58 protein-coding genes and 2 pseudogenes (1 of these 60 only partly in view) are annotated in these 55,734 nt (G+C 71.9%); 31 read left to right on the top strand and 29 right to left on the bottom strand.

All coding sequences use genetic code 11. The features are described 5' to 3' along the window. Together AB0P06_RS11475 and AB0P06_RS11470 are read right to left on the bottom strand one after the other, a co-directional pair. A protein-coding gene (locus tag AB0P06_RS11475; protein WP_363606897.1) for an ADP-ribosylglycohydrolase family protein crosses the window boundary here: on the bottom strand, nt 1-751 show its 5' portion. The gene continues 365 nt to the left of window position 1, outside the view; only the first 751 of its 1,116 coding nucleotides appear in the window; it begins with the start codon at nt 749-751; the stop codon falls past the left edge of the window. A 149-nt stretch (nt 752-900) separates the two neighbouring features. Further along, nucleotides 901-3,474: a bifunctional FO biosynthesis protein CofGH gene (locus AB0P06_RS11470; protein ID WP_363606896.1), complete on the bottom strand. Its 2,574-nt coding sequence runs from the start codon at nt 3,472-3,474 to the stop codon at nt 901-903. A gap of 181 nt (nt 3,475-3,655) precedes the next feature. Between AB0P06_RS11470 and AB0P06_RS11465 the strand changes: the two genes are divergently transcribed. The 3 genes from AB0P06_RS11465 (at nt 3,656) to AB0P06_RS11455 (ending at nt 6,934) form a co-directional block, all read left to right on the top strand. Then, the gene (locus AB0P06_RS11465; RefSeq protein WP_363606895.1) at nt 3,656-4,945 is read left to right on the top strand and encodes a DUF2092 domain-containing protein; all 1,290 of its coding nucleotides are present in this window, start codon (nt 3,656-3,658) and stop codon (nt 4,943-4,945) included. 77 nt (nt 4,946-5,022) lie between these two features. Then, entirely contained in the window at nt 5,023-6,012 is a 990-nt protein-coding gene (locus AB0P06_RS11460; RefSeq protein ID WP_363606894.1) for an ABC transporter ATP-binding protein, read from the top strand. Beyond that, the gene (locus tag AB0P06_RS11455; protein WP_363606893.1) at nt 5,999-6,934 is read left to right on the top strand and encodes an ABC transporter permease; all 936 of its coding nucleotides are present in this window, start codon (nt 5,999-6,001) and stop codon (nt 6,932-6,934) included. Before AB0P06_RS11460 ends, AB0P06_RS11455 begins: the two co-directional genes overlap by 14 nt. A 44-nt stretch (nt 6,935-6,978) precedes the next feature. On the opposite strand, the gene rarD is transcribed toward AB0P06_RS11455, so the two are convergent. Continuing rightward, on the bottom strand, nt 6,979-7,968 hold the full coding sequence (rarD, locus tag AB0P06_RS11450; RefSeq protein WP_363606891.1) for an EamA family transporter RarD: 990 nt from the start codon (nt 7,966-7,968) through the stop codon (nt 6,979-6,981). Between the two features lie 155 nt (nt 7,969-8,123). Then, nucleotides 8,124-8,972, bottom strand: a complete 849-nt coding sequence (locus AB0P06_RS11445) for an SDR family oxidoreductase (RefSeq protein ID WP_363606890.1) — start codon at nt 8,970-8,972, stop codon at nt 8,124-8,126. A gap of 115 nt (nt 8,973-9,087) precedes the next feature. On the opposite strand from AB0P06_RS11445, the gene AB0P06_RS11440 reads away from it, so the two are divergent. Together AB0P06_RS11440 and AB0P06_RS11435 are read left to right on the top strand one after the other, a co-directional pair. Then, nucleotides 9,088-9,477: a helix-turn-helix domain-containing protein gene (locus AB0P06_RS11440; protein ID WP_363607020.1), complete on the top strand. Its 390-nt coding sequence runs from the start codon at nt 9,088-9,090 to the stop codon at nt 9,475-9,477. Between the two features lie 195 nt (nt 9,478-9,672). After that, nucleotides 9,673-10,905, top strand: coding sequence for a serine hydrolase domain-containing protein (locus AB0P06_RS11435; RefSeq protein WP_363606889.1), 1,233 nt, complete (start codon nt 9,673-9,675; stop codon nt 10,903-10,905). A gap of 26 nt (nt 10,906-10,931) precedes the next feature. Here AB0P06_RS11435 and AB0P06_RS11430 read toward each other — a convergent pair whose 3' ends face one another. Further along, entirely contained in the window at nt 10,932-11,732 is an 801-nt protein-coding gene (locus AB0P06_RS11430) for a TetR/AcrR family transcriptional regulator (RefSeq protein ID WP_363606888.1), read from the bottom strand. Between the two features lie 44 nt (nt 11,733-11,776). Between AB0P06_RS11430 and AB0P06_RS11425 the strand changes: the two genes are divergently transcribed. Then, complete coding sequence (locus AB0P06_RS11425; RefSeq protein WP_363606886.1) at nt 11,777-11,977, top strand: DUF6011 domain-containing protein; 201 nt, start codon at nt 11,777-11,779, stop codon at nt 11,975-11,977. A 10-nt stretch (nt 11,978-11,987) separates the two neighbouring features. Here the strand turns inward: AB0P06_RS11425 and AB0P06_RS11420 are convergent, their stop codons facing one another. From AB0P06_RS11420 to AB0P06_RS11400, 5 genes are all read right to left on the bottom strand, one after another. Then, a complete protein-coding gene (locus tag AB0P06_RS11420) occupies nt 11,988-13,682 on the bottom strand; it encodes an ABC transporter ATP-binding protein (protein WP_363606885.1) in 1,695 nt (564 codons plus the stop codon). 653 nt (nt 13,683-14,335) lie between these two features. Beyond that, nucleotides 14,336-14,500 (bottom strand): hypothetical protein, encoded by a 165-nt coding sequence (locus AB0P06_RS11415; protein WP_363606883.1) that lies wholly within the window; start codon nt 14,498-14,500, stop codon nt 14,336-14,338. Next, on the bottom strand, nt 14,497-14,703 hold the full coding sequence (locus AB0P06_RS11410) for a hypothetical protein (protein ID WP_363606882.1): 207 nt from the start codon (nt 14,701-14,703) through the stop codon (nt 14,497-14,499). Before AB0P06_RS11410 ends, AB0P06_RS11415 begins: the two co-directional genes overlap by 4 nt. Before the next feature lie 106 nt (nt 14,704-14,809). Further along, nucleotides 14,810-16,840, bottom strand: a complete 2,031-nt coding sequence (locus AB0P06_RS11405; RefSeq protein WP_363606880.1) for a hypothetical protein — start codon at nt 16,838-16,840, stop codon at nt 14,810-14,812. A gap of 305 nt (nt 16,841-17,145) precedes the next feature. Beyond that, nucleotides 17,146-17,487 (bottom strand): hypothetical protein, encoded by a 342-nt coding sequence (locus AB0P06_RS11400; protein ID WP_363606879.1) that lies wholly within the window; start codon nt 17,485-17,487, stop codon nt 17,146-17,148. 320 nt (nt 17,488-17,807) lie between these two features. Here AB0P06_RS11400 and AB0P06_RS11395 point away from each other — a divergent pair, with 320 nt between their 5' ends. Beyond that, on the top strand, nt 17,808-18,656 hold the full coding sequence (locus tag AB0P06_RS11395) for a class I SAM-dependent methyltransferase (protein ID WP_363607018.1): 849 nt from the start codon (nt 17,808-17,810) through the stop codon (nt 18,654-18,656). A gap of 141 nt (nt 18,657-18,797) precedes the next feature. Further along, nucleotides 18,798-19,442, top strand: a complete 645-nt coding sequence (locus AB0P06_RS11390) for a TetR/AcrR family transcriptional regulator (protein ID WP_363606878.1) — start codon at nt 18,798-18,800, stop codon at nt 19,440-19,442. Between the two features lie 57 nt (nt 19,443-19,499). Here AB0P06_RS11390 and wecB read toward each other — a convergent pair whose 3' ends face one another. Next, nucleotides 19,500-20,663 carry a UDP-N-acetylglucosamine 2-epimerase (non-hydrolyzing) gene (wecB, locus tag AB0P06_RS11385; protein ID WP_363606876.1) on the bottom strand — a complete coding sequence of 388 codons (1,164 nt, stop codon included), beginning with the start codon at nt 20,661-20,663 and terminating at the stop codon, nt 19,500-19,502. Between the two features lie 393 nt (nt 20,664-21,056). Here wecB and AB0P06_RS11380 point away from each other — a divergent pair, with 393 nt between their 5' ends. From AB0P06_RS11380 to AB0P06_RS11365, 4 genes are all read left to right on the top strand, one after another. Beyond that, nucleotides 21,057-21,263 carry a hypothetical protein gene (locus AB0P06_RS11380; RefSeq protein WP_363606875.1) on the top strand — a complete coding sequence of 69 codons (207 nt, stop codon included), beginning with the start codon at nt 21,057-21,059 and terminating at the stop codon, nt 21,261-21,263. A 168-nt stretch (nt 21,264-21,431) separates the two neighbouring features. Further along, a complete protein-coding gene (locus AB0P06_RS11375; protein ID WP_363606874.1) occupies nt 21,432-22,037 on the top strand; it encodes an archaeosortase/exosortase family protein in 606 nt (201 codons plus the stop codon). Next, nucleotides 22,034-23,395 (top strand): glycosyltransferase family 2 protein, encoded by a 1,362-nt coding sequence (locus tag AB0P06_RS11370; RefSeq protein ID WP_363606873.1) that lies wholly within the window; start codon nt 22,034-22,036, stop codon nt 23,393-23,395. The genes AB0P06_RS11375 and AB0P06_RS11370 overlap by 4 nt, the downstream gene beginning before the upstream one ends. Nucleotides 23,396-23,522: 127 nt before the next feature. Continuing rightward, on the top strand, nt 23,523-24,275 hold the full coding sequence (locus AB0P06_RS11365) for a choice-of-anchor P family protein (protein WP_363606871.1): 753 nt from the start codon (nt 23,523-23,525) through the stop codon (nt 24,273-24,275). Nucleotides 24,276-24,380: 105 nt separating this feature from the next. On the opposite strand, the gene AB0P06_RS11360 is transcribed toward AB0P06_RS11365, so the two are convergent. Beyond that, entirely contained in the window at nt 24,381-24,743 is a 363-nt protein-coding gene (locus AB0P06_RS11360; protein WP_363606870.1) for a hypothetical protein, read from the bottom strand. 212 nt (nt 24,744-24,955) lie between these two features. Between AB0P06_RS11360 and AB0P06_RS11355 the strand changes: the two are divergent. Beyond that, a pseudogene (locus AB0P06_RS11355) lies at nt 24,956-25,039 on the top strand (transcriptional regulator); the annotation flags it as partial. A gap of 169 nt (nt 25,040-25,208) precedes the next feature. Here AB0P06_RS11355 and AB0P06_RS11350 read toward each other — a convergent pair. After that, entirely contained in the window at nt 25,209-25,766 is a 558-nt protein-coding gene (locus AB0P06_RS11350) for a TetR/AcrR family transcriptional regulator (RefSeq protein ID WP_363606868.1), read from the bottom strand. 144 nt (nt 25,767-25,910) lie between these two features. Here AB0P06_RS11350 and AB0P06_RS11345 point away from each other — a divergent pair, with 144 nt between their 5' ends. Next, nucleotides 25,911-26,699: a patatin-like phospholipase family protein gene (locus AB0P06_RS11345; RefSeq protein WP_363606867.1), complete on the top strand. Its 789-nt coding sequence runs from the start codon at nt 25,911-25,913 to the stop codon at nt 26,697-26,699. 530 nt (nt 26,700-27,229) lie between these two features. Here AB0P06_RS11345 and AB0P06_RS11340 read toward each other — a convergent pair. Continuing rightward, nucleotides 27,230-27,826 (bottom strand): TetR family transcriptional regulator, encoded by a 597-nt coding sequence (locus tag AB0P06_RS11340; protein ID WP_363606865.1) that lies wholly within the window; start codon nt 27,824-27,826, stop codon nt 27,230-27,232. Between the two features lie 63 nt (nt 27,827-27,889). Here AB0P06_RS11340 and AB0P06_RS11335 point away from each other — a divergent pair, with 63 nt between their 5' ends. The 5 genes and pseudogenes from AB0P06_RS11335 to AB0P06_RS11315 all read left to right on the top strand — a co-directional run. Further along, nucleotides 27,890-28,768, top strand: a complete 879-nt coding sequence (locus AB0P06_RS11335) for an NAD(P)H-binding protein (protein WP_363606864.1) — start codon at nt 27,890-27,892, stop codon at nt 28,766-28,768. Between the two features lie 467 nt (nt 28,769-29,235). Further along, nucleotides 29,236-29,490, top strand: coding sequence for a hypothetical protein (locus tag AB0P06_RS11330; RefSeq protein WP_363606862.1), 255 nt, complete (start codon nt 29,236-29,238; stop codon nt 29,488-29,490). Between the two features lie 378 nt (nt 29,491-29,868). Then, nucleotides 29,869-31,080, top strand: a complete 1,212-nt coding sequence (locus AB0P06_RS11325; RefSeq protein ID WP_363607017.1) for a cytochrome P450 — start codon at nt 29,869-29,871, stop codon at nt 31,078-31,080. 383 nt (nt 31,081-31,463) lie between these two features. Then, nucleotides 31,464-31,970, top strand: a complete 507-nt coding sequence (locus AB0P06_RS11320) for a DUF2199 domain-containing protein (protein WP_363606860.1) — start codon at nt 31,464-31,466, stop codon at nt 31,968-31,970. A gap of 361 nt (nt 31,971-32,331) precedes the next feature. Then, nucleotides 32,332-32,478: pseudogene (locus AB0P06_RS11315) on the top strand (IS5/IS1182 family transposase); the annotation flags it as partial. Between the two features lie 43 nt (nt 32,479-32,521). On the opposite strand, the gene AB0P06_RS11310 reads toward AB0P06_RS11315, so the two are convergent. The 6 genes from AB0P06_RS11310 to AB0P06_RS11285 form a co-directional block, all read right to left on the bottom strand. Continuing rightward, nucleotides 32,522-33,265: a phosphotransferase gene (locus tag AB0P06_RS11310; protein WP_363606858.1), complete on the bottom strand. Its 744-nt coding sequence runs from the start codon at nt 33,263-33,265 to the stop codon at nt 32,522-32,524. Nucleotides 33,266-33,833: 568 nt separating this feature from the next. Continuing rightward, nucleotides 33,834-34,136, bottom strand: a complete 303-nt coding sequence (locus AB0P06_RS11305; protein ID WP_363606857.1) for a hypothetical protein — start codon at nt 34,134-34,136, stop codon at nt 33,834-33,836. An 85-nt stretch (nt 34,137-34,221) separates the two neighbouring features. Next, nucleotides 34,222-34,371 (bottom strand): hypothetical protein, encoded by a 150-nt coding sequence (locus AB0P06_RS11300; protein ID WP_363606855.1) that lies wholly within the window; start codon nt 34,369-34,371, stop codon nt 34,222-34,224. Next, nucleotides 34,368-34,610: a hypothetical protein gene (locus AB0P06_RS11295; protein WP_363606853.1), complete on the bottom strand. Its 243-nt coding sequence runs from the start codon at nt 34,608-34,610 to the stop codon at nt 34,368-34,370. Before AB0P06_RS11295 ends, AB0P06_RS11300 begins: the two co-directional genes overlap by 4 nt. Next, nucleotides 34,598-34,861, bottom strand: a complete 264-nt coding sequence (locus AB0P06_RS11290; protein ID WP_363606852.1) for a hypothetical protein — start codon at nt 34,859-34,861, stop codon at nt 34,598-34,600. Before AB0P06_RS11290 ends, AB0P06_RS11295 begins: the two co-directional genes overlap by 13 nt. After that, on the bottom strand, nt 34,858-35,232 hold the full coding sequence (locus AB0P06_RS11285) for an ATP-binding protein (RefSeq protein WP_363606850.1): 375 nt from the start codon (nt 35,230-35,232) through the stop codon (nt 34,858-34,860). Before AB0P06_RS11285 ends, AB0P06_RS11290 begins: the two co-directional genes overlap by 4 nt. A gap of 312 nt (nt 35,233-35,544) precedes the next feature. Here AB0P06_RS11285 and AB0P06_RS11280 point away from each other — a divergent pair, with 312 nt between their 5' ends. From AB0P06_RS11280 to AB0P06_RS11270, 3 genes are all read left to right on the top strand, one after another. Continuing rightward, on the top strand, nt 35,545-36,435 hold the full coding sequence (locus AB0P06_RS11280; RefSeq protein WP_363606848.1) for a helix-turn-helix transcriptional regulator: 891 nt from the start codon (nt 35,545-35,547) through the stop codon (nt 36,433-36,435). Nucleotides 36,436-36,445: 10 nt separating this feature from the next. Beyond that, on the top strand, nt 36,446-36,646 hold the full coding sequence (locus tag AB0P06_RS11275) for a DUF397 domain-containing protein (RefSeq protein ID WP_363606846.1): 201 nt from the start codon (nt 36,446-36,448) through the stop codon (nt 36,644-36,646). 586 nt (nt 36,647-37,232) lie between these two features. After that, complete coding sequence (locus AB0P06_RS11270) at nt 37,233-37,703, top strand: NUDIX domain-containing protein (protein WP_363606844.1); 471 nt, start codon at nt 37,233-37,235, stop codon at nt 37,701-37,703. On the opposite strand, the gene AB0P06_RS11265 is transcribed toward AB0P06_RS11270, so the two are convergent. Then, a complete protein-coding gene (locus AB0P06_RS11265; RefSeq protein WP_363606842.1) occupies nt 37,691-38,245 on the bottom strand; it encodes an HD domain-containing protein in 555 nt (184 codons plus the stop codon). The genes AB0P06_RS11270 and AB0P06_RS11265 overlap by 13 nt on opposite strands. A gap of 84 nt (nt 38,246-38,329) precedes the next feature. On the opposite strand from AB0P06_RS11265, the gene AB0P06_RS11260 reads away from it, so the two are divergent. From AB0P06_RS11260 to AB0P06_RS11220, 9 genes are all read left to right on the top strand, one after another. Continuing rightward, nucleotides 38,330-38,530, top strand: coding sequence for a DUF397 domain-containing protein (locus AB0P06_RS11260; protein ID WP_363606840.1), 201 nt, complete (start codon nt 38,330-38,332; stop codon nt 38,528-38,530). Between the two features lie 491 nt (nt 38,531-39,021). Beyond that, on the top strand, nt 39,022-39,306 hold the full coding sequence (gene tgmA, locus AB0P06_RS11255) for a putative ATP-grasp-modified RiPP (protein ID WP_363606838.1): 285 nt from the start codon (nt 39,022-39,024) through the stop codon (nt 39,304-39,306). 14 nt (nt 39,307-39,320) lie between these two features. Continuing rightward, a complete protein-coding gene (gene tgmB / locus AB0P06_RS11250) occupies nt 39,321-40,268 on the top strand; it encodes an ATP-grasp ribosomal peptide maturase (RefSeq protein WP_363606837.1) in 948 nt (315 codons plus the stop codon). Continuing rightward, nucleotides 40,265-41,407 carry an ATP-grasp peptide maturase system methyltransferase gene (gene tgmC, locus AB0P06_RS11245; RefSeq protein WP_363606835.1) on the top strand — a complete coding sequence of 381 codons (1,143 nt, stop codon included), beginning with the start codon at nt 40,265-40,267 and terminating at the stop codon, nt 41,405-41,407. The genes tgmB and tgmC overlap by 4 nt, the downstream gene beginning before the upstream one ends. Before the next feature lie 42 nt (nt 41,408-41,449). Beyond that, nucleotides 41,450-41,635, top strand: a complete 186-nt coding sequence (locus AB0P06_RS11240; protein WP_363606833.1) for a hypothetical protein — start codon at nt 41,450-41,452, stop codon at nt 41,633-41,635. Nucleotides 41,636-41,801: 166 nt separating this feature from the next. Beyond that, nucleotides 41,802-42,593, top strand: a complete 792-nt coding sequence (locus tag AB0P06_RS11235; RefSeq protein WP_363606832.1) for a hypothetical protein — start codon at nt 41,802-41,804, stop codon at nt 42,591-42,593. A gap of 144 nt (nt 42,594-42,737) precedes the next feature. After that, nucleotides 42,738-43,136, top strand: coding sequence for a hypothetical protein (locus AB0P06_RS11230; RefSeq protein ID WP_363606830.1), 399 nt, complete (start codon nt 42,738-42,740; stop codon nt 43,134-43,136). Between the two features lie 222 nt (nt 43,137-43,358). Beyond that, on the top strand, nt 43,359-43,865 hold the full coding sequence (locus tag AB0P06_RS11225) for a SigE family RNA polymerase sigma factor (protein ID WP_363606828.1): 507 nt from the start codon (nt 43,359-43,361) through the stop codon (nt 43,863-43,865). Nucleotides 43,866-43,931: 66 nt separating this feature from the next. Continuing rightward, nucleotides 43,932-44,735 carry a hypothetical protein gene (locus tag AB0P06_RS11220; protein WP_363606826.1) on the top strand — a complete coding sequence of 268 codons (804 nt, stop codon included), beginning with the start codon at nt 43,932-43,934 and terminating at the stop codon, nt 44,733-44,735. A 542-nt stretch (nt 44,736-45,277) separates the two neighbouring features. Here the strand turns inward: AB0P06_RS11220 and AB0P06_RS11215 are convergent. From AB0P06_RS11215 to AB0P06_RS11180, 8 genes are all read right to left on the bottom strand, one after another. Beyond that, nucleotides 45,278-46,663, bottom strand: coding sequence for a hypothetical protein (locus AB0P06_RS11215; RefSeq protein ID WP_363606824.1), 1,386 nt, complete (start codon nt 46,661-46,663; stop codon nt 45,278-45,280). A 240-nt stretch (nt 46,664-46,903) separates the two neighbouring features. Further along, a complete protein-coding gene (locus tag AB0P06_RS11210) occupies nt 46,904-47,923 on the bottom strand; it encodes a thiopeptide-type bacteriocin biosynthesis protein (RefSeq protein ID WP_363606822.1) in 1,020 nt (339 codons plus the stop codon). Next, nucleotides 47,905-49,134 (bottom strand): lanthionine synthetase C family protein, encoded by a 1,230-nt coding sequence (locus AB0P06_RS11205; protein WP_363606820.1) that lies wholly within the window; start codon nt 49,132-49,134, stop codon nt 47,905-47,907. Before AB0P06_RS11205 ends, AB0P06_RS11210 begins: the two co-directional genes overlap by 19 nt. Continuing rightward, nucleotides 49,131-51,821 carry a lantibiotic dehydratase gene (locus AB0P06_RS11200; RefSeq protein ID WP_363606818.1) on the bottom strand — a complete coding sequence of 897 codons (2,691 nt, stop codon included), beginning with the start codon at nt 51,819-51,821 and terminating at the stop codon, nt 49,131-49,133. Before AB0P06_RS11200 ends, AB0P06_RS11205 begins: the two co-directional genes overlap by 4 nt. Nucleotides 51,822-51,914: 93 nt before the next feature. After that, entirely contained in the window at nt 51,915-52,106 is a 192-nt protein-coding gene (locus AB0P06_RS11195; RefSeq protein ID WP_363607015.1) for an FxLD family lanthipeptide, read from the bottom strand. A 14-nt stretch (nt 52,107-52,120) separates the two neighbouring features. Then, nucleotides 52,121-53,407 carry a methyltransferase, FxLD system gene (gene fxlM, locus AB0P06_RS11190; RefSeq protein ID WP_363607014.1) on the bottom strand — a complete coding sequence of 429 codons (1,287 nt, stop codon included), beginning with the start codon at nt 53,405-53,407 and terminating at the stop codon, nt 52,121-52,123. A 321-nt stretch (nt 53,408-53,728) separates the two neighbouring features. Next, on the bottom strand, nt 53,729-54,928 hold the full coding sequence (locus AB0P06_RS11185; RefSeq protein ID WP_363606816.1) for a M20/M25/M40 family metallo-hydrolase: 1,200 nt from the start codon (nt 54,926-54,928) through the stop codon (nt 53,729-53,731). Next, the gene (locus AB0P06_RS11180; RefSeq protein WP_363606814.1) at nt 54,925-55,410 is read right to left on the bottom strand and encodes a hypothetical protein; all 486 of its coding nucleotides are present in this window, start codon (nt 55,408-55,410) and stop codon (nt 54,925-54,927) included. Before AB0P06_RS11180 ends, AB0P06_RS11185 begins: the two co-directional genes overlap by 4 nt. Nucleotides 55,411-55,734: the final 324 nt, after the last annotated feature.

The following is a 55,734-nucleotide window of genomic DNA, read 5'->3' as shown; positions in this document are numbered from 1 at the left end:
CGGCGTCCAGCGCGGCCCGCAGCGCGGCCGTGGTCTCCTCGTGCGCCGGCCGCTCGGAGAGCAGGGCCAGCGCGAGGTGGACGCCCTCCTCCAGGGTGCCGCCGCGGGCCACGGTCTGGACGATCACCGCCAGCGCCCCGGCCGAGAGGTAGCCGGTGGGGTGGCCGTGGGTGAGCACCGAGCACTCCACCGCCAGCTGGAACACCAGGCCCGGCTCCCAGGTGGTGAGCAGCCCGAACGGCGCGGCCCGCATCACCGTGCCGCAGCCCTTGGAGTGCGGGTTCTTGGGTGCGTCCAGGGTGCCCAGCCGGTCGGCGTCCGGCCCGGAGAGGCCGGAGAGGCAGGCCTGGCCGGGGGCCCGCTGGGCGTACAGCCACTCCTCACGGCCGAGCCAGCCGAGGTCGGCCCGGCGCTCGTCCGGGCCCCAGTCGCGCTGGGTGGCGGCCCAGCGCAGATAGGCGAGGTGGATGTCGGTGGGCGGGTGCCAACTGCCGGTGTCCCGGCGGACATGGGCGCGGATCAGGCCGTCGAGGGTGAACAGCACCATCTGGGTGTCGTCGGTGATCGCGCCGCTCCGCCCGTACGCGGGGACGTAGCCGGTCACCCCGTGCGGGCCGTGCACCGCCCGTATCCTGTCCAGCGACTCGAACTCGATTCCGGCGCCGAGCGCGTCGCCGATCGCCCCGCCGAGCAGACAGCCCCGCACCCGGCTGCGGAAGTCCTGCTGCTGTGCGCGTGACCACAGTGGCATCACGACGAGGTGCCTTTCGTCCGGGGAACAGGCGCGCGACGCACGGCCGGTCGCGCGCCTTCGCACTGTATTCGAATGCCCGAACAAGTCGAGGGGTTCCCTCGGGCACCAGCACTTCCACGAACCGCCGCACAGCTCTGGCAGGTGCCCTACTCCAGCACCGGCAGCAGCTCCGGCAGGTGCCCGTCCGAGGCCAGCGCCGCGGCCCGGCGCTCGGCGGGCACCTCGCCGTAGGTGGTGGTGCGCTGGCGGTGCGGCCGGCCGGCCGCCTCGGCGATCGCCTGGAGGTCCCGGACGGACTTGTAACTGCCGTACGCGGAACCGGCCATCCGCGAGATGGTCTCCTCCATCAGGGTGCCGCCCAGGTCGTTGGCGCCCGAGCGGAGCATCTCGGCCGCGCCCTCGGCGCCCAGCTTGACCCAGCTGGTCTGGATGTTGGGGATGTGCGGGTGGAGCAGCAGCCGCGCCATCGCCACCACGGCCCGGTTGTCCCGGGCGGTCGGGCCGGGCCGGGCGATGCCGGCCAGGTAGACCGGCGCGTTGGTGTGGATGAACGGCAGTGTCACGAACTCGGTGAAGCCGCCGGTGCGCTGCTGGATCCCGGCGAGCAGCCGCAGATGCCCCAGCCAGTGCTCCGGGGTGTCCACATGGCCGTACATCATCGTGGACGAGGAGCGGATGCCCAGCTCGTGCGCGGTGGTGACGACCTCCACCCAGGTCGCGGCGGGCAGTTTGCCCTTGGTGAGCACCCAGCGGACCTCGTCGTCCAGGATCTCCGCCGCCGTACCCGGGATGGTGTCCAGGCCCGCCTCCTTGGCCTGCTGGAGCCAGTCGCGGATCGAAAGCCCGGTGCGGGTGGCGCCGTTGACCACCTCCATCGGCGAGAAGGCGTGCACGTGGATGCCGGGCACCCGCTTCTTCACCGCCCGCGCGATGTCGAAGTAGGCGGTGCCGGGCAGGTCCGGGTGGATGCCGCCCTGCATGCAGACCTCGGTGGCGCCGACCTCCCAGGCCTGCGCGGCCCGGTCGGCGACCTGCTCCAGCGAGAGGGTGTAGGCGTCCGCGTCGGTGCGGCGCTGGGCGAAGGCGCAGAACCGGCAGCCGGTGTAGCAGACGTTGGTGAAGTTGATGTTCCGGGTGACGCAGTAGGTGACGTCCTCGCCGACCGCCGACCGCCGCACGTCGTCGGCGATCCGGCAGAGCGCGTCCAGCGCCGGGCCGTCCGCGTGGAACAGCGCCAGCGCCTGCTCGTCCGTCAGCTTCACCGGGTCGTCGGCGGCCACCGCCAGGGCCTCGCGCAGATCGCCCGCCGGCCGCTCGGGCGCGCCGTTCGCGCCCACCTGCTCGCGCAGCACCTCCCAGTCGCCGTAGACGTCCTCGAAGTCGGCCCGGCGGTCGCCGGTGCGGCCCTCGGTGTCGATGGCGGTGTGCAGGTCGGTCCGCCCGTAGGAGGCGGGCAGGTCCTCCGGCTCCTGCCAGGGCCGGCCCTGGACCACCGCGTCCGGGCGGGCCAGCCCGGTCTCCGGGTCGGCCAGCGCCCGGACGTGCGGCAGCACCCGCGGGTCCAGCCAGGGCTCGCCGTGCCGGACGTACTCGGGGTAGACGGCGAGGCGTTCCCGCAGTTCGAAGCCGGCGGCGGCCGAGTGCCCGGCGAGGCGGTCGATCTGCGGCCAGGGGCGCTCGGGGTTCACATGGTCGGGTGTCAGCGGCGAGACGCCGCCCCAGTCGTCGATCCCGGCGCCGATCAGCCGCTCGTACTCGCCGTCGACCAGGTTCGGCGGGGCCTGGAGGCAGGCGGCCGGGCCCATGATGTGCCGGGCCACCGCGACCGTGGCCACCAGCTCGTCCAGTTCGGCGTCGGGCATGCCGCGCATCGCCGTGTCCGGCTTGGCGCGGAAGTTCTGCAGGATCAGCTCCTGGATGCCGTGGTAGGCCCGGGAGACCCGGCGCAGCGCGAACAGCGACTCGGCACGCTCCTGGTACGTCTCGCCGATGCCGATCAGCAGGCCGCTGGTGAACGGGACGGAACTGCGCCCGGCGTCCTCCAGCACCCGCAGCCGGACGGCCGGCTCCTTGTCGGGCGAGCCGTGGTGCGGGCCCCCGGGCTCGCTCCAGAGGCGGGTGGCGGTGGTCTCCAGCATCATGCCCATCGAGGCCGAGACCGGCTTGAGCCGCTGGAAGTCCGTCCAGCCGAGCACCCCGGGGTTGAGGTGCGGCAGCAGGCCGGTCTCCTCCAGGATGCGGATGGACATCGCCCGGACGTAGGCGATGGTGTCGTCGTAGCCGTGCGCGTCCAGCCACTCGCGCGCCTCGGGCCAGCGGTCCTCGGGCTTGTCGCCGAGCGTGATCAGGGCTTCCTTGCAGCCCAGTTCGGCGCCGCGCCGGGCGACGTCCAGCACCTCGTCCGGCGACATGAACATCCCGTGTCCGGCCCGTCGCAGCCTGCCGGGCACGGTGGCGAAGGTGCAGTAGTGGCACTTGTCGCGGCAGAGCCGGGTGAGGGGGATGAAGACGCTCTTGGAGTAGGTGATGACACCGGGCCGCCCGGCCGCCGCCAGCCCCGCGTCGCGTACCCGTGCGGCGCTCGCGCACAGGTCGCGCAGGTCGTCGTCTCTGGCCTGGAGCAGGACCGCCGCCTCGGTCGCGTCCAGCGCGACGCCGTCCCGGGCACGGCGCAGGGCGCGCCGCATCGCGTTCGCAGTCGGGGTGCTTGTTGCGTCCATGGCGCGACCCTACGCCAGTTCTCGTACGTCCGGAGGAGGCAAACCCTGAGGGCGTCTCAGGGTCGGCTGCGACACCGGAACTACCCCGATCTGGCCCTGCAGAGCGATGCCTCCACGGGCCGGTGGCCGTGTAATGGAGGGGCACAGGCAGTCGGTCACGGCTACGGAGGGGTTGCTCGTTATGACGGACGACACGACGACTGAGGACTACCGGGGCGGCGGCGCGCCGTACCGGTCCGGGCGGCGTACGGCGGTGCGGGTGGTGGTACCGGTGGCGGTGGCGGGGGTGATCGCCGCGGGGATCGGCCTGGTGCCCGCGCTGGCGGACGACTCCCCGCCGAACCTGCCCGCGCTGACGGCCGAGCAGGTGGTGGCGAAGGTGCTCGGTTCGCAGGCGCAGACGCTCTCCGGCACGGTCTCGGTCTCGGCCGACCTCGGGGTGCCCAGTCAGCTGCTGGGGGCGGCGGCCGGCGGCGCGATCGCGGGCGGCGGCGGTTCCGGGTCCTCCTCGGCCGCGCCGGGGGCGAAGCTGGGCGGTCTGCTCGGCGGCGACCACACCCTGCGGGTGGCGGTGGCCGGGCCGGACCGCCAGCGGGTCGACCTGATCGAGAACCTGGCCGGGTACACGCTCGTCCACAACGGTGACCAGGCCTGGGCCTGGGACAGCTCCACCAACGAGGCGGTCCACCTGACGCTCCCGCAGGGCGCCCACCCCCAGGGCGCCCGGCCGGAGGGCGTCCCGCTGACCGGGGTGCCGACCACCCCGCAGGAGGCCGCCCGCCAGTTCCTCACGGCGGGCGCGGGCACCACCGCCGTCACCGTGGACGGCACGGCGAGCGTGGCCGGGCAGAAGGCGTACCAGCTTTCGGTGAAGCCCACCCAGTCCGGTTCGACGATCGGCGAGGTCCGGATCGCGGTGGCCGCCGACAACGGAGTGCCGCTCGCGGTGGTGGTCAAGGGCGCCGACGGCGGCACCGTGCTGGACGTCCACTTCACGGACGTCTCCTTCGCCGAGCCGGCCGCCAGGACCTTCGACTTCTCGGTGCCCAAGGGCGCCAAGGTGACGGAGCAGAAGACGGACGGGCCGCAGGGCGGGCAGGCCGGCCAGGGCGGTCACGCCGCGCCGGACGCGCAGGGCGGGCCGGCGGGCCGGGGCGGCCACGCCGGGCCGGACGGCCTGAACGTGGTCGGCGAGGGCTGGACGGCGGTGCTGAGCGCCCAGCTGCCGACCGGCGAGGTCACCGTGCCGAAGGAGGCCAAGCCCGGGCGGCACGACGGCAAGAGCCAGGGGCAGAACGGCCACGGCGGGGGCCAGAGCCTCCAGTCGCTGGTGAAGGCGCTGGGCAAGCCGGTCGGGGGCGGCACGCTGATCAGCACCAAGGTGCTGAACGTGCTGGTCACCGAGGACGGCCGGGTCTTCGCGGGCGCGGTGACGCTCCCGGTGCTGCAGAGCGCGGCCGGGGTGAAGTAGGAGTGACGAAGACTCCCGTAACGGGGGACGTTACGGAGTCGGCCGGGGGCCGGGGCGCCGAGACGCGCCCGGCCCCCGTGGCCGTTCCCGCCGCCGTCCCGTCCGCTGCCCCGTCCGGCGTCCCGTCCGACGACGTGATCAGGACCAGGGGCCTGACCAAGCGCTTCCGGGGCGGCCAGCTCGCCGTGGACGGGCTGGACCTGACGGTGCCCAGGGGCTCGGTCTTCGGCTTCCTCGGGCCCAACGGCTCCGGCAAGACCACCACCATCCGGATGCTGATGGGCCTGATCGCGCCCACCGCGGGTGTGGCGACGGTGCTCGGCGAGTCGATGCCGCAGTCCGTCTCCACGGTGCTGCCCCGGGTCGGCGCGCTGATCGAGGGCCCGGCGCTGTACGGCTTCCTCTCCGGCCGGGACAACCTGGCCCGGTTCGACGCGGCCGACCCGACGGCCGACCCGCGCACCCGGCAGCGGCGGGTCACCGAGGCGCTGGAGCGGGTCGGGCTGACGGCCGCCGCCGGCAAGCGGGCCCGGGCGTACTCGCTGGGCATGAAGCAGCGGCTCGGCCTGGCCGCGGCGCTGCTCCAGCCGCGCGAGCTGCTGGTGCTGGACGAGCCGACCAACGGCCTGGACCCGCAGGGCATGCGGGAGATCCGGGCGCTGGTCCGGGAGGTCGCGGCGGAGGGCACCACGGTGTTCCTCTCCTCCCACCTGCTGGACGAGATCGAACAGGTCTGCACGCACGCGGCGGTGATGTCGCGCGGCCGGCTGGTGGTGCAGGGCACCGTCGCCGAACTGGCCGCCCGGGCCCAGGGCCGGCTGGTGGTCCGCACGCCGGACGTGGCACGGGCCGCCGAGGTGCTGGCGGCGCACCGGGTCGCGGCGGTGACGGCCGGGGAGGGCCGGGTGGACGGCGAGCTGGGGGCGCTCTCCGACGAGGTGCTGCCCGGGCTGTGCGCCGCGCTGGTCGGGGCCGGGGTACGGGTCCGCGGCTTCGGGGTCGAACGCGGGACGCTGGAGGACGCCTTCGTGGCACTGACCGGGGAGGGCTTCGATGTCGCGGGCTGAGCAGGCTGAGCAGGTCGGGCGGGCTGAGAAGGTCGGGCAGGTCGGGCCCGGCGAGCGGATCGGGGCGGCCGCGCCTCCGGTCGGCCGGCGGCCGCAGACGGCGGCCGGGTTCCTGGCGCTGTTCCGCAGCGAGCTGCGGCTGACCTTCCGCCGGGTCCGGACCATGGTGCTGCTGGCGATCCTCGCGGTGCTGCCGGTCCTGATCGGCACGGTCGTCAGGATCGAGACGGACGGGCCGCGCGGCGGCGAGGGCCCGGCCTTCATCGCCCAGGTGACCCAGAACGGCCTGTTCCTGGTGTTCACCGCGCTGGCGGTGGCGCTGCCGGTCTTCCTGCCGATGACGGTCGGCGTGGTCGCCGGGGACTCCGTCGCGGGCGAGGCGGCGGGCGGCACGCTGCGCTATCTGCTGGTCGCGCCGGCCGGCCGGACCAGGCTGCTGGCCGCCAAGTTCACCGCCGGGCTGGTGTTCTGCCTGGCGGCGACCGCGACGGTCGCCCTGGCGGCGCTCGCCACCGGCGCGGCGCTGTTCCCGCTCGGCGATGTCACGCTGATCTCCGGGGACACCATCGGCCTCGGCTCGGCCCTGCTGCGGGCGGTGCTGGTGGCCGGTGTGGTGGCCGCCTCGCTGGCCGGGCTGGTGGCGATCGGGCTGTTCATCTCGACGCTCACCGGCAGCGGCATCGCGGCGATGGCCGCCACCGTCGGCCTGGTGATCACCGTCCAGATCCTCGACAGCTTCCCGCAGCTGCACGCGATCCAGCCGTTCCTCTTCACCCACCACTGGCTGAGCTTCGGGGACCTGCTGCGGGAGCCGATGTACTGGGACGGTGTGCTGAAGAACCTCGGGCTCCAGGCCGCGTACGTCGCCGTCTTCGGCTCGGCCGCCTGGTCGCGCTTCTCCAGCCGGGACATCACGGCGTAGGACGGCGGGGGCTTCCCGGCGCCGGGAAGCCCCCGCCGGGCGGTTCAGCGGGTGGCCGCCGGAGCGGTGGCGGCCTCGGTGCCGGCCCCGGCGGCGAGCCCCGCGGCGAGCGCGGCCCGCTCCGCGCGGTCCGCCCGCACCCGGCGCAGCGCGTCCCAGGTGAGCAGCGCCAGCGCGGCCCAGACCAGGGCGAAGCCGGCCCAGCGGGCGGGCGGCATGGACTCGTGGAAGACCGCGATGCCGATCAGGAACTGGAACACCGGCGCCAGGTACTGCAGCAGCCCGAGCACGGTGAGCGGCACCCGGACCGCCGCCGCGCCGAAGCAGAGCAGCGGGATCGCGGTGATCACCCCGCTGAGCATCAGCAGCCCCGAGTGGCCCCAGCCGAACGAGCCGGCCACGGTGTGCCCGAAGGTGCCGCGTCCGCTGATCTCCAGGTAGACCAGGTAGCCGACCGCGAACGGGAACATGAAGGCGCTCTCGGCCGCCAGGCTCTCCAGCCCGCTCAGCCCGACCTTCTTCTTCAGCAGCCCGTAGGTGGCGAAGGAGAGCGCCAGGGTCAGCGCGATCCAGGGCAGCCGCCCGTACCCGACGGTCAGCACGGCCACCGCGAGGGCGCCGACCCCGACGGCCGTCCACTGCGCCACCCGCAGGCGCTCCTTGAGCACCAGTACGCCGAAGGCGATGGTCACCAGGGGGTTGATGAAGTAGCCGAGGCTGGTCTCGACGACGTGCCCGGCGTTGACGGCCCAGATGTAGACGCCCCAGTTGACCGAGATCACGGCGGCGGCCGCGCCCAGCATGGCGAGTCGGCGGGGCTGGCGCAGCAGCGGGCGTATCCAGCCCCAGTGCCGCTGGGCGATCAGCAGCAGCACCACGGCGACCAGTGACCAGACCATCCGGTTGGCCAGGATGTCGTCGGCGGCGCCGGGCTCCAGCAGCGGCCAGAACAGGGGGAAGAGCCCCCACATCCCGTAGGCGGCGACGCCGTACCAGAGGCCCCGGCCGGCCTCCCGCTGATCTGTCTCCGGCATGACGGCCTGCCCTCCGAAACGCGCGCGTGTGTCGAGCCGACGGTAGCGGGCGGGAAGGCAGACTGTCATCTCCGTATTCGGTTTTTGGTCATGACATTGCCGGGCGGGGCCTGTCGGGCGGGGCCGGTCGGGGCGGCCGGGCCCCGCAGGCGGCGTCAGCCCCGGAGCGCGGCGCTCACGCTCTCCGCCAGCGGGACGGTCGGCCGGCCGGTCAGCCGGGCCAGGTCACCCGGGGTGCCCGCCAGCTCGCCGCGCGCGATGCCCGCGTCCACGTCCACCAGGATCTCCGCGAAGCCCTGCGGCAGACCGGCGCCGACCAGCACCTCCAGGTGCTCGGCCGGGGCCACCTCGCGGTACTCGACCGGCTTGCCCGAGGCCTGCGCGAACGCGGCGGCCAGCTCGGCGAGGCTCCACGCGGCGTCGCCGCTCAGCTCGTACACCGCGTTCTCGTGGCCCTCGCCGACCAGCACCGCGACGGCGGCGTCCGCGTAGTCCCGGCGGGTGGCGCCGGCGACCCGGCCCTGACCGGCGCTGCCGATCACCACACCGCGGTCCACCGTGCCGGCCGCGTCACCGAGGTAGTTCTCGGTGTACCAGCCGTTGCGCAGGAAGGTGAAGGGCAGCCCGGACTCGCGGATCAGCGCCTCGGTCTCCTTGTGCTCGTCCGCCAGCCTGAAGGTGGCCGCGCCCGGCGCGCTGGTGTAGGCGAGGAGCGCGACACCGGCGGCCCGCGCCGCGTCCACCACGGCGCGGTGCTGCGGGATGCGGCGGCCGACCTCGCTGCCCGAGATCAGCAGCACCCGGTCTCCGGCGGCGAAGGCGCCCGCCAGGCTCTCGGGCCGGTCGTAGTCGACCACCCGGACGGTCACGCCGCGCTCGGCCAGGTCGGCGGCCTTCCCGGCGGAGCGGACGGCGACGGTCACCTCGCTCGCGGGGACCTTGGCCAGCAGGCCCTCGACGACCAGCCGGCCGAGCTGTCCGGTGGCTCCGGTGACGACGTACATAGCGCTGCTCCCTGCACATGGTTGCGTGTTGAACTTCCTGCTCGACACTCACCTTAGGGATGGCACTAACTTCTGGAAAGTACGCACTTTGAAGTAGGGTACTGACATGCAGGTAATGACCAAGGCCGTGCCGCTCGGCGAACTGCCCCCGCCGAACGTCTACGACCGCATGTGCCCGTCCCGGGGCGTCCTGGAGCACGTCACCAGCCGCTGGGGCGTGCTGGTGCTGGCCGCGCTGGCCGAGCGCGGCTACCGCTTCAGCGAGCTGCGCCGCCGGGTCTCCGGCGTCAGCGAGAAGATGCTCGCGCAGACCCTCCAGACCCTGGAACGGGACGGTTTCGTACTGCGCGAGGCCCACCCCGTCATCCCGCCCCGGGTCGACTACAGCCTCACCCCGCTGGGCCGGGAGGCCGCCGGGCTGGTCGCCGCCCTCGCCCGCTGGTCCGAGGAGCGCGTCCCGGCCGTCGAGCAGGCCCGCGCGGAGTACGACGCCCGGCCGCGCTGAGCCGGGCCGCGCCGCCCGGTGGTGAACTCGGCTGTCGCGCACCGCCCCTGACACCTGCCCAGCCCGTCTCGGGGTTGTCCCCGGCAGCTGTTCAGGGTCCGGTCAGGGTGCGCCCCGGATGGCCGGGCGGCCGCACTCCGGAAGGCTCGTCGCGGGTCGAGGACCCGGACGCCGCCGATCACCCTGGAGCAAGCCGTGAAGACCAGCCCGCGCCGCCCTCGTTGGACCACTCTCGCCGCCACCGGCACGCTGCTCGCCGCGCTGACGGCCGGTGCGACCGCTCCGGCTTCCGCGGCCGCACCCGCCGCTGCGGCCTCGAACACCGCGGCCTCGAAGCTGTCGCCGCTGGACGCCGCCGCGCTGCGCCAGGCCATCGCCGGGCTGCCCAACGCCGATGTCACCGGTGCGCTGGTGCGGATCACCGGCAGCGCCGGCCGGTGGTCGGGCACCTCGGGCAGCGCCGACCTGGCGACCGGCCGGCCGGTGCCCGCCGACGCCCGCTTCCGGATCGGCAGTGTCTCCAAGGTGTTCACCGCCACCGTCGCGCTCCAACTCGCCGCCGAGGGACACCTTGAGCTGGACGGCACCGTCCAGCAGTACCTGCCCGGACTGCTCCCGGACGGCTACCCGGACGTCACCGTCGGCCAGCTGCTCAACCACACCAGCGGACTGCCGGCCGGCGGCGGAACCGAGATCTGGGGCGACGGCAGCAACCAGTGGTTCGTGGACCACCGCCTGCACGGCGCCACCCCCGCCGAGGTGGTCGCCGACGGCCTCACGTACCCGAAGGAGTTCCAGCCCGGCACCGCGCAGGAGTACAACGGGCTCAACACCTTCCTCCTCGGCATGATCATCGAGAGGGTCACCGGGCAGACGTTCGACCACGAGGTGCAGACCCGGATCGCCCGGCCGCTCGGTCTGCACCACACCTACGCCCCCGAGGCCACCGACCCGCGGCTGCCCGGCCCGCACGCCCACGGCTACCTGACCGTGACCGCCCCCGACGGCAGCACCCGGCAGGTCGACGTGAGCGAGCAGAGCCCGTGGCCCTGGGCCGAGGGCGGCATGATCTCCACCGCCCCCGAGCTGGACCGCTTCATGACCGCGCTCTTCGGCGGCCGCCTGCTGCCGCCCGCCCAGCAGGAACTGCTCTTCACCGTCCCGGACGTCCCCAACCACCGCAACAGGAACTGCCCGGGGGAGCACGCCTGCTACAGCATGGGCCTGATGAGCGCCACCCTCCCGGGCGGCATCGTGGTCTGGGGCAAGACCGGCTCCCGCCCCGGCTACACCAGCGGCATGTTCGGCACCCGGGACAACAGCCGTCACGTGGTCTACTCGATCAACCCGACCGGCCTGACCGGCGCCGAGAGCCCCTACATCCACCGCATCGCCGAGGCGGCCTTCGCCCCGGGCACGTCCGCCTGACCGCGGGGCCGGCGGCGGCCTCCCGGTCAGTGTCCCGTCGGCCCGTTCTCCGCGATCCGGCCGTTCTCCGCGATCAGTGCCGCCAGCCCGTCCAGCACCCGGGCCAGGCCGAAGGCGTACGCGTGGTCCGGGCTGTACGCACCGCCGTGGGCCTCGCCGGCGGCGGCGCCGACCCGGGCGGCGACCGGGTAGCGCTCGGCGTCGAAGACCCGGGCGAGCAGGTCGGCGTTGGCGGCCCACCACTGCCCGTCGGTCATCGCGCTGTCCTGCCGGGCGGCCCGCTCGTCGGCCGCCATCCGGGCGCAGGTCTGGACGAAGCCCAGCAGGTGGGTGAGGGCCGCGTCCAGCTCCACGTCGGGCAGGCCGGTACCGGCCAGGGCGCGCAGCTCGTACTCGTACTTGGCCATCAGGCCCGGGCCCAGCGGCGGCCGGCTGGTGGAGACGGCCGCCGCCCAGGGGTGGGCCCGGTAGAGAGCGCGGTTGTCGTCCGCGACGGCGGCGGCCCGGGCCCGCCAGCCGTCACCGGCCGGGGCGGTCCGCGGCATCGCCGCGTAGACGGTGTCCAGCATCAGGTCGAGCAGCTCGGCCTTGCCGGGGACGTAGGTGTAGAGCGCCATCGGCGAGAGCCCCAGCTCCTGGGCGACCCTGCGCATGGTGACGGCGTCCACGCCCTCGGCGTCGGCGAGTGCGATGGCCGCCGCGGCGATCTCCGTCGTCGAGCGCGCCTGCCTCGGGCCGCGCCGGCCCGGCTTCTCCTCCGTCGCCGGCCCCCAGAGCAGGGCGAGGGTGCGCGCCGGGTCTCCTGCGCTGCTGCGGTCGGTGGCCATGGGGGAAATCCTTGCACGGCCGCCGCCCCGCTACCGTCTACCCCATGACCAGCCCCGGAGCCGAACCCCTGCCCGGCACACCCGCGCCGGAGCCGCTGCGCGTCCGCGTCACCTGCCGGCGCTGCCACCGGCCCCTGCACGACCCCGAGTCCCGCATGCTCCGCCTCGGCCCGGAGTGCCGCGACCCGGCCGAACGGGTCCCGCGCCACGAGGTGGAGCAGGACCCGCTGCCGGGGATCGGTTAGGGGGCCCGTGTCATCCGGACCGGCTCAGCGGGCTGTCCACCGGGCCCAGGGCGAGGATGCGGTCGGCCGTGCGGGCGAAGCCCTGGTCGTGGGTGATCAGGAGGGTGGTGCGCCCTGTCATGAGGTGGCGCAGCGGGGTGATCACATGGGCGGCGGCCTGCTGGTCCAGGCCCGCGGTGGGCTCGTCCAGGATCAGGACGGGGGTGTTGCGCAGGAAGGCCCGGGCGATGGCGATGCGCTGGCTCTGTCCGCCGGAGAGCTGGAAGCCGTCCTCCCCGATCTCGGTCCGGTAGCCCTGCGGCAGGGCCATGACGAAGTCGTGGGCACCGGCGTTGCGGGCGGCGTTCTCGATCTCGCTCCGGGACGCCTCCGGCCTGCCGTAGGCGATGTTGTCCCGGATGGTGGCGTGGAAGAGCGGCGCCTGCTGGGGCAGCAGGGTGATGGCCTCGCGCAGTGAGGCGAGGGTCAGGTCCCTGAGGTCGTGGCCGTCGAGGCGGACGGCTCCGGCGTCCGGGTCCAGGAAGCGGATCAGGAGCTTCGCGAGCGTCGACTTGCCGCTGCCGCTCGGCCCCGTGATCGCCAGGACCTCGCCGGGGCCGATGTCGAAGGTGAGGTCCGTCAGCACCGGCCGGCCGGGGGTGTTCGGGTAGCTGACACCGACGCCCTCGAAGGACACCCGCCCTTCGACGTCGTGCACATCGCGGGCGGTGGGACGTTCCTGGACCGGGCTGCGCATGTCCAGGAGTTCCAGCACGCGTTCGGCCGAGGCGCCTGCCGCGCCGATGACGGTGGCCAGCCCGGACAGCTGCTGGGCCGGCTCGAAGAGCTGCGCCATGAAGGCGGCGAAGGCCAGCAGTCCGCCCAGGGTCAGCGCCCCGTGGTCCAGCTCGTAGGCGCCGACGCCGACGACGACGAGTCCGGCGATCACTTCGAGAACGCTGAGCACCGGCGGGTAGAGGCCGGCCACCCGGGCGGCGCCGAGTTCGCTGTTCAGCAGGGCCGTGCCTTCCCGGTGCACGCGCTCGACCTCATGCTTCTCCTGGCCGTGGGTGTGGGCGATGACCGCGTTGCGCAGGCTCTCCTCCAGCACGGCCGTGACGCTGCCGACCCGTCGGCGGACCTGCCGCTCCCGGGCCATGATGCGGCGCCCGAAGAAGCGTGTGGAGAGCCAGAACAGGGGTGCCACGGTCAGGGCGGCGAGCGTCAGCGGCCAGCTCAGGTACACCGCCGCCGCTCCGAACAGCACCAGACTGACCAGCGCCGTGCCCCCGGTGATCAGGCCGGAGGAGACCAGCTGCTCGATGGCGGCGATGTCCGCGGTGAGGCGGGACATCACGTCGCCGCGCCAACGGCTCTCCAGCGTGTCGGGGGTCAGCGTGTGCAGATGGGCGACGGTGGCCGTCCGCAGCCGCAGGATGTACCGTTCGGCCACTCTGGTGGCCGCGTAGCCGCCCGCGAAGGCGAACAGCGCCCCCACGACGGCCACGGCCACCATGGCCCCGGCGAGCGGCCAGAAGGCGGAGAAGTGTCTGGGCACGAGCACGTCGTCGATCAGGTACTTGAACAGCCAGACCGACACCACCTCACCGAACGCGCCCAGGAGGAGCAGGCCCGCGCTGACCGGCAGCCACCGCGCGTCGGGGTGCACCCACGGCCAGAAGCGCCGGAAGGCCTCCCGCAGCGGGACGGTACGTGCCGCCGCCACCGGTCCCTCGGCTCTCAACGCGCTCGAACCGCTCGATGCGCTCGATGGGCTCGACCCGCTCGATCCGCTCGATCCGCTCGCCAGGGGATCGGCCCGGGGTTCCAAAGACATCGCTTCGGCCACAGAATCACTGCCCAATCATGGAAGCAGGGACCGGCGGCGTACCGCCGGTCCCCGGCATGGGAGTTAATCCCAGCTCGACCTAGGAGATCAGTACCACCAACGGTCACGGCGTCCGTATCCGAAACCCCGGCCGTATCCGCGGCCACGGCCGAAGTCGCCGCGACCGAAGTCGCCGCGTCCGAAGTCGCCGCGTCCACGTCCGAAGTCACCGCGACCCCGGCCTCGACCCCGGCCGAACCCGCCATCGAAGATTGCCATCATGGTGTCCTTTCTGTGATGGCACACTGCCGGACCCGCGTCGCCCCTGTAAGGCAGGCTGCGGCTGAACCGACAACATAGGTATGCCATTGATTGGAAAGGGGGTTCTTGCCACCCACACGCTTGGCGCACGGGTCGAACCCGTTTCCATACCTCCATTATCCGCCTTCGCCAGGAATGCGCGCCCGGGGCAGAGAGCGGGTGACGTGCACGTGCACGTGCACCCTCACTTGGTGGCATGCACACTCACCCTCGGCTGGTGACAGGCGTGTTCACCCTCGGTTGGCGATGGCCGCGGCCAGTTCGGCGACGCCTGGATGCCTCGGCACCCCGTAGTGGCCACCGGCCGGTTCGGTCACCGCCGGGGGGACGGCGGAGTAGCCGGAGTGCCCTTCGGTGAACGAGCAGCTGTCGCCCGCGGCCTTGCGGACGGTCACCGACGCGCTTTCCGACGTTCCGTCAGTTCTGCGAAACCGTCATCGAATTCACAGGTCTCGCCGACGATCCCGGCGATCCGCCGGATCAACTCCTCGTCCGGCTCCGGAAGAAGGCAGTGGACGAAGGCGACGAAGCCGTCCTCGTCCCCGGCCTCGGCCAGGCAGCGCTCCAGCCCGAGGCCGTCGATCGAGCCGGTGAACACGGAGAAGGGGATCGCCACGTACGCCGGGACGCGGCACCCTGGCCTGCCCGGGTCCGTACCGGCGGGACGGGGCCCCGGGCTCAGGCGGGCGGTGGTGGGGGCCTGCTCAGCCGCGGCCGAGGAGGCGGCGGAGGAGGCCCGGGCGGGGTGCCACGGGCTTGGGCTCCGCGGCTTCCTCGGCCTCCGTGGCCTTCTCGGCCTCCAGGGCTTCCTCGTTCTCCTCGGCACCCTGGGCCGCCCTGCCCCCTGTGGCCTCCGGGTCCTCCGCTTCGGCGCGGGCCGGCGCCTTCGCCTGCTCGATCGCCTCCCGCTCGCGGTGCTCGCCCTCCTCGGTGGCTTCGGCGGCACGGGCGAGGTCGTCCCGCTCGATCAGGCGACGGGCCAGGTCGAGATCGGCCTCGTCCAGCCACGGGCAGGCCAGCACGAGGGTGCAGACCGACCGCAGCACGGTCACCTCGCGCCGCTGGGACGCCTCGGCCGAGTACCGCAGCCGGGTCCGGAGCTGGGCGGCGATGTCGGCGCGGACCTCGGGGTGCGTCCAGCCGATCGCGGTCAGGGCGAAACCGGCCGCCTCGACCACCCAGTCCTCGGAGCCGAGCAGCAGGTCGAGCAGTACCCGGCGGCGGTCCGAGCCCTCCCACGGCTGGTCGGTGCGGTGGTGCGCGATGCCGAGGCAGGCGAAGGACTGGACGGCGCGCACCCAGAGTTCGGGCTGGTGGGCCAGCAGCGCCTGCCCCAGCTCCTCCTCACGCGGCGCGGGCGGGTGGGCGAGCACGCCGACCAGGTCGTCCAGCGGCAGCGCGGCGAGCCGGACCGCGTGGTCGTACGCGGCGGGCAGGCTCGGCCAGACGATCTCGGCGGTGCCCCGGACGAGTTCGGCGCCGCTCGCCGAGGGCGGCGCGACGGCCGGGCACGGGTCGGTGCCGTCGTACGTCCAGACCCGGGTGCCGACCTCGCGCAGCGGCAGCCGGGGGTCGGGGTCGAGGACGGCCCGGTACTCGACGGTCGCCCGGGGCAGCGCCAGGTGGAGGGCCAGCAGCGAACTGGGCGGCTCCAGCGCCGAGACGGTGCACGTGATCTCGTTGTCCCGGCCGGTGTCGGACGACTTCAGGACCTGGTGGAGGACGTTCACCGTGGCCTCGGTCGCGCCGGGCACCATGCCCAGCCAGGGCTGCCGCCTGCAGAGCCGGGCCAGCAGATCGGGTGCGTAGTCGTGCTCGGGGTGGGCGCGGTAGTGGTCGACCAGCGCGACCAGGTGGGCGGTGCCGCCGTCGACGGCGTGCCGCAGGCCGTGCAGCGCCGGGCCCGCCTTGGGGTGGTCCGGCTCGGTGGCGAGGACCCGGTCCAGCCAGGGCAGCCCCTCGGCGGGCCGGCCGGTGGCCCCGTACAGCTCGGCGATGTCCACGGCGAGGTAGGTGTCGGAGGGGTCGCGGGCCAGCTCCGCCTCCCAGACCTCCAGCGCGCGGTCCGGCTCGCCGTGGGCGCGCAGGGCGTTGCCGAGCATCACGGCGGGCAGGTACTCGGGCGCGAGGCGGTGGGCGTGCTCGGCGAGTTCCACGGCGCGCGCGGTGGCACCGAGGCGCCGGGTGAGCCCGGAGACCACGGCCAGCAGCAGCGGGTGGTCCGGGTGACGGGCCACCACGGCCTGGGCGAAGTCCTCGAACGGCTGGACGGCCGGGCGCAGTTCCTCCGGCAGCGGGTCCGGGAGGGTACCGGCGGCCCGCATCACCGCCTGGGCGACGGCGTCCGGGGAGACCAGCTCCGGCAGGTCCTCCCGGCCCAGCCAGGCGGTGTGCGCCCAGGGCTTGCCGGGCTCGTACTGGATCGCCGAGGCGAGCAGCGCGACGGCGGCGTCCCAGTCCCCCGCCGCCGCCTCGACGTGCGCCCGGCAGACCACGGTGCCCAGGTACACCTGCCCGTCGAGCGGGAACAGCTCCCGCGCCGCCTCCGCGCCGCCCGCACGGGCCCACAGCTCGGCCAGCGCCTCGTGCAGCTCGGGCAGTTGGGGGTCGGTGGTCATCGCGTCCGCGAGGTGGTCGGCGGCGTGCGGGAGGTCCCCGGAGTCCATGGCCAGCCGCGCGACGGCCACCTCCCCCTCGGCCGCCAGTCGCTCGTCGCAGCCGTCGGTGTGCTCCATGGTGTCGCGTCCCCCGTCGATCCGTTCCAGCCGTGCGCGGACGAGGCTATCCGGCGGCGGCGACGGCGAGATGATCACCCCCCGGGGTGGGGACGGGGGTGCGGGACCGACGGCCCCGTTCCGCCACGGACGTTCGATCACGGACGTCCGCTCGCAGCCGGCCCAACCACAGGCCCGGACGCCCCCGAGCCGACCCGGGCCCGAGCGGCCGCGCCCCGCCGAGTCGCGCCCGGAGCCACCGGGGCTGGACGGGCCCGGCCTCACCGCACCGAACAGGAACGGCGCGACGCCCCCGCCCCCACGGGTCAGAACGTCTGGCCCTGGGCGGGGCGCCGCCGGGCGGCGTGGACGAGCAGGGCCAGAACGGCGGCGCCGGCCACCAGGAGCACCACGCCCAGGATGATGGCGAAGGGGGTGGACGCGTGCTGCTCGGCGGCGATGGCGTCGTAGTTGCTCGCGGGCGGCCCGCCGCTGCCGGTGATCACCCGCCCGGCGAGCGGTCCGCAGTAGTCGCCGGGGTACATGGTCGAGCTGCCGCACGTGACCGGTCCGTCGTCCGGCAGGCCGAGGTAGAGGCTCAGCCCGCCGAACCCCATGAGGACGAGCGGGGCGGCGAACGCCCACACGTCGAGCTTCTGCTGAGTCATCGTCATTCTCCTTGGCAAGCAGTCGATTTACCGAGTCATTACCCCTTTTCCCGCTCACTCTGTCACGCGCCGCCGAATGCGGGGCGGCCCGGAGTCGCCGGTGTCCCACCACTCCCGCCCGCCCGGGTCCGTGGTGGACGAACGGCCGGACCGCTCGGCGCGCGGCCCGGTCGGGGAGGCGGGCACGAACGGCGGGCTTCAACTGGGCACTACCCCACCACCCGTAGGACTCGCGGGGTTTCGCCGGGCTGTACCGGTCGCCGCCGTGGAATCATCGGACGCCGGGTGGACGTGGATCGAGAGAAGGGTGGTGGGTGGACGTGGCCGCCGACTGGGAGTGGGACGACTCGTTGTTCTGGGGCACGGCCGCCTACTACCGGCGCGGAAGGCTCCCCTACGCTCCCGGGCTGGCCGATGTGCTCGCCGGGGTTCTGAGGCTCGACGGACGGGGGCGCCTGGTCGACGTGGGGTGCGGTCCTGGCACCCTTGCGGTGGGCCTGGCCGACTTGTTCGGCGAGATCGTCGGTGTGGACCCGGACGGCGGGATGATCGCCGAAGCCGGGCGCGCGGCCGCCGAGGCCGGGGTGGCCTGGAAGGCGCGGTGGGTGCTGGCCCGGGCGGAGGATCTGCCCGCGGGGCTCGGAACGTTCACCGTCGCGACCTTCGGCCAGTCCTTCCACTGGATGGACCGCGGGCCGGTGGCGGCGACCATGCGGGGCATGCTCCGACCGGGGGGCGCACTGGTGCACATCTCGGATCTGAAGACGGAGACCCGTTCCGTGGAGGGCCTTCCGCACCCGGCGGTGCCCGGTGCGGCCGTGGACGCGTTGGTCGGGCGGTACCTGGGGCCGGTCCGACGGGCCGGCCGCGGGGTGCTGCCGCACGGGACGCCCGACGACGAGGCCGCGGTGCTCGCCCGGGCGGGGTTCTCCGGCCTCCAGCGCCATGTCGTCCCCGGTGGGCAGGCGTTGGAGCGTACGCGCGACGAGGTGGTCGCCCAGGTCTTCTCGATGTCGTCCTCGGCCCCGCACCTGTTCGGCGCGCGCCGGGCCGGCTTCGAGGCGGACCTGCTCCGGCTTCTGCGGGAGGTCTCCCCGTCGGGCCTGTTCTCCGAACGGCAGCCGAGCACCGAGGTGTTCGTCTGGTGGAGGGACCGCACCGGGCTGTGATCGCGTCCGACCTCGGGATCGACGCCCCCGAGTTCGACGAGCCGCAGTCCCGCACCCCGCTGCCCTGAGGCGCCGCACTTCCCTCGCCCGGCCACCGCGGCCCGGTCGTGACCAGGCGCTGTCAGGAGCGTTAGTTCTCCTGTGAAGGTGATTGAAGACCGCCGGGTGCGCCGTACGCGCAGTGCGCTGGGTGCGGCGCTGGTCGAGCTCGTGCTCGAGAAGGGGTTCCACACGGTCACGGTGGATCAGCTGGTGGAGCGGGCCGACGTGGGCCGCGCCACGTTCTACGCCCACTACCGGGACAAGGAGGACCTGCTCGTCTGGGTGGTCCGCGACCTCGCGCTGGACCGCGTGCGCGTCATGCCGGCGGTCGAGCAGGCCGACGCCGGGGCCGAGGGGATCGCCGAACTGCCGCTGCTGCACCTGTTCCAGCACGCCGAGCGGGAGCGGCCGGCCTGCCAGGTCATCCTTCGCGGCGAGGGGGACGGCCGGGCGCTGCGGGAGTTCACCGGGATCATCGGCGAGCTGGCCGGGGACGTCTTCCGGAGCCGCTGCCGGCAGGCCGGCGTTCAGCCGCGCGTCCCGCTGGAGGTGGTGGCCCGGGCGTGGACGGGAGAGGTCGTCGGGGTGCTCTCCTGGTGGATCGAGGGCGGCACGGGTCTCAGCGCCGCCGAGGTGACCCGGCACCTGTGCGACTACTCGGCCTACGGCCGGATGTGGGCCTCGGGCCTGTCCGACGCGCCCGCCCTGGGGAGCCGGGAAGCCGCCGCGCCGCCGAGGACGTGAAGAGGAGCGGCGGCTGATCCGGTAGCCCCTTCCGCCGCAGGGTGGTTGCCGGCCTGATCAGTGCCCGGGGTGGGCCGCCGTGGCGGCGAGCGGCTCGCGGCCGGGCTGCGGTACGGGGGTCCGCCCGGGGGCGAGGTAGCGGCTGCGGACCGCGGTGACGATGTCGGCGCTCGCCTGTCCGGTGCCGTAGGGGGAAGGGAGCCTGGCCAGCCGTTCGGCAGCGGCCTCGTCGTCGAGCAAGTCCCTCAGGGTCCGGGCGAGTTCGTGACCGGGCCGGGCGAGGCGGGCGAAGCCGGCCTGCACGGCTTCGGGGCGCTCGGTGGAGTTGCGCACCACCACGAGCGGGCGCTTGAGCACGGTGCACTCTTCCTGGACTCCGCCGGAGTCCGACACCAGCAGGCGGCAGTGCCGGGCCAGGGCGAGGAAGGCGGCGTGGTCCAGTGGCTCGATCTGCCGCAGCCGGGCGATCGAGGCCCGCAGGCCGAACGCGTCGACGGCGGCCTGGGTCCGTGGGTGCAGCGGCAGCAGCACCGGTATGTCCAGGGCGGCGAGTTGGTCGAGGATCTGGGCGAGCCGTGCGGCGTCGTCGGTGTTCTCGGGGCGGTGGATGGTCGCGAGTACGTAGCCGCCCGGGGCGACGGCGTGCTCGGCCACGATGCGGCGGGCCTCGGCTTCGGCGGGCAGGGTCTCCAGGGTCGCCTCGACGACGGTGTTCCCGGTGATCACCACCCGGTGCGGTTCGATGCCCTCGCGCAGGAGGTGCGCGGCCGCGGTCGGGGTGGGCGCGCAGTGCAGGTCGGCAAGCGGGGCGATGAGGCGGCGGTTGGCCTCCTCGGGCATGTCGGGGTCGAAGGAGCGCAGGCCGGCCTCGACATGGACGACGGGGATGCCGGCGCAGTGTGCCGCCAGCGCGCCGGCGGCGGCGGTGTTGGTGTCGCCCTGGACGACGACGGCGGCCGGCGGGCGTGCCGCGAGGTGGTCGCTCAGCGCGCTGACCATGTGGCCGATCTGCCGGCCGCGCGGCTCGCCGCCGACGCCCTTCAGCAGGTGGTGCGGGCGGGGAAGGCCGTACTGCGCGAAGAAGGCGGTGGTGAGGGCCGGGTCCCAGTGCTGGCCGGTCCAGACGACGCGGGCCTGGGGGCCCAGGAGGCGGACCACACCGGCGAGTTTGACGATTTCCGGCCGGGTTCCGAGGACCAGGGCGACATCGGTCGAGGACATGGCGCTCCGAAGGGGGCGAGAGGCGGGATGAGGTCGGTGCAGTAACAGCAGACGGTAGGGAGGGGATTCGAAGAAAAGATCAATACATGCCCCTAATGTCACCCAATTGGCCCAATAAAAGCCGGTTCACCCCGGGCGCTATCACCCGTTCGGCGGACAGCGATCGGCCCGTCGGGCCGTCAAGGGCGAGGTCAGGGACGGGTGCCGGATGCGCACCCGCCGGGCGGCTCCGGTGCCGGATACCTGGTCACCAGCAGTTCGTGCTCGGCCAATTGAGGCAAATGAGTGATTTCCCCTCAGATGGGCGCGGCACCGGTCAGATCATCCGGCCGATGCAGCAACATACGGGCTGGCCAGATCGGAACAATCCGGTCAGAACGAGAGGAACTGTCCATGTACGGACCCATTACCGGCGGCCTTCCCCCGACTGCGGCCGGCGGCGGCATTCTGGCCTCGACCGGCTCGCCCGGCCTCGGCATCGCGACCGCGGCCGCCACGGCGCTGGTGCTGGTGGGAGTCGTGCTGATCCGGCGCAGCCGGCTGGCCGCCGACACCGCCGACACGGCGGAGCCGACCGATCGGAACCGCGGCGGGGCATAGCCGGCACCAACGCCCGGACACCGGCCACACCTTGTCGTTCCGCCGGGTGCCGGAAAACCGCCCTCGGCCCGCCCCGGAGCCCATTCCGGAGCCCCTACCGGATCAGCCGGCAGTACGGGCCGGGGCGCCGATTCCCGCCACCCGCCCTTCCCCCAGGGGGTTTTCCTCGTGACCGCAGACGCGTACCCGCAACGTTCCCAGCCGTCGCGGCCGGCCCGCTCGCAGGTGTCGCACCCCGGCCGCACCCCGCTGCCCGGCCGGGTGTTCGGTCCGCTGCTGCTGGGTCTGTGCGGGTTCCTGGTCGCCGGCGAGCGCTACTACCGCTTCCACGAGATCGCCGGAGCGCAGTGGCTCGTCTCCCACACGCTGGGCCTGAAGACCATGCTGCTCACGTCCCCCGACGCGCCGGTGCTCTACGCCGGCGACGACGGCGGCTTCGGGCGCGGGATCGCGCTGACCACCGGTTGCAGCAGCGCCCTGCTGATCGCCCCGCTCGCCCTGCTCTCCGGCGTCCTGCTGCTGTTCAGCGCGCGCAGGCCGACGCGGGTCCTGCTGGGCTTCGTCCTGGCGGCCGCCCTGATCGGCGCCACCAACCTGGGGCGCCTGACGTTGATCGTCGCCATGCAGCACCGCTACGGCGACGAGGGATTCGGCTGGACGCACGTCCTGTTCGGCTCGGTGCTGATGATGGCCGCCGCCCTGGTCGCCCTGCTGTTCTTCCTCCACATGATCACCCGAACCTCCACCCACGACGTCGAGGATGGCGCGCCGTGACCCTGCTCGACATCTCCATCTCCCTCTCCTTCGTCCTGGGGGTGAGCTTCCTCGCCTATGTCGCCGTCATCGTGCGCAACTTCCTGCGGGCCCGCCCGGACACCCCGGGTGACCCGACCCGGTTCAGCTGGCACTTCTTCATCCCCTGCCGGGACGAGGAGGCCGTGATCGGCACCACCCTGGACTACCTCGCCCGGCACTTCCCCGAGGCCCGCGTCTGGGTCGTCGACGACCACTCCAACGACCGGACGGCCGAGGTGGTGCGGGCCCGGGCAGGCGCGGGGCAGCCCGTCCAACTGGTCGGCCGCCGGCTGCCACAGGCACGGACGGGCAAGGGCGACGCCCTGAACGCCGCCTACCAGGCGCTCGAAGCCTGGCTGCCCGGGAACGCCGACGCCGACCGGGTCGTCGTGACCGTCCTGGACGCCGACGGGCGGCCCTCCCCGGGGATGCTGCACTGCTTCGCCGGACCGGCGTTCTTCGGCGACCCGGCCATCGGCGCCGTCCAGGTCGAGGTCCGGATGTCCAACCGCGACGTGGCCGTGCCGCTGCCCGGCCGGGGGCGCCTCGCCAACCGGTTCGCCCGCCTGCTGGCCCGGTTGCAGGACATCGAGTTCCGCGGGCCGATCTCCGCCATGCAGATCACCCGCCGGTACACCCGGACCGTCAACGTGGGCGGCAACGGCCAGGCCAACCGGCTCAGCGCACTGCGCTCGATCGACCAGGGCAGCGCCGAGCCGTGGGGCAGGGCGCTGCTGGAGGACTTCGAGCTCGGGCTGCGGATGATGCTCGGCGGCTGGCGCAACGGCTACACCACGGCCGCCTGGGTGGACCAGGAAGCCCTGTGGAGCGTGCGGCAGTTGATCACCCAGCGGGTCCGCTGGGCACAGGGCGCGATGCAGTGCGCGCCCTATCTGCGCCAGGTCTGGCGATCGCACCGCTTCAGCACGACGGGCTTCCTCGAAGTCCTCTACTTCATGGTCCAGCCCTGGCTCCAGGTCATCGGCCTGGTCGTGTACACCGTGCCGATCGCCGCCTTCGCCTACAACTCGGTCGCCTACCCCGAGTTCGTCCTCTCCTTCCTCGGCCGGGGCGGCGCTCCGCTGATCGCGCTCTACCTGCTCGTGGGGGTCGCCGAGTTCGCCGTCTGGGGGCCGGTGTACCGGCGTCGCAGTGAACCGGGGATCAGCCGCCGGGCCGCGCTCGGCTACGGCCTCGCGCTCGCGGTCTATGCCGCGACCACCTACCTCGTCGCGGTCCGCGCCTTCTGGCGGATCGTGCGGCGCAAGAACTCCTGGCACAAGACGGCCCGCACGGCAGAGCCGCCGCCCGCCGTCCAGGAGATCGCCACCGCCTGACCGACGGAGCTTCTCCCCGGCCGGTGATCCGTGGCCAAAGCCACGACCGGTCGGCGGAGTCGATGACCCGCACCTCACCCGTATCCCGTGACAGATCCAGTGGTCTGCCAACCGAAAGGCCCGACCTGTGAGAACTCGCACCCACGTCCGCGTCCTGGCCGGCACCGCGCTCGCCGCCGGAATCCTCGCCTCCGCCGCCCCGGCGTACGCCGCCCTCCCCTCCCCCGAGGCCGACGCCTATGTCGTCTCCTCGGACGCCCTGAGCGGGCTCGTCGCCGTGTCGCCGACGCCGCACTCGACCTACCCGGCGGGCGGCACGCAGACCCTCGTCGGCCTCGACCTCGGGCCGTTCAGCACCACTTCCGTGCTCACCGCGACCACCGCCGGCAACCCCGCCGACGGCACCTCGACGGCCTCCGCGACGGTCGACAGGATAGGGCTCGACCTCGGCCTCGCCCAGGCGTCCCTGACCGGCATCAACACCACCTGCAACGCCACCCCCGCCGGGGCCACCGGCAGCGGCACGATCGCGGGCGGGACGGTCACCATCGCCGGGATCCCGACCACCCTCCAGGCCAACGCCCCCGCCAACACCAAGGTCAGCATCCCCGCCATCGGCACGATCATCCTCAACGAGCAGACCACCGACGCCAACGGCGTGCTGACCGTCAACGCCGCCCGCTTCGCCCTGCTGCCGGTCCTGAACGGCGCCAACCTGACCATCGGCCACTCCCAGTGCGGCGGGGCACAGCCCGCCGAATCGGTGCCGATGATCAACCCGGCCGTCGCCGGGGCGACCGGGGGCGTCGCGCTCGCCGGCGTCCTCGGCGCCGTCCACCTGCGCCGCCGGAACGCCCAGGGCACCGCGCCGACCGCCTGACGGGCGGGCGCGCCCGGCGCAGGGAGGGTGTCCGGCCTGAGGTCGTCCCCGGACGACGAGCCGGACACCCTCCCCGGCCTCCGCGTTCGGCCCGGCGGGCGCGCGTCAGCCGGCCGCGTTCCGTCGGGCGAACGCCGGTGCCAGGTGCGTCCAGACGACCAGGACCGCAGCGACCGGGATCATCGCCGTTCCGGCCGCCAGCCCGTCCGCGGCGGCCTTGCTCAGGTGCTCGCGCAGGATGTCCACGAGCAGGAAGGCCACGGCACAGCCGACGATCGTCCCGGCCAGCCCTGCCCGGACCGATGGCCGGTGGCGCGCCCACCACCCCCCGGCGTACATGGTCGCCGGTGCCCAGACCGTCAGTCCGGGATCGTCGAACAGGAGCGCCACCAGGTAGGCCCCGCCCAGGAACAGCCAGACACCCGTCAGCAGTCCCAGCGCCTGCCTCACCGAGATCCGGCCTTTCACGGGCCCGCCTTTCTCAACCCCGCCAACGTGGAGGTGCCCAAGGCTACTCAGGGCCGAAGGACCGCACACCGGTCGAGTCCGTCGCAGTCCAGGACAGCGGTGGCCTCGACCTCGACCAGGTGCTCGGGCAGGTCCAGTGCCGCGACGCCGATCAGGGTGGCCGGGGGTGCGGGGGCGGTGCCCGGCTTCCCGGCCGCCCGGGCGATGCGGACCTGACGCGCGCGGACTCGCTGGCACGGGAGATCTTCTCGGACGTCGCGAACAAGTGGGCGCTGCTGATCGTCGAGTCCCTCGGCGGCCCTCCGGCGCGCACTGATCTCCCCGCTGTTCCTTGACGTTCGGTTTCTCGGGCCCTCTGCGGGTACGCAGAGGGCCCGAGCAGCTTCAGGAGTGGGAAGTCGGACGGTCGACGGGCCGGCTTCCGGCCCAGAGGTCGCGCATGGCCCCATGCCACGCGTGCGTTCACTACCTCAGGAGTTCGGCGAAGCGATCCAGCGCACGATCGGCACGGTGGCGGTCGCCGGTGGCTGTGAGATCGAACAGCAGACCCCGGAGAACGGCCATGACCAACGTGGGCGTGACGGTGTCGTCAGGGCCGGTGGAGACGTCCCGGAATGTGGCACCGAGGGTGTCGAACCAGTCCGTGATCGCCCGCCCCTGGTCGGGATAGGCCTCGGGGTGGAGCAGGCCGTCGGCGTGCACCTCGAAGAACAGCCGGACGAACGGCGCACGTTCGTCCGCGCTGATCCACGCCCAGATGCCACGCAGCCGCTCCTGCACGGAACCCGTCTCCGGCGGAAGGTGCCCGGCCAGGCGCACCGCACCTCGGCGCCGGGCCTCGGCGAGGACCGCGGCGACCAACTCCTGTTTGCTGCCGAAGTCGTAGAGCAGCATCCGTGGGCTGGTGTCGAGGGCTGCGGCCAGTGGTCGCAGGCTCAGCCCGGCCAACCCGTGCGCCAGCACGTAGTCGGTCGCCCGCGCCAGTGTGCGCTCACGCCGGGTGGGATCTGCGGGTCGCCCCACGGTGGATCTCCTCTCGGAAACCTGAACTGAAACAGCGTCAGCAAATATATGGTACGACTGTTTCAACAACGAGGGGAGACCACCATGCCCACCTTCGACCGAGCACTCGTCCTGGGCCCAGGGAGTCACGTCGGCACGGCCTGGATGGCCGGCCTGGCCTACGGGTTGCGCCGCGACGGCGTGGATCCGGGCGAGGCCGATCTGACCGTCGGCACGTCGAGCGGCGCGATCGTCGGAGCACTGCTCGCCACCGGGCAGAACCCGGGTCGGCTCGCGACTTCGGCTCGCCCGGCAGCTCACCGGCTCAAGGCGGACCCCGAGCGGACGGGCGCGGTGTTCGCCGTGCTCGGCGACCGCAGCCTGGAACCCGGCGAGGCCAGGCGTCGCGTCGGCCGGCTCGCGCTCGACAGCACCGACCCCCAGGCCGATGAGGCGCTGATCGCGGGGCGCGCCGCCTTGATCGGTGCGGACGCGTGGCCGGAGCGGCGACTGCTGATCACCGCCGTGGACGCGACCACCGGTGAGCCCGTGGTGTGGGACCGCGACAGCGGAGTGCCGCTGGTGCACGCGGTGGCGGCGAGCAGCGCCTTCCCCGGAGCCGCGCCGCCCGTCGCCATCGACGGCCGGCGATACATGGACGGTGCGCTGCGTGCGGGCACCAACGCCGATCTCGCGGCCGGTGCCCGCACACTGGTCGTGATCGAGCCGATGGCCCACCTGTTCCCCCGAGAGCCACTCGACCAGCAGCTGGCGGCCGTGGAGGCGGACACCGTGGTGACCATCGGCCCCGATCCGGCCTCGGTGCGCGCTTTCGGCTCGAACCTGGGCGACCTGGCAGCCTGGGAACCGGCCTACCAGGCGGGTCTTCGCCAGGCCGGCGACGTCGCCGCGCGACTCCGCCCCGCGTGGAGGGCGGAAGCCAGTGCGAACTGACCGCCGATCAGATCGGTGACACGTGGGCGGTGGCAGCCCGGCGGACGAGCCGCCGCGCCGGTCGACCCCTCCGGCAGCACAGCGGCGAGTTGGTCCCAGGGTGGTTCAGCCTGCCATGACGGCAGTACAGGCTCAGGTCTCCCAGGTGATCGCAGAGCGTCGCGACTTCGCGGTCGCCAAGACCGGAGCCCGCACTACCTGCCGCGCGCATCTGCGTGAGCCCTACGCGGGGTTCACGCCCGATCGGTGATCGCACGTTCGGGGCGGCAGCTGCTTCTCGGGCCCTCTGTGGATGCACAGATGGCCCGAGCGGCTTCGGGAGCAGGTGTCAGTGGCCAGGTCAGATTCCCCACCGGCGGCCACCTGGTGGGGAGTTATCTGGCCACCCCTCCGTCACCTTCCGTGACCGCAGGATCGGGACGATGCTGGGGATCGTGTCCGGCGATGCGGCGGCTGTCAGCGTCCCTGCCGGGCCCGTGGCAATGCGTGCACTGGGCTGTGGATTCTTCTTCGAGCGGGAGTGTCGCCTGTCACCGCAGGTGGTCGAATGCTTGGTCGGCGTCGGCCAGGGCCTCGGTGTGGACGTCTCGCGCGGTTCGACCGTCAGCGATCTTCTGCCAGTTGGTCCGGGCGAGCACCCGTTGGATAGCGAGTACCTGGGCAGCGCACAGGCGTGCCTGGATGCCTTCGCCGAGGGCGTCCGCCAGTGCTTCCTCGTCTTCGAGCTGGTAGCGCATGAGCCGTCCCGCCAGGCTCGGCATGGTGAACACCAGCCGATGGAACGCCACCACCTCGGGGTGGTCGTTGAGGCCGGTGACGGGGTCGAACCGATCGAGGCCGGCCCGGAAGTGGCGGTGCAGCGCCGGCACCGGCTCGATGCCGGACCTGCGGTCACGGACGACGCGTGCCGCCTCGCCCTGGTGGTCCGCGAACCGGTGCAGCACCAGGTCTTCCTTGGTGGGGAAGTACCGGAAGAGGGTCGGCTTGGAGATCTCGACTGCCGCGGCGATGTCGCTGACCGAGACGCGGTCGAAGCCGCGCTCCAGGAACAGCGAGATCGCCGCGTCGGCGATGGCATCGCGCGTCCGCGCCTTCTTGCGGGCCCGCAGTCCCGTCGGCTCGTCCATCCGACCACCGTAACATTCATGACCAAGTTGTGTTTTTAACCGAGTAACGTTTTCATGGGCGGCATGAACCAGATAGACATTCCTCCCGTGCTCGTAACCGGGGCGACGGGCCGGATCGGCCGCGCCGTCATCGACCAACTCCTCGGCGCGGGCGTGCCGGTCCGCGCCCTCACCCGCCGCCCCGAGGCCGCGGCGACACTGCCGGGGAAGGTCGAGGTCTTCACCGGCGACCTCACCGTGCCCGAGTCGCTCGACCCGGCATTGAACGGTGCCGGTGCGGTCTTCCTCGTCTGGACCGCCCCGCCTCGGACCGCCGAGGCCGTCGTCGAGCGGCTGGCGGCCCACGTGCGGCGGATCGTCTTCCTCTCCTCCCCGCACCAGACACCGCACCCCCTCTTCCAGCAGCCCAATCCCATGGCAGCGCTGCACGCCGAGGTCGAGCGGCTCGTCGCGGCCACCGGACTCGAATCGACGATCGTCCGGCCGGGGATGTTCGCGTCGAACGCACCGGCCTGGTGGGCGCCCGCGATCCGGTCCGGCGGCGTCGTCCGGTGGCCTTACGGCGCCGCCGAGTCGGCACCGGTCGATGACCGCGACGTCGCAGCCGTCGCGGCGCGGACGCTCCACCAGGACGGACACGTCGGAGGCGACTACGTCCTCACAGGCCCCAAATCGCTGACCCAGGCCGCACAGGTGGGCCTCATCGGCGACGCCCTGGGACGCCGGATCGACTTCGAGGAGATCACGCCGGACGAGTTCCGAAGTCTGTGGAAGGGTACGGCACCCAGCTCGGCTGTCGACATGCTGCTCGCCGCGTGGAGCGCGGCGGTCGGACAGCCCGCGTACGTCACCACCGCGGTGGCCGACATCCTGGGGACGGCACCGCGAACGTTTCGCCAGTGGGCCGCCGACCACGCCACCGCGTTCACACAGGGTTCGTAACCTCATCGACCGCGCGCCCGACCGCAGCTCTCAGTCCGGCGTCGCACCGGATCCGCCTCCGGCATAGGCCCGGCGCGTGGGCGCTGAAGCCTCGGACGGGCGACCCGGGGCCGCGCAGCGGAACCCATCGCGGTGGCGTCACCCTCTGCAACTGGTTCTCCCGGCGTCCCACTCGAACTGGCCGCCGGTGGGGACCGATATCTGGCCGTACCTGGGGAAAAGATCTTGGCCGCTGACAAGCAGGAAGTCGGACGGGCCGACTTCTGGCGCGGTGGGGCCTGAGCCTGGGTCTGGGGTTGAGGCGGCCCGAGTGCCGGGTGACACTGTTGTCGGCCAGGTCTCGGCCGGGGTCACTCACGCTGCGGCGCATGAGATCACGCGGGCCTGGGCGGTGACAGCAGGTGTCGGCCCAGGTGCGATGCCGTCCGCCGACAGGGCAGCATCGTGGACACCCCGAGGAGGAGTGGATGGCCCACCTGGGAGTGACGGTATGCCTGCCGCCCGAGGCCGCGGACGACATCGAGGGGGCGCTCGACGAGGCCCTCGCCCCCTTCTACCTCGACAACGACAGTGACGAACCCGGCGGCCGCGGCACGCCCCGCCCCAGCGCCCCGGGAGTCTGCGCCGAGGACCGCGCGCCCAGCCCGAGCGCCGTGATCCCGTACAGCAGCAGGAACGGCCGCAGCAGCCCCGTCCCGACCGCGTCCACCGCCACCGCGTAGCGCGCCCCGCCGCCGGCCTGCACGAATTGACGGGGCGTCGGTCGAGGCATCGTGATCGTCGTCATGCCGTCCATCGCCTTCGCCCGGCCCTCGCGGGTCACGTGAGTTGACGGTCCTCGTCAATCGGGGCAGGCGACGGCGGGCGGTTCGGCGGCCGGGCGGGGGCGCGCCCAGGGGCGCGCGGAGGCGCGCTGGGGCGCGCGGGGGCGAGGGGATGCGCACTCGACAGGTGACGGGCGGCCGACCATTCTCGAACATGCGTGCGTGACCCGTCACCTCAACCCGTGTGAAGGAGCCCTCGTGGAGCGTCAGTTGGAGAATCGGCCGGCCCCGCTGAACCGCCCCCTGGAGTGTCCGGTCAACCGCCCAGTGCTCGTCCTGGACCCCACCGGGCGGGCCCGCGACGCCGAGAGCGCCGAGCTGATCGCGCGCGGGCCCGCCACGCCCGCCGACATCCTCGGGGTGCAGGCGTGGGCCGTGTCCGACCCCGACCTGCTGGAGGCGCTGCTCAAGGACCCGAGGATCGCCAAGAACGGCCCGCAGCACTGGCCCGACTACGGGTCGGTGGCGGCCGGCTGGCCGCTGGCCCTGTGGGTGACGGCCCGCAACATGTCCACGACGGACGTCGAGCACCACCGCCGGCTGCGCCGCCTGGTGAGCGCGGCCTTCACCCCCCGCCAGGTCGCCGCTCTGGCGGACCGGATCGAGGGGATGACGGCCGGGCTGATCGACACGATCGCCACCGCCGGCACCGGCGGGGCGCCGGTGGACCTGCGGCAGCACCTGGCCCGCGCGCTGCCGATCCTGGTCATCGCCCACCTGCTCGGACTGCCCGACGAACTGCGCGACGGCTTCAGCCGGCACGTCGACGGGGTCTTCGACACCACCCTCACCCCGGAGGAGTCCCAGGCCAACAACGTGGCCCTCTACACGGTGATCGCGACGCTGGTCGCCACCAAGCGCGAGCAGCCCGGCGACGACATGACCTCCCTGCTGATCGCCGCCCGCGACACCGAGGGCGACGGCAGCGCCCTCACCGAGGAGGAGTTGCTCGACACCGTCATGCTGGTGGTCGCCGCCGGCTACGAGACCACCGTCAACCTGATCGACAACTCCATCTCCCTGCTGCTCACCCACCCCGACCAGCTCGGCCTGGTGCGCGCCGGCAAGGCGGGCTGGGACGACGTGGTCGAGGAGTCGTTGCGCCGGGAGGCGCCCCTGGCGCACCTTCCGATGCGCTACGCCCTGGAGGACATCGAGCTGCCGGGCGGGGTGACCGTCCGCCGGGGCGATGCGATCCTGGCCTCCTACGCCGCCGCCGGCCGCCACCCCGCGCGGCACGGCGACAGCGGCGCGGAATTCGACGTCACCCGGGACGTCAAGGACCACCTCGCCTTCGGGCACGGCCCGCACTTCTGCCTCGGCGCACCGCTGGCCCGCCTGGAGGCCCGCACGGCACTGCGCGCACTGTTCGAGCGTTTCCCGCACCTGGTACTCGTCCCGGGCGTCGAGCTGGAGCCGGTCGACTCGCTGATCTCCAACGGGCACCGCACCCTGCCGGTCCTCCTGGATGGCCCGGACCGGGCCTAGCTTGATCTTGAGCACTGGCCTCGAACGGCCTGTCGAACTTGTTCACTCGTATCGTTGACTGCCCTACACGGAAGCGGCCTTCGCCTGATCATGCGCTCCGGCCAAGGAACACACATGATCAGCACGAAGGCCGTGGAGATGAGTCTGCTGCACAGCGGCGTCCAGCAGGACGCGTTCGCCGAACTGTCACGCTTCCGATGTGAGGTCGTCACCGAGCGTCGCGGGACCACGGGGATTCTGCCGCCGGGGCGTCGTGGGAGGGAGCGACATGGGCCTGTTCGCTGTGCGGTCACCTCAGGAGCTTCGCCACGTCGAGCTCCGCCGGCAGCGGTGTTTCCTGGGCGCCCGAAGATGCGTCTGACCAGCTCGTCAGGCTCGGCACCATGCCTGCTGATCACCACCACAGATGCGCGTGCTGCACAGAACACCAGGACGGCCCGCCGCTGTCCTATGGGGCTCCCGCTCCGGTGGTCTGGAAACCCCGGTACTCCCGGCGCCGGGACAGCGAGCTGACCGCCGACCAGTGCATGATCAAAGGTCGGCACTTCTTCGTTCACGGCCTGATCGAGATACCGGTGCGCGACAGCGGCGACACGTTCTCCTGGGGTGTCTGGGTCTCCTTGAGCGAGGAGAACTTCGCCCGGACGCACGATTTGTGGGACGACCCGGCACGCGAGCAGGAGCCCCCGTACTTTGGCTGGCTCTCCACCGAGCTGCCCGTCTATCAGCACTCCACTCTCCAACTCAAGACCCACGTCCACACCCGCGCCGTTGGTCAGCGTCCGCTGATCGAACTGGAACCCACCGACCACCCCCTCGCGATCGAGCAGCGCGAAGGCATAACTACCGGCCGCGTGAGGGAAGTCGCGAACTTGCTCCTCCGAGGCTGACAGTTTCCGGTCCGGACCCGATCGGGGGTCGTCGTCAGCAGCGGGTAGGCCGTGGAGTTCCCCATGCCCGAGGGTCTGCCGTAGCCGTGACCCGGGAAAGGCAGCGGACCGCCCTGACCTCGACGGTCAGTTCACCAATCGGTTGACGCACGGCTACGACGGGACGGCTCGCGTCGGCCGGAGTTCACGCCGGATCAGCGGTCGCACGTTCGGGGGGGGCGGCAGCGGTTTCCCGGGCCCTCTGTGGACGCGCAGAGGACCCGGACGGCTTCGGGAGCGGGAAGTCGGTCGGGCCGACTTCTGGCGCAGGGGCGCCTGGGGCCCAGCGGTCACCGACGGCGCGCCGATGACCCTGTGCGAGGAGCACGGCTCCGGCCTCGGCAGCTACTGCCGGGTCGCCGAAGCCGTGGTCGCGTTGCTGCACTGGTTCCGCCGCCCGCGCATCCGCCGGGGGATCCGCGACGACATCCACGAAGCCTTCCTTGCCCTGGGCTGCGCCGTCATCTGCCGGCGACGACTGCGCGACACGCCTTGCCAGGAACCCTTGGCACTTACTCGCAGCCGTTGGATCTCAGCACGTCGACCTCGCAGCCCGGCGCGGACGGGTCGAAGCCGTGCTCGGCCAGCCAGCGGACCGCCAGCAGGCTTCGCAGCGACCACCACGCGCGGATCACGTCGAGGTCGACGTCGGTGCCGTAGCCGGCGACGACGTCGCCAAGGTGCTCCTCGTGTCCGAGCGTCAGGACGGCGAGGTCGAACAGGGCATCGCCCCGGCTCGCCTCGGACCAGTCGATCACGCCGGTGATCTCGTCACCGTCGACGAACATGTGGGCGACCTGCAAGTCGCCGTGCGTGAACACCGGTGTCCACGGCCGCAACGCACCCTCGGCGACGCGGCGGTTGCGCGTGACCAGGTCGGCGGGAAGGACACCGTTCGTGACGAGCCAGGCGCATTCGGCGTCGAGGGCCGATGCGAGTTCGTCAGGGCTACGACCGGGCCATGGCGGCAGCGGCGCGTCGTGCAGCGTCCGCGCGGCGGCACCCGCCGCGGCCCACGCCGCCGGCGACGCGGTCGACGGCTCGCCGAGGCGGCCGAGTGCCGTGCCCGGGAGGGCGGCGAGCGCGAGCACGGGCGGCTTCCGCCACAGGACCTCCGGAGTCGGGACCGGCGCCATGGCCATCGCCTCGATCTCGACGTCGGTGCGCATCTGGTCAGCGTCGATCTTCAGGAACACGTCGCCGACGCGCAGGGTCGCGCGCTCCTGATGGGCGACGACCACCTCGACCTTCTCCATGTCGACCATTATCGCGGGACGCCCGCCGATGTCACCGGGGTTTATCGCGGGCGACTGCACGGCTGACCGCGTCCCGTCGCCTGCGGCCTCGCGCACGACACCGACCACTGACCAGGCCAAGTACACCACCTGCCAGGAGTCCCAAGAGCGGTAGGGGAAGCTTTGTCTGACCCACGGTCACGGATGGAGCAGAGCGCGCTACCGCAGGAGGTCGAAGCCCGCGCGACCATACGTCGGGCTCGACACCTGCTTGGCAGAAGTCTGCCGCTCACACGATGTGCCGGCGCAGATCAACCACCGGACGTGCAGACGCAACAGCGTTCGTCGGCCTACCCGACCGACAACATCCTCACGTCCGCGACCGCCGGAAACAGCACCCCCTCCAGTCGGACCACCACCTCGTTCACGGGCCAGAAGTGTCAACGGCAGGACGGCCGGGGGGATCAGCCATCACGCAGCGCGAGCCTCCGCCCGCCGAAGACGGACAGCGGCCTCCCGGGCCCTCTGCGGGTGCGCAGAGGGCCCGAACGGCTTCGGGAGTGGGAAGTCGGACGGGCCGACTTCTGGCTCAGTGGGGTCTGGGCCTCGGTCTGGGGTTGAGGCGGCCCGGGTGCCAGGTGGCGTTGCGGCCGGCGGCTTCGCGGTAGGCGATGCGCTGGACGGCGGTGAGGAGGCGGTAGAGGTTGAGGGCGACGTCGGACTCGTCGGCCTCGTAACCGAGTTCGTACAGGAAGGCTTCGAGTTCGGGCCAGTCGAAGTCGTCCGGGACGACGGGCCCGCACGGGTGGTCGGCGTACGCGTCGAAGGCGGCGGCGACGGCGTAGTGCGCGGCGGCGAGGGCGTTGGCGAGCGGGGGCGGCACTTCGGGCATGAGGGTGCCCTTCAGGGAGGGTGGTGCACCGGGGGGTTGGGGGGTGAGGGCGGCTGGGGCGGCAGCCGCCCTGGGGCGGGGTCGATCAGCCCGGTATGCCCTGGTTGGGCTCGTCCTCGTCGGCCCTTGCAACGTTGAGGGCGGTGATGACGCCGAGGACGACGGTGAGGATGGCGAGGGCGAGGAGGACCGCGAAGGCGGTGGCGACGAGGAAGCCGGTGGTGCCGGGCCTCATCGGCGGATTCCGAGGACGCGGGTGCCGAGGTGGGCGGCGAGGCCGTGAAGGAGCTCTTCGGCCTGGTCGCGGGTGAGCGGGAAGGCGAGCTGTTCGCCGGGGCCGGCGGCCACGTCGAGGTCGACGGCCAGGCGGAGTTGCACGGTGGCGTCGGGGACGTGTTCGACGGTGAGGTAGGGGACGGTGGTGCGCTCGACGTGCACGGCCTGGGTGGAGGCGAGGGGGATCACGACTCCCACGGGTCACCGCCCCGCCCGGCGTCGAGGAGGAGGTTCAGGAGGTTGAGGAGAGTGGTGGAGGGCGCGGTGCCGAAGTTGACGAGGACCCGGCCGTCCATGGTCCGGTCCGTGGTGGCGGACGGGAAGATGATGCCGAACTTGCGTCCGCGCTCGTGGACTTCGGCGATCAGGCTGATGATCTGGGCCTCGGTGTAGACGCGGGTGCGCGGGTCGGTGGGCTTGATCGGGTGGCGGCCGCGGTTGTCGTTCACGCGGCGGCGTCCAGCTCGAACCAGACGATTTTGCCCTTTTTGCGGGGGTTTGCGCCGAAGCGGTGGGTGAGCTCGCGGACCAGGTGCAGGCCCCGGCCGGACTGCGCGTACGGGTCGGTCGGTTCGCGCTGCTCGGGGAGGTCCGGGCTGTCGTCGCAGACCGAGACGCGGAGGGTGCGGTTCAGGAGCAGGACGACCACGAGGGGCGCGGAGCTTCCGGCGTGCTTCCAAGCGTTGACAAACAGCTCATGAAGGGCGAGCTCGGCGTCGTAGATGGTGTCGTCCGGCCACCCGGCGCCGGTCAGGGCCTCGCGCAACTCGGTGCGGGCGGCGGACCAGTCGGGCGGTTCGGGCAGGTTGAAGGCACACATAGGGGACCTCCGTGGGGATGTGAGGGGTGGTTCACCGGCGGAGATGTGTCGCCGTGAGCCAGGCCAGGGCGGGACTGGCGAATGTCACGCGTGGCTGCTCTGCGGTGCGCGGGCAGAAGGCGCCTACTGCCCTTGTTACAGGCATTACTGACGCTCCGTCGTGTGATCGGTGCAACACTGAGAGTAGGGCAGTAAGTTCCACGCGTGCAACACGATCGCGGAGAATGCGCCCGAGGTTGGATAGTCTCACTCGTGCGAGTGGTGCTGGTGGGTCTCGCGACGCGAGACTGGCCCGACACGGAAGGAAGCCCCTTGGCACTCAGGACCCAAATCAGCGAGCGGCAGCGACGATTCGGCGCTGAACTGAGGAGACTGCGCGAGACTGCCGAGCTGGCGGTCAAGGATGCCGGAGCTCTCGTCGGGATGGGTGGCCCGCAGCTCAGCCACATCGAGGCCGGTCGCACCGGACTCGACTCAGCCCGGCTCGCAACCCTGCTGGATGGCTACGGGTGCACGGATGATACCTACGTCGCCATCCTGAAGGAGCTCGGAAACAGCAACGGCAAGGGTTGGTGGACGGACTTCAAGGGCCAGGTTCCACCGCTTGCCCTTGATCTCGCCGAAACCGAGGACAGGACAGTCGCTTTCTACGTCTATGACACGCTCTACGTCCCCGGAATCCTCCAACTACCGAGCTACACCGAAGCCATCTATCAAGATGCCTACCCTGATGGTCGGTGGGGCGCGGCCGCTTCGGTTCGGTTTCGGATGTACCGCCAGCGAATTCTGACCGACGACAAGCTGCGGCAGTTCCGATTCGTGATCCACGAAGCGGCACTACGCATGCGTTTCCCTGGCGACACCGTCATGAGGGCCCAACTGCTGCACTTGCTTGAGATGGCAGAGCTACCCAACGTCACCATTCAGGTTTTCCCGTTCAACGCACCCAAGATGGTGCCCTTCACGGGTTCGTTCCTGCTCTGCGACCCTGGCTGCACCGCCCTCTCGACCATCATTCTGGATGGCCCCAAGCGAGCCGAACACCTTGGTGATCCATCCGACACCATCGCCTACCATCAGAAGTTCCAGGAGATCAGCGAGATCGCACTGCCAGCCATCGACACAAGCAAGCCTCGGGCTGGACTTCCTTCTCGCGACTCATGGGGGCTTCTTCAACACCTTCTCTACCTGCTACAGACCTGAAAGGCGTCCGATGTCCCACCTGCCCTGGCAGAAATCGTCCTTCAGCAACGCAGAAGGCGGCAGCACCTGCCTCGAACTCGCCACCGGAGCTGGCGATGCCCGCCACCTCCGGGAGTCCGACGACCCGGACGTCGTCATCACCACCAGCACCGCCAAGCTCCGCGCCTTCGTCCTCGGCGCCAAAGCCGGCGAGTTCGACCACCTCCTCTGACAACTCCGGACGCCGCACCGGCATCAACCCGGCCGCACCCCGCTCCGTCGAGGTACGGCCGGGCAGTTGAACCGGCCTCTCTGCATGCCAGGGCTGCCCCCGTCCGCGCCTCGCCGTCCACGGTCTGACAGCGGCGGGCCGGCCGTCGCAGGGCTGCGAAACCCACATTGAGATGATCTCGGTGCCGTGAAGGGACCCGTGGTGAGGGCCTGCCCCTACCCACAGGGATCCACCTTCGCGGATCGGTGCCTCAGGAACCCGAACCCGGGCTCGGACGCGACCATGAACGTGGACGTGCCCGCGCCGCTCGCCCCGGCCACCACCCGCTGAGTCCCAAGGGCCGCCCAAACGCCCCGGCCCGCACACGGCCGTCCCGGACCGACGGGGGCCGTTGCCGCCCGGTCCCACACGGAAGGTCTGTGCGCGCCGTCCAGCGGACGTGCGCTCCCACGGACGCAGCCACCCGATCCCTCGACCGGCCGAGGGGTCCCACCCCGGATCGCTTGTGCTCCACCGCGACGGGGTACACGTCAGGCCTGGAGCTGAGTCCGGGCCTGCAGCGGACCGAAGGGAAGAGGAGCGCCCAGTGAGCCGCACCGACTACTTCAACGACCCTGACGCCCCGCAAGCCCAGAGGATCGTCCCGGCGGTCACCGCTTTCGTGCTGAACGATCGCGACGAGGTGCTGCTCGAACGGCGCACCGACAACGGACGCTGGGCGATGCCCGGTGGTGTTCAGGAGATCGGCGAGAGCATCTCGGCAGCCGCCGTCCGCGAAGTCGCGGAAGAGACCGGCGTCCGGGTGCAGGTGGTCGGCATGGTGGGGATCTACAGCAACCCCGGGCACGTGATCGCCTTCGCGGACGGCGAGGTGCGCCAGGAGTTCTCGATCACACTCCGCGCGGAGCCTCTGGGCGGCACCCTCAGGGCCAGCTCGGAGTCGTTCGAGGTCCGGTGGACGCCCCGGTCGGAACTCGACGATCTGGACATCGCGCCGACGACGCGGCTGCGCCTTGACCGCGGATTCCAGAACGACCCTGCCCCCTACATCGGGTAGCCGCCAGGACGAGGCGCCAGCCCCAGCTCGACGCGCTCAACCATCGCAAGCAGAGTCGGTCGCGCCGCCGCCACCGCCCGGTGAACCACATGTCCCGGGGCGTAGCGGCATAGGACCTCGTCGAGCCGCCCGGTGGCGTCCACCAGAGCGCCGTCGGGCCCACTCGTGAGGTCGCAGAACGTGATGGCGTCCAACAGGTCGGACGGGGGCCGCTCGAACTCTGCAAGGTCGCGTGACAGTCCCAGCTCGGCTGCCTCCCATTCGGAGGACGAGTGGTAGGCCACGAGCGAGCAGACCAGTGGCGGCCACCCCAGCCGAGCAAGGTAGCGAGCACCGTCAATCATGTGCTGACCAGTATCAACCGCAGAGGGGGCATACCCCACGTCATGCAGGACCGCGCTCACCATTAGGGGGGCACCACGGGCGCCCAGATCTGGTGCCAGCAACTTGGCTTGGGCGAGGACGCGTTGAGAGTGCGCCCACCGATCAGGAAGTTCCGACAGGAGCCTGTCCGCGAGGTCGTGCGCAACTTCTAACTGCATCGCCCCAGGCTAAGCTGGAGCCACGACGCAGAGCACTCTGATACGGGGTACCAGCCCAGCGCATCCATCGCCGTGGGGGTACCCGTGCAGCCACTCAACCGGCTGAAGTCGCCCTACAGCGGCACGGACGACGGCAGCACCTGCCTCAAACTCGCCACCGGAGCTGGCGATGCCCGCCACTTGCGCGAGTCCGACGACGCGGACACCATCATCACCACCAGCACCGCCAAGCTCCGCGCCTTCGTCCTCGGCGCCAAAGCCGGCGAGTTCGACCACCTCCTCTGACAACTCCGGACGCCGCACCGGCATCAAACCGGCCGCACCCCGCTCCGTCGAGGTGCGGCCGGGCAGTTGAGCCGACCTCTCCGCGTGTCGGGGATCGGCTCATCCGATGGACAAGCGCCTGGCGCGGTATCTCAAAGGGCGGTAGGTGAGTTGATGTCCGCCTTGTCGTTGCGGATGGAGTGCCAGGGCCGGGGCATCCGCAGCCGGGCCCAGCCGGGACGCGGGTGGGCGACGATGATCAATCGGGGCACCCGGCAAAGCCCTACCGGAAGGCTCATGAAGATCTTGAAAACGCGCCCGGCTTGCACCGGTCAGACCTGGTTGACATTTGTCGGCAATCCGGCGTGAATCGGACAGCCAGAGCAAGATCCCCAGGAGGCTCCTGGCCGTTCGGCGAAACGTCTCCCAACTGGACCCATGCACTGGCATCATGACTGACAGTCGCCAATTGACTCGGGAGAGTCACAGGCCGAGGTGGAGGAGATACCAGGATGCCGAACACCGTCACCGCTCCGTGGGGTACCACCCGGATGCATCCCTACGCCGATGCGCCGCCCTGGCCGGCGCTGACGCCGGTCATCGACCCGGGCACCCAGGTTGCGGCCTTCCACGACGAGCGGGGCCGCACCGTCGAGATGATGGGGAAGCACGGGACCAGCACCGACCAGACCGGCCCGACCAGCACCGGCGGTGGTGGCGGGGACGGGCAGAGCGGCGGGCAGGCCCAGCCGACCGACGTGGACACCATGACCTCCAACGACCAGGACCAGAGCTGAGTCAGCAGGGGGCGGTGCTGGTGCTGACCTGCGCCTACGATCCGACGGCCGACCTGGTGCTGCGGATCCTGGCCGACCGGCAGGTGCCGGTCGTGCGTGCGGACCCCGGCGCCGATCTCCACCAGGGTGCCGCGCTGACTGCCCGTTACACCGCGGGCGGCCGGCGCGGCACCCTCACCACGGCCACCCGCACCCTCGACCTCGACCGGACCCGCGCGGTCTGGTACCGGCGCCCCTCGGGCTGGACCGCTCCGGCCGGCATGGTGGGGCAGGACGCCGAGTTCGCCCGTGCCCAGACCCAGTGGGGCGCCGGCGGGATCCTCGCGGCGCTGCCCGGCGCCCACTACGTGAACCACCCATGGGACATCAGGGCCGCCGAGCACAAGCCCGCCCAGCTCGATGCCGCGCTCGCGGCCGGCTTCGCCGTCCCCGACACCGTCATCACCACCGACCCGGAGCAGGCCCGCGCCTTCTGCGCCCAGCAACCTGGCGGAGCCGTCTACAAGCCGCAGTGGAACACCACCTACCACAACGAGGACGGTCGGGCGGTGCAGGCGTGGGTCGCCGAGGTCGCCCCGGAGGAGATCACCGACGCGGTCGCGGCGTGCCCGCACCTCTTCCAGGCCCGCCTGGTCAAGGACTTCGACGTGCGGCTGACTGCCGTGGGCACCGAGCTCTTCGCTGTCCGGATCGACAGCCCCGACCTCGACTGGCGCCGCCGCCAGGACCTGATCACCTACACGCCGATCGACGTGCCCGCGTCCGTACGCCGATCTGTGGCCCATTACCTGGGGAACTTCCGACTCGTCTACGGCGCCTTCGACTTCGCTGTCGACGCCGACGGCCGCTGGATGTTCCTTGAGTGCAACGCCAACGGGCAGTGGGCGTTCTTCCCGCCTCCGACGATCGATGCCATCGCCACGGCAATCGCCGACCAGCTTCAGAAAGGCCACTCCGCATGACCTCCACCGCTGCGGACCTGCGCGCAGCCCTCGTCCGCCGGCTCACCGCCGACGAAGGCCTCACCGACCCGTACTGGCGCGCCGCCGCGGAGGCAGTGCCGCGCGAGATCTTCGTCGGCGACTACTTCCGCGAGACCCCCGGCTCCTTCCCCACCTTCTACCAGCCGGTCCGCGAGGACGGCGAGGGCTGGCTGGAGGCCATCTACACGAACCAGACCCTCATCACCCAGCTCGACGGCCGCCTCCAGACCGCCGATGCCTGCGGGCCGGTCTCCGGATCCCCGTCGTCGTCGTCCACCCTGCCCTCCCTGGTCCTGCGCATGTGGCAGCAGCTCGACGTCGAAGCCGGCCACCGCGTCCTCGAGATCGGCACCGGCACCGGCTACTCCACCGCGCTGGGCGCCCACCGCCTCGGCGAGGAGAGCATCGTCAGCGTCGAAGTCGACCGGACCGTCGCCCAAAGCGCCGCCACCTCCCTCAAAACCGCCGGGTACGCCCCGCACCTGGTCGTCGCCGACGGCCTCGCCGGACACGAGCCCGCCGCGCCGTACGACCGGCTCATCGCGACCTGCGCGGTACGCACCCTGCCCTACGCCTGGCTGCACCAGGTCAAGCCCGGCGGGAAGATCCTCGTCACGTTCTCCGGCTGGCAGTTCGGTTACGGCCTCGCCCTGCTGACCGTTACCGAGCCCGGCGAGGCGACGGGCCGCTTCCTGCCCGGCTGTACCAGCTTCATGATTGCCCGCCCCCACGACCGGCCTCCACGTCAGAACCCCACCCTGCTGCCCGGCGACGAACGCGCTGCCCGCATCGACCCGGCCATCATCACCGACTGGACCGGCACCTGGGTTGCCCAGCTCGCCGCACCCTCCGCCGAACGCATCGGCGCCGACGACCAGCAGATCCTCATCGACTACGCCACCGGCTCCCAGGCCCGCACCCAGCCCGACGGCCACGGCGGATGGACGGTCATCCAGCGCGGCCCGTTGCGCCTGTGGGACCAGGTCGAGGCGGCGATCGAGGCCTGGCAGGCGGCGGGCGCACCGCATCAGGAGCAGTTCGGCATCACGGTCACCGCCGACGGGCAGCGGGTCTGGCTGGGTAGCGAGGACGGGCCCGGCTGGCGCCTGCCGCTGTGATCGTGATGCGCAGCTCCCGGCCCGGGCGCTCCCCGTCAGCGCGTGAGCGTTTCGCGCGCGACGCGGCTGCGCGTGCAGGGCGGGACCGCTCCGCGGGCGTTCCAGCACTGCGACAGCAACGCACACGGCTGGGCGACCGAAAGCGGCGCCTTCACGCTGCGGATCGCAACCTCCGTCGCCGATCCCGGCCACACCGTCACGGTCACTCCGACGACCGACCGGACGTAGCCACGCCGCTCGTGCGCGGCCGGTCCGGTCCGGGCCGGCCGCGCACACCACCCTGCGCCACGCCGAGCAGCCCCACCACGAGCACGAGAAGGTGATTGACCTGCCCTCAAGTCGGTTCAGGAGATTGAACCTTGAGGAGGCTGCAAGAAGGTCCTGAACTTGTCCGGTGATCGACAAGGCGCGCGCGTTCGACGAACTCGGCCCCGTTGTCAGCAGGCATCCGGTGGCCAACGGCAAGCGATGGGTGAATGCCTCCTGGGCACTGGGTATCGGCGTCCCGGTCGGCTGCTTGGGCCTATGGGGAATGCTCGCTACCGGCGATGACGCGTCGGTCGGTGCCAACAAGGCGGTAGGCATACTCATCGGCCTCGGCCTGGCCGGGGTCTACATCGCGGTGACTCAGGCCCTCCGGGCAGTACGTGGCGGATCGGCGGAGTACTTCGAGGTGCGCGAGCACGGCCTGGTCCACGGCTCCCGGCAGGGGCCGACGGTCTTCGCCTGGGACCAGGTCGCCACGATCGCCATCCGGACCGCCGACCGGGACAGCGGGCTCGCCCGGCAACTGGGCATCGGGTACCGGTGCGTGCTCCGCTCGGCCGACGGCAGGCGGGTCCGGGTGGACGGACTGGCCGAACGGCACGGCGAGTTGGGCCTCGCGGTGCTCAGCCGGTGCCCGCATGCGACCCGGCTCACCGGCAATGAGTGGGAGCAGAAGGCGGGCGGCCGGCTGCTGGCCGCAGGCGCGGCATGCCTGGCCGCGGTCGTCGCCATGATCCTCTTCATCGCGAGCCGCCCGGACAAGGTGATCACCGACCCCCACGACATCACCTACGTGCGCCGCATACCCGGCCTCAGCGACACCCAGATGTTTCTGCTCGCCATCGGAATCATGGTGTGCCTGATCGCGGGCATCACCTGCGTCGTCCTGTTCGTACGGGCCCGGATGATGCGCAGGTGAGGACGCCCTAGGCAGTTGTCCACTGCTCTCGGGCCAGGGATGGATCGGAGGAGCGGCCCCGGCGGGGACACCTGCGGTGTCGCCGGCTCCCCCGGCAGCCCGGAACGGGTCGTAAGCACATCTCCATCCCGGCACCGACCCGCGGTGGCCACCCCCTGGTACGCGTTCATCCCGGCGACCGTGGTCACGGGCCTGGGAATCGGCCGCGTGGTCGCTCCGATGTCCACCGAGGCAATGCGGAACGTCGAACCCCGGCTGGCCGGCGCCGCCTCAGGCATCGACAACACGATCCGTCAGATCGGCTCCGTCATCGGCGCGGCGACGGTCGGTGCTCTGCCACAGGGCCGACTGGCTGCCGAGCTGGCCACCGGCAAGACGTACGCCGACGCGTTCATCGCCACGATGCACGTCACCGCGATCCTCCCGATCACCGTGGTCCTGGCCGGAGCACTTGCCTGCCTGCTGGTACGCAACCACACCAGGGCCGAGCCCGCAGACCCCGTACCGGCTACGGCCACCCGGGAGACGACGCCCGGTCGCTGAGTTCTTACCGGCACCCCGTGTCGGCGAAGACGTGAGAGGTACCGACAACGCACCGCGGTCGGCCCCCGTCGGGCCGGGCGTCGCGCCTCCGGCCCCCGCGGAGCGCTGGTGACGCGGCAGCGGTGGAAGAGAAAGTGCCCGCCCGCGCGACATCCTGACGCCTCACGTAGTCATGAGGGGTATGCACGGGGATCACCGAACAAGGGAACAGGCGGGGACCGAGTGAAATCAGCACAGGAGGACGAGTATCTGGAGTTCGTGGCCGCGAGGGCGAAGGCGCTGTACCGCTCGGCGTACGTCCTCGCGGCCGGCGACACGCACCTTGCCGAGGACCTGGTCCAGGAGACCCTCAGCCGGGTGTACGTGCACTGGAAGCGGGTGGCCGGTGCGGACAACCCGGTGGCCTACGCCCAGACGGTTCTGGTCCGCACCTTCCTCAGCCTGCGGCGTCGGCGCAGCACCGGCGAGCGCCCCACCGGGACCATGCCCGACGGTGCGGCGTCCGGCCCGGACACCGCGCTGCGGCTCACCCTGCTGGACGCGCTCGGCCAACTGCCGCCCCGTGACCGGGCGGTGCTGCTGCTGCGCTACTGGGAGGACCGCAGCATCGAGGAGACCGCCCGGATGCTCAGGCTGAGCAGCAGTGCGGTCCGCTCCCAGGGCACCCGTGCACTCGCCAGGGTGCGTGCGCTGCTCGGCGACAGCCTGTCCGACCTGGTTCCGCACTGAGCACCGGTGCGCGCGGGTCAGAGCCGCCACAGAGCCCCCATCGTTGACAGAAAAGGTGACGCCAGCATGCCGTTCGAAGCAGACCTCGCACATGCCCTGGACCGCACGACCGACTCCCTCGAACCCGATCTCACCGCGCTCCTGGGCGGAGCCGTCAAGCGCGGGCGGAGCCGTCGGCGTCGGCGCGCCGCCGGCGTCGTCGCCGGGGTCGGTGCCTGCGCCGTGATCGCGGCAGCCGGCCTGATGCTCCCCGGTGTGCTCGCCGGGATCCGCCCCGCAGGTTCCGACCTCGAGCCGGCGGCGCAGGCGGCGCCCCGGTCCGCTATCACCGACACCCAGATGATCCAGGCTCTGGAGATGACGTTCCCCGGGGGCCGGTTCAGCGAGGTCACCGGACAGAGCAACAACCCCTCGGATCCGTCCGGCGGGGCCGTCGCCAACGCCGGTCTGGTCCTCGACGACGGGCAAGGGGCCGCCTACGTCGGCATCTCGGCCGTGCGGCTCAAACTGCCGCTCAGGGACGGCGACGGGCTGAGCTGCAAGTGGAAGCCCAAGCGCGACGCAGCTGACACCTGCACGCTGCGCGAGCTGCCGAGCAGCGCCGAGATTCCGGGCGGGGCCCTGGTGATGTCGGAGCAGAACGCGGCCGAGCACCCGGCCCGTGCCGACACCGCCCGTCGCTGGACGATCACGGTGACCCTGAAGTCGACCGGCGCGCAGCTTCAGATGGTGCAGTGGAACAGCACCGGCGGTGGCGCTGGCGCCGATACACCGAAGCCGACCCGCGCCGCGCCCCCGCTCTCCGAGCAGCAGGCGGTGGCCGTACTCACCGGTGCCACCTGGGCGCCGATCCTCGCTGCCGTCGGCTGACCGGGCGTACTGCCGGAAACGGGGGCAGAACCTCCATGGCCTGCTGCGCCGGCAGGTCTTGGACGGTCCGGCCGGTACCGTCACCCCGCCACAGGCCGACGTAGTGGTACACCGCGCCGCTGGGCGGCAGGTCGCCTGGCAGGTAGGCAAACTGGCGGCCTGTCCGCATTCGGCAGTGGGACTGCTGGAACGGCAGCAACCAGATCTGGTACCCCTACGCGGCCGGCCAGGGCTATCCTCCCGTCAACTACCAGGGCGTTTTTCGAAGTGCTGGTCACAGCCACTCGTTGATGGCTGCGACCAGCACGGTCGCTTCGTAGCGGACGGCAAGAACCGGGTGCGGGGGGCGACGAGGTGCTCGTGCTGCTGCGGGAGCGAGAGGCCGCGTGCCGCAGAGAGGCGGAGCGGTTGCGCGGGGAGGCCGAGCGGATCGCCGGGCCGCTGCGGGTGCGCGAGGACGGGTTGGCCAGGAGAACCGGCGTGCCACCTGCCGGAGGGCACGCCGTCGACCTGATGTCCTCGTCCTGGTCGGACGGTCTTGTCTACTGTTCTTCGGCCGGTTCGCCGTTGGCTGCCGTGGTGTCCGGCGGCAGCGTGTCGGCAGCCGCCCGGGGACGGTCGGGAAGCAGGTGCCGGGCAGGCAGCGGGATGCGCTCGCCGGAGGCGTCGCTGGTGAAGGGGATGACGCCCGATCCGCCGGGGAACTCGCCGGTCACGTAGTAGTCCGTACGGAACCCGAGGGACGCCTGGGCGCTGAGGGTTTCGCCATTGGCGCGGACGGGCACGAGTTCGTGCTGCTCCATCCACAGACAGCCGGTGCTGCGCGGCGGAATGATGAGCCCGCGTTCCTTGCTCTCCTCGGCCATGGTCGACACGTTGCGGCGGGTTTCGTAGCCCAGTTCGATGGAGGCGGAGACGGAGGCGGTGGTGGTCACACTGGCGCCCATGCCGAACGGTTTGGCGGACGCCTCCACACCGACCGACGCGCCCACGGTGATGCCCGTGGCCACGCTGAAGGAGAAGCCCGCCTCCCGGGTGACCCCCGTGGTGATCGTCTGCGACTCCGGCTGGGCCACGGTTCCGGCGCGGTTGTCGCGGAAGAGGACGAGATCGAAGATCCGGTGGCGGCGGATCCGGTAGAACGGCGAGTTCTGGATCTGCCAGGCCGCGGTGCGGTTGGGGTCGTTGACCAGGACGTAGGGCACGGTCACGGTGCGGTCGGTCACCCTCGTCTGCGCCGGCGGCCTGGCGGGCGACGTCAGGACCGGGATGCCGGGGCCGGGTGCGCGTTGCACGACGGCGGGCAGGTCGAGGATCCAGGTCGTGGGAGTGGGGTTGGGCCGCCCGGCGACGCGCACGGCGGTGAACCCGCCCACGGGCAGGAACAGGCGTTCGTCGAGGTCCCCGTCCGGGTACGGCGGAGTCACCACCGACCACAACCGCGTCCCGGCGCCGTCGAACAGCTGCTCGCCGACCTCGCCCTGACGCGCGTAGCGCCGTCCGTTGTGCACCTGCCTGATGCACACACCGGTCTCCAGCGGGGGCGTGGAAACGGAGGCGCAGTCGCTCAGGGCGACGTATCCCGGCGGAGGTATCGGCCGCCAGACCGCGGAGGACAGTTCATCCACGGCCCCGGGACCGCTGACAACCCTCGGGAGATCACCGATCCGTTCCCACCTCACGCACGGTTGTATCAGGCTCCGGTCGGCGGAGACGTCCCGCAGCAACAGCGACCCCGCGTCCGCGAGGTTCGTCCCGTTCGAGAACTGGAACCCCGCGGGCCACCAACCGCTCTGCCCCACGTGACCGACGAGGATCCGGGGGTGGCTGCTCGCACCTTCCGCTCTGGGGATGATCGATGTCGGCCAGGCCGTCCGAACGCTCGTGGTGTAGTGCAGTTCCAGATCGCCATAGCGTTGGGTGATCACACAGGCTCCTTCGTGCGGAGGACGATTGCCGTGCGGTCTCCTCCAGACCGTACTGCCCCGGCCCCGCCTCGAAGAGGGACAAACAGGCCAACAACACGACGGGCCGCGGGTTCACAACCCGTAGGAAGCGGCAGCGGCCCGTTGCGGTGCGGTGCAGGCATCCGGCAGGCACCGCCCTGTCGCACCGCAAGCCGGCCAGGGGCGAGCGCGCAGAGCCGACCCCAGCACCGTCGCTCAAGCTCACGGCGTGCTCACCGCCGAGGTGGAGGCGGTGAGCGTGGGCGGGTCGAGGACGGCGGTGCGGGCGGCGTGGGCGAGAACGGCCTGGACTGGGGTGGGCAGGCCGAGGCGGTTCCAGTGGAAGATGACGTGGTAGCTGAGGACGTGGCGCAGGCCCCGCCCGAGGGCACCGGCCAACGCGGCTGTGCCCAGGGCGTCGCCCGCCTGGTGGAAGGCACAGGCCCAGTCAGTGGCGAAGACGAGCGGGCCGGCGGCTCCGAACAGCGGGCCCTTGATGTCGGTGTCGGCGAGGAGCAGAGTCCGCAGGGCGGTCGCCGTCTGGTCGAGCCGTCCGGCCGGTTCCGTAGGCAGCGGGCGTTCCTGGCAGACTCGGTCCCATACGTCGCCCTGCTCGTACCACTCCAGGCGGGCGCCGCGAAGCAGCGCGGTGCACAGCAGCACGGACAGCTCCCGGCGCCCGAGCGGGACTTCGCCCCGGTCGGCGAGGTCCAGGATGCGGCGGCTGTCGGCGCCGAACAGTTGGTGCGCAACTTCCATCGCGGTGGGGCCGCCGAACGCGGCGGTTTCCGGCTCGTAGCGGCCGGTCCGCCAGCCGCGCAGGTGTCCGTCGGCAACGAGCCGGTCGAGGGCGGCGCCCACCGCCGTCTTCACCGTGCTGTCGGCCCGGAGCCGGATCCGCCAGCAGGGGTGCTTGCGGATGAACCACCACCCTTCGCCGCCGGCGGCCACGTCGGCGAGCAGCGGGTGGAGGTGGCGGGCCGCGGTGGCCTCGGCGGTGTGCCAGTCAGTGAACTCGATGAGCACCTGCCACCAGTCAGTGGGACCGGCATGCTCGCGGAGGGCTTGCCGGCCCGCGCACCGATAGCGGTCGACGGCGTCGTCCAGGACGCTGGGGGCCAAGTGGACACGGGCGGCGGCGTCGAGGAGGGGGGTGCCGGCCAGCACGTCCAGGACGGCGCGCTCGGTCTGGACCACCGGGGTGGCCTGGATACCGGGCCGGGTCAGGTGATCAGCAGGCATGCGTCCCATCCGGAGATCGGTGCGGCGTTGCGGGCGGCGGTGGTCAGGGCGAGGGCGGTACCGGCGTCCCCGTCGAGAAACCCGGGGACCCGGCGGGTGCCGGAGATGGCGTGGCGGAGGAGAATCTCGGCCAGGGAAGGCAGTCGCGTTGCCAGTTCGGTGGTTGTGGCGTCCTGGGCGGTGCGCCACGCGCTCTGGTAGACGCCCGCCCAGCCGTGGCACAGTCCGGCCCCGGTGAGCCGGACAGTCTGTGCCGGGTCACTGAGGCACTGGTGGAAGGCGTCTTCGTAGGCCCGTTGCCGGGCAGGTTCGGCGAGGGCGATGGCGGCGATCTGCCCGGCGCGCGCGATGCCGGGGGTGCCGTAGCACCAGCCCGGACGGCCTGGCCCCGGGTGGTCGGGGCGGCCGGTACGCAGCGCCTCCAAGGTGAGGTGCTCGGGCCACCACGGTCCGGCGCCGTTGTCCTGACGCCAGGTGTCCAGCCACGAGCAGATGGCGGCGATGGCCTCGTACTGGCCGTCGACGGCGATGCCGTGACGCGCGGCCTGGCCGAGCAGCATCAGCGGGCCGGTGATGCCGTGTGCCGCGCCGACGTTGGCGTGGCCCGCTGGGTGGGGGCGGCGGCGGGGATCGTGGGACACCCACCAGCCCGGCACCCGCTGACCGCTGATCAGCAAGGGTCGGGTGAGCGCGATGAGGTAGCGCAGTACCTGTTCGAGGGCGCTGCCGCCCGGGTCGGTGCGCAGCAGGCAGGCCCCGATACCGGTCAGGCCGAAAAAGGTGTCGTACTCGTGGAAGATCGCGGGCCTGCCACTGCGAATGCGGTCCATGGCGGTGCGGACGCGGCGGTGGGCAAGGTCGGCGAGGTGCCGGTCGAGAGTGGCGCGGGCGTCGCGGTAGCGGCCGGATTCGCCGGCCGCGGCGTCGAGGAGGAAGGCGACCGCAGGTAGGCCGAGGAACAGTCCGGTGTTGTCGGCGGCACTGACAGCACTGCCGGCCGCTGCGGTGACCCAGGTGTGGGCCAGTGGCCAGCTGCCGTGGCCGGCGCGGGCCCGTTCGATGTGAAGCAGCGCGGTGCCGGTGGCACCTTCGGCGAGCGAGTGCGCGCGCCACGGCTCGTCCGGGGGCGGGGGTTCGAGCGCGGTGAGACGGGCGGTCAGCAAGTCGGCGGCCTCGGCCGCGCTCGATGGCCTCTGCGCGTTCACGGTCACCGGGCCTCCCGATGGATGGCGCTGTGCCGCAGGGCGGCGGATCGGGCGAGGTGGCCGATGAGGCGTTCGATGTCGGGGTCGACGCCGAGTGCCCGCACGTGATGCCCGTGAAGCAGCGAGCGCGCGACCGTGAGCGGGTCGCGTTGGGCGGCCAGGAGCCGACGGTAGTCGGTGAGGGCGGTGGCGCGCTGTTGCCAGGCGGCGGCGATGTCGGTTCCGCCCGGCAGGGCGCGCAGCGTGTGGTGGGCGCCCTGCCGATCGGCCAGGGCCAGGGCGTGGTCGTGAAGGGCGCGGTCGACGCGGCCGCGGTGGCGGGGCAGCCGACCGATCAGCCACGTCCTCGCCTGCTCGGGCGAGCCCGTGAGGTGGGTGGTCAGGTCGAGGAGGCTGGCTGCGGTCAGTGCCTGCGCGGGGATTCCTGCCGCGGCGGCGGCACGGATCTGGGCAACGGCGGAGAGGGAGTCGGCGGCGAACACCGCATGGGCGGCGTCCATCGTCGCGCCATGCCCGTAGCGGCCTTCCTGCGGCTCGTAGTCGACGAGCAGCAAGCGCGCGAGCAACCGCTGCCGACGTAACTGTTCGGCCCAGTCGTGGAGCTTTTCCGCCGCCTGGCCGTAGGCGTCGGGGCTGGGCAGGTGCAGGTAGAGGGCAAGGTACTGGTCGGAGTCGGGACGGGCCATCTCGCGGTGGCGCTTGAACCACCACCGCTGCCCGTCGCCGAGCGCGTTGAGCAGATCGGGCAGATGCTCGGTCAGCAGCTCGTCGAAACGACCCGGGTGGCCATGGAGCCGGGCGTGCAAGACACGGGAGCGCCCAGGAAGGTGCCCGGCGCCTGCGGCGACCCGAACGGGATCTGTGCGGGGCGGAGGCCCGAACTGGGCGGGCTGATGAAGAACCAGGGGCAGGAGAACCTCGTGGGCGCGGCCGATCCATGCCATGTCCTGCGGGGCTGAGGTCTCGCGCAGCTCGACGCGGCCGGTGCCATCGAGGCGCGAGCGCAGCAGAGCCCTGTGAACGGGGTGGGTCAGGTCCAGCGGGAGCCGCTGGTCGTGCTCCACCAGCGCGATGCGCTCGGGGACCCGCAGCCGCTCGCGCCACCGCTGCAATGTCGCTTGCCACTCCCGTTCTGGCGCGGTGCGGGCGGGAAGGTCACCCGCCGTCAGGAGCCAGCGGGCCTGGAACACGACGGTGCGCCCGTGCCGGACCCGGGGAAGGTAGGGCAGGCGGGCGGCGGCACCGAAGTCAAAGCCCTTGTAGACAGCCGAGCGCGCAGTGGTGATCTCGGCGAGAAACCGCGCCATCGGCGGGGTGTGGACGCCCGCCTCCAACGCGTGCAGGACCCGCGGCTCGACCCGGCGACCGGTGGACAGCTGCACCAGGTGGAAGCAGCGGGCGTCCGCGGTGACCGCCAGGTCCGCGAGCGCGATCACCCCCTCGCCCGGTGCCCGATGCTCTGCCAGCGGAATCACGTGCTCCAACAGCTGGGCGGTACGCGCGACGTTCTCATTGCGTCGACGCCTCGGCGCGAACGACAGCTGCGCGGCGACCGTGTCCGGCACTCGGACGACCGCTCCCGCGCCGTACCGGGCCCGGAAGCCGCTGTGGTAGTCGCGCCAGGCCGGGTACCCGAACGGGTAGGGCGTCAACCGGTGCACGACCGCCACCGCCTCCTCCACCTCGCGGATCACCGCCGGGGGGAAGCGGACCTCGCAGTCCACAGCGGTGTCGACGACGAGCGGCACCGGCGCGACGCCGGCCAGCGCCCGCATCCGCTCCACCAGCTGGCCCCGCTGCGGCCACTCCGCCGCGGGGGCGGGGACTGTGAGCAGGCGGTGGATCGCCGCCAACTCGTCCACCAGGGCCGCGACGGCCGGCACTTCCCTGGCCCCAGCAGCGTGGAGCTCGGCACACACGTGGCCGAGCGCGTCCACCGAAGTCATCGGAGCCCACAGACTGCTCACCAGCAGATGCTGCTCCAGCAGACCGGTGAGCATCGCCCGGATGCGCCCGGCGTCGGCCGCCAGGGCCCGAGAGGCGAGCAGGGCATACAACTCACCGAATCGAATGGGTGACCGGGCCACGTCGAGGGCTGCCGCGACCGGCGTACTGCGACGCACCGACACCTCGACGGGTGCCATGAGCAGGGCATGCCCGTCTACGGGCGGACCGGGCGCGACCACGCGCTTCCCGCGTACCTGGGCGCTGTCGTCGGCGACCACCGGCAGACGCTCCAGCAGTTCGGGGCAGCGCTGCAGCCGGGTTACGATCTCGGCCAGCCACTCGGCGTCCGCCCGCACCGTCGCCTGGTGCTTGTCCCCCCACTCAGCCAGCGGGACCGCTCCGACCGACACCGGTGCCACGCCGGCGAACAGTCCGAACGGCGTCGGCCGCTGCCAGCGCAGCAGGTACGAGGTGACCGAGAGCATGATCTTGCGAAGCCGTCGCTGATCACACTGCCCGCCGCCCAGTATCCCGGTGACCTGCTGGACCAGTACGGGACTGGCCACGGCGAGGGCATCGCGAACCTCCGCCCGCTGCCATACCTCGGCCAGCCACGCCCGTTCCCGCTCCCCGCCGGGCCCGGTCAGGTCCAGATCGGGCGGGATCGCGAGGCCGCCCGGGTCGGTGCTGACCCTCAGCACGGCCCCACCCCGCCACTGGTACGCCATCGGTGCCTTTGGTGCCACTGAATCCCTCCCCAGGATCCGCAGACGTACGGGTGGCGCTGGTGTACCGGGCGGGTACTCCACCCGGCACACCGGCGCCGGATCGGCGTCCCGTCAGGCCGGGTCGTCAATGTAGGAGTTGCAGGCCGAGGAGTTCTGGCAGGTCGAGCCGCAGCCGTCGCCGGTGCTGCACATGAGCTTGCCGTTCGGGTGCGCGGCGACGACGACCCGCACGTCGAGCATGTAGTCGTCGACCTCGGTGTCCGGCCCCTGTGCCGGCGCCGTGGCGTCGCCCGCCGTGAGCATGCTGTTCATCGCGATCACTCTCCTGTCCCATCAGTGGAGTGGTGCTGGGCAACCTGGTCCTCGGCGGCGGTCGCGGCCGGGGGCCAGGAGATCGTGATCCTGCTGTCCTTCTTATCGATGACCCGCCCGCCGGGCAGCTGGTCGTCGGGGGTTCCGGCCGGGTAGACGGCGATGTGCGGGCCAGGGCCGCCGCGGTGCTCCCGAGCCCATGCGCGCACGTGCTCGCGCACCGTGTCGGCGAACGCCGGACCTGCGGGGCCGAAGGCGTGGACGCCGTACTCGACGGACTTGTCGTCCGGAGTGCGGCGCGTGGTCAGGTAGGCGAAGTTGCCACCTTCCACCGCGGCCAGCGCGAACGACCGGTTGTTCGGCGCGACCAACCCGGTGTCCAGCTCGGCGTCGACGGCCATGATGCAGAACCCGGGCAGCAGCGTGGCCAGGTACAGCTGCAGCGTGTCGATCGGCTCCGTGCGCCCGACCTCCACCCCGGTCCAGATCTCGGTACGCGGCGTGGTCACCGCGTTGTCGAGCAGGCTCGGGTCTGCGGGCAGGCCGTCGTCGAACCGGAGCCCGATCTCGTCCGTGCCACGCACCAGCAGCAACCGCTCCTGGTGCGCTGCGACGCCTTGCATCGGCACGAAGCCGCAGATCAGCGCGGAGGAGCTGACCAGATGGCCGCCGACCCTCCTGAGCGCCACCGACCGGGTCAGGCCCCGCATCCGCAGCGGCACCACCAGCCTTCCGCCCTCCGCCAGTTGCTCGAACCATGCCCAGGAGATGTCCCACGCGCCGGCGGTGACCAGGATGGCGTCCGCCTCGGACGACAGGTGCGCCCGGAAGCCTTCGTCGGCGTCGCCAAGGACCACCTTCACCTGCGGATAGCCGTTCGCAGCGAGCAGATGCCTGGCGCGGGCGACCACCTCCGGGTCGATGTCCACGGAGACGACCTCGCCGGCCTCGCCGACCAGCTCGGCCAGGTAGGCGGCGTTCAGCCCACCACTTCCGACCTCGACCACCTTCATGCCGGGGCCGATCTCCGCCTGCTGAAGCATCATCGCCTGGATCTGTGGCGCGGACACCGAACTCATGTCAATGCCGTATTTGTCGCGCTTGGTGATCACGGCGTTGTACGGGCTGTATGCCTGTTCCAGGCTCGCTTCAGGCACGAAGAGGTGCCGGGGCACCTTCCGCAGCACCACCTCGACCTGAGGCGAGGTGATCGTTCCATCCGCGATGAGGGCATCGACGGCCTGTTCACGCAGCTTCATTGCGTGATCCGGATCAACGGTCACATCGGTCATGGAGAACCCTTCTTCCTGTCGTACCGCATGGCTGGCCCGCCGCCAACGGCCCGGATCGGCCACTGCTCAGACCCACCCCCAAAAACGCACCCTGAGCCTAGGCATCGTGACTGTCAGTCAGGGATGAATCCTGCAACGGTCGGCGTCATCGCCACTCGGCGCACGGGGTCAGTCCGAGGACCGCTCGACGCTCATCCACCGGACGGCTTCTCGGACTCCCTCATCACATCGCAGGCGGATTCGCCTTACCAGAGAAGAAGTTGGGGACTTTCCGGGACTCCCGTTCGGACGAATCCGGTACGGAAGTGGGAGGTAGGCAGGTCAGGAGGCGCTCAGGAGTGCCAGGACGGCGCGGTGGTAGGCGGCGTGGACAAGCGGGAGCTCGGCAAGGTGCGCCCGCTCGTCGGTTCCGTGCAGCCCGATGTACGGGAGACCGAACCCTGCCGTCGCCGGGATTCCCTCACCGGCGAGGAGGTTGCCGATGTTCGACGGGCCCGCCACCTTGGGCCGCACCTGTAGGCCGACCGCGCGGGCCGCCTGCAACAGCGCCGCTGCGGGCTCCTCGTCGGGGCGCAGCTGGAAGGGAGGCCAGCAGGCGATGGTGGTGACCTGGGTGGGTTCGGGGACCGGGAACGCGGCATCGAGTTCGGCGCAGGCCTTGCGCACCAGGGACTCTGCGTCCGTGCCGTCGAAGGCGGGTGTGGTGCGGATGTCGACGTTCAGGTCGCAGCGGTCGGGGCTGACACTGAAGCCTTGACCTCCCTCGATCGCGGTGACGGTCAGCTTCGGGCGGAGCGGGAAGCCGACGCCGCCGAGCGGACCAGGGGGCAGCTCGGCGTCGTCGAGGAGCTGGACCAGGCGCGCGGCGCGGGAAACCGCGCCGACGACGGTGCGGCTGGAGCCGGAGTGCCCGGAGGGGGCGTGCACGGTGATCCGGGCCCGCCACAGGCCGCGGCCACCGACGACGACCTCCTCCATGCCCGGGTAGCCGATCATCACGCCGGCCGGGCGGACGGCCCGCGGGTCTGCGAGATAGGCCCGGGCTCCACCGAAGCCGCCGGTGTGCTCGTCAACGTCCAGCAGCACGGCGAGTCCACCGTGCAAGTCGGCGGCCCGGGCCTGCAGATCGGCGGCGATGTGGCAGAACACGGCGGCCGGCAGCTTGGAGTCGGCCGATCCCCTACCAAGCAGGAAACCATCACGGATCTCACCGGACGTCGGCGCGAAGCTCCAGGCGTCCTCGTCGCCGAACGAAGCGGTATCCACGCACGCGTCGAGGACCCACCACCGTCCAGGCCGCCCGCCTTCGATCTCCACAAGCAGGCCCACCAGATCGCCCCGTTCATCGTGAAGGCGGCGGTGCGGCAGGTCACGCGCGCCCAGCCAGCGCTCCAGAACCGCGAGCACGGGACCGTAGTCGTCCACGCCCGCCCGGCTGGGCAGCCGGATCAGCTCCTGCGCCAACGCCGTGACCGAGGCCGTCTGCTCGGCGGCCCGTGCCACCAGTCCGTCGTCCGTCATCTCTCCCCTTGCAGCGTCGTTCCGCCGGGGCGCACCGCCAGGGCACGCACAGCGTCCATCGTCTCCAGCGGCCGTGCCGAGGCGCACGCCTCCCGTCCGTGCTGGACCAGGCCCGACGCGGCTTCGCGTCCCAGCAGGATGCCGCAGTCGAACCCGTCCGCACCGTGGAAGGACGGCATCGGCACGACCGCCGCCGACTCCGAGGCCACGAAGAACCTCTCCATCGCGTCCGGCGGCTCCACCAGACCGATCTGCAGGGTGCGTACCCCGTTGCGCCTCTCCCGCGGGTCACGCAGCTCCAGCAGCCGCAGCAGGTGCACCGCCAGCGCGGCGTGCCTCGGCGGCCCGTACAGCACCCGGTAGTGCACGAGGTCCGGACGCTGCTCCACCGCCGACTCGATCGCGGTCAGGTACGGCTGCTCCCGACTACGGCTGCCGGTCACCACCAACTGCTCACGGGCCCCGGACGCCACCTCGACCATCGCCTCGATCAGGTCGCTGTAGCGGGTCAGGAGCCGGGTGACCTCCGTGGTGCCACTCTCGTCGAGGGCACTGGCCGCCTCCCGGTCGTCCTGGTGCGCGAACAGGATGTCCGCCGACAGCTCGTAGAGCTCGCACAGGCCCCGTCGATTCTTCAGGCCGGTCCGCTTGCGTCCCGTCTCCCACGCCCCCAGGAGGCTGGCGTCCGTCGACCCCCCGGTCTTCTTGTTCAGAGGGCGGTTCGAGAGTTGATGTCCGTTTCGAGTTGAGGTTGGGGAGAGGGCTGCTGGCTGCGGGGGTTCGGTCGGCTACTGCTTCTTGGTGAA

The sequence above is a fragment of the Kitasatospora sp. NPDC088351 genome, assembly GCF_040685575.1.
Classification (GTDB): domain Bacteria; phylum Actinomycetota; class Actinomycetes; order Streptomycetales; family Streptomycetaceae; genus Kitasatospora.
This window is presented reverse-complemented; position numbering and strand designations above follow the sequence as displayed.

Excerpts from the sequence above, each read along its gene's own strand:
- AB0P06_RS11470 (WP_363606896.1), bottom strand. The coding sequence starts at position 3,474 with ATGGACGCAACAAGCACCCCGACTGCGAACGCGATGCGGCGCGCCCTG.
- AB0P06_RS11465 (WP_363606895.1), top strand. The coding sequence starts at position 3,656 with ATGACGGACGACACGACGACTGAGGACTACCGGGGCGGCGGCGCGCCG.
- AB0P06_RS11455 (WP_363606893.1), top strand. The coding sequence starts at position 5,999 with ATGTCGCGGGCTGAGCAGGCTGAGCAGGTCGGGCGGGCTGAGAAGGTC.
- rarD (WP_363606891.1), bottom strand. The coding sequence starts at position 7,968 with ATGCCGGAGACAGATCAGCGGGAGGCCGGCCGGGGCCTCTGGTACGGC.
- AB0P06_RS11445 (WP_363606890.1), bottom strand. The coding sequence starts at position 8,972 with ATGTACGTCGTCACCGGAGCCACCGGACAGCTCGGCCGGCTGGTCGTC.
- AB0P06_RS11440 (WP_363607020.1), top strand. The coding sequence starts at position 9,088 with ATGACCAAGGCCGTGCCGCTCGGCGAACTGCCCCCGCCGAACGTCTAC.
- AB0P06_RS11430 (WP_363606888.1), bottom strand. The coding sequence starts at position 11,732 with ATGGCCACCGACCGCAGCAGCGCAGGAGACCCGGCGCGCACCCTCGCC.
- AB0P06_RS11425 (WP_363606886.1), top strand. The coding sequence starts at position 11,777 with ATGACCAGCCCCGGAGCCGAACCCCTGCCCGGCACACCCGCGCCGGAG.
- AB0P06_RS11405 (WP_363606880.1), bottom strand. The coding sequence starts at position 16,840 with ATGGAGCACACCGACGGCTGCGACGAGCGACTGGCGGCCGAGGGGGAG.
- AB0P06_RS11400 (WP_363606879.1), bottom strand. The coding sequence starts at position 17,487 with ATGACTCAGCAGAAGCTCGACGTGTGGGCGTTCGCCGCCCCGCTCGTC.
- wecB (WP_363606876.1), bottom strand. The coding sequence starts at position 20,663 with ATGTCCTCGACCGATGTCGCCCTGGTCCTCGGAACCCGGCCGGAAATC.
- AB0P06_RS11380 (WP_363606875.1), top strand. The coding sequence starts at position 21,057 with ATGTACGGACCCATTACCGGCGGCCTTCCCCCGACTGCGGCCGGCGGC.
- AB0P06_RS11345 (WP_363606867.1), top strand. The coding sequence starts at position 25,911 with ATGGCCGGCCTGGCCTACGGGTTGCGCCGCGACGGCGTGGATCCGGGC.
- AB0P06_RS11340 (WP_363606865.1), bottom strand. The coding sequence starts at position 27,826 with ATGGACGAGCCGACGGGACTGCGGGCCCGCAAGAAGGCGCGGACGCGC.
- AB0P06_RS11335 (WP_363606864.1), top strand. The coding sequence starts at position 27,890 with ATGAACCAGATAGACATTCCTCCCGTGCTCGTAACCGGGGCGACGGGC.
- AB0P06_RS11330 (WP_363606862.1), top strand. The coding sequence starts at position 29,236 with ATGGCCCACCTGGGAGTGACGGTATGCCTGCCGCCCGAGGCCGCGGAC.
- AB0P06_RS11320 (WP_363606860.1), top strand. The coding sequence starts at position 31,464 with ATGCCTGCTGATCACCACCACAGATGCGCGTGCTGCACAGAACACCAG.
- AB0P06_RS11310 (WP_363606858.1), bottom strand. The coding sequence starts at position 33,265 with ATGGAGAAGGTCGAGGTGGTCGTCGCCCATCAGGAGCGCGCGACCCTG.
- AB0P06_RS11305 (WP_363606857.1), bottom strand. The coding sequence starts at position 34,136 with ATGCCCGAAGTGCCGCCCCCGCTCGCCAACGCCCTCGCCGCCGCGCAC.
- AB0P06_RS11300 (WP_363606855.1), bottom strand. The coding sequence starts at position 34,371 with ATGAGGCCCGGCACCACCGGCTTCCTCGTCGCCACCGCCTTCGCGGTC.
- AB0P06_RS11285 (WP_363606850.1), bottom strand. The coding sequence starts at position 35,232 with ATGTGTGCCTTCAACCTGCCCGAACCGCCCGACTGGTCCGCCGCCCGC.
- AB0P06_RS11275 (WP_363606846.1), top strand. The coding sequence starts at position 36,446 with ATGTCCCACCTGCCCTGGCAGAAATCGTCCTTCAGCAACGCAGAAGGC.
- AB0P06_RS11265 (WP_363606842.1), bottom strand. The coding sequence starts at position 38,245 with ATGCAGTTAGAAGTTGCGCACGACCTCGCGGACAGGCTCCTGTCGGAA.
- tgmA (WP_363606838.1), top strand. The coding sequence starts at position 39,022 with ATGCCGAACACCGTCACCGCTCCGTGGGGTACCACCCGGATGCATCCC.
- tgmC (WP_363606835.1), top strand. The coding sequence starts at position 40,265 with ATGACCTCCACCGCTGCGGACCTGCGCGCAGCCCTCGTCCGCCGGCTC.
- AB0P06_RS11220 (WP_363606826.1), top strand. The coding sequence starts at position 43,932 with ATGCCGTTCGAAGCAGACCTCGCACATGCCCTGGACCGCACGACCGAC.
- AB0P06_RS11210 (WP_363606822.1), bottom strand. The coding sequence starts at position 47,923 with ATGCCTGCTGATCACCTGACCCGGCCCGGTATCCAGGCCACCCCGGTG.
- AB0P06_RS11195 (WP_363607015.1), bottom strand. The coding sequence starts at position 52,106 with ATGCTCACGGCGGGCGACGCCACGGCGCCGGCACAGGGGCCGGACACC.
- fxlM (WP_363607014.1), bottom strand. The coding sequence starts at position 53,407 with ATGACCGATGTGACCGTTGATCCGGATCACGCAATGAAGCTGCGTGAA.
- AB0P06_RS11185 (WP_363606816.1), bottom strand. The coding sequence starts at position 54,928 with ATGACGGACGACGGACTGGTGGCACGGGCCGCCGAGCAGACGGCCTCG.
- AB0P06_RS11180 (WP_363606814.1), bottom strand. The coding sequence starts at position 55,410 with ATGGTCGAGGTGGCGTCCGGGGCCCGTGAGCAGTTGGTGGTGACCGGC.